Source organism: Chryseobacillus diguaensis (assembly GCF_049220665.1).
Classification (GTDB): Bacteria; Bacillota; Bacilli; order Bacillales; family Bacillaceae; genus Metabacillus_B.
Window position 1 is genome coordinate 1 of the sequence record NZ_JBMKNV010000014.1, and the last position, 57,671, is coordinate 57,671.

A 57,671-nucleotide genomic window follows, 5' to 3' on the forward strand; every position below is an offset into this window, starting at 1 on the left:
TGGGAATCTGGAAAAATGGCATAAAAGTATCCAAGGAAGAGGTCTGTAAAGCATTAAATTACTTAAAAATGAACAAAAAGGCATACGGATAGAGACATCCGAATGCCTTTTGTCTACAAACTGAAAGCCTGCAGAGCAGGCTTTTTTTCTATGCAATTATTTAATGATCAATGTCCTAAAAATAAGAAAGCGCAGATGATGCCTGTAGTAATGAGACCGTCAATAAACAGAAATTCTACTCTGCTTGTATTTGAGAAAAATTCTTCCCATTCCTCGCTGCTAAGCTGTTTATACTTCTCTCTCATAGTCATCCTCTTTCGCTGTGTGAATTTATCCTGCTATGGCAGTACATTTCCTGCTTTTGGTGCAGGGAATTCATTTTATTTGAGCAGAAACTACTTTTATTATTCTATTCAAGAAAGGTTAAATATTGTGAAGAATAATTTTGATGTACGGAGGAATCCAATTTTCCCATTCGCAGATAGGACTTTGAAATAAAACGTGTCTTTTCTTCTCAGTATTAACACTTTTTCCGATTTTAATAATCGTGTACAATAAAAAGATGTCAAGAACGGAAAGGCAGTGAAGACTATGAAGCAATACTTAGAACTATGCAGACATATTTTAGAAACAGGCAATAAAAAAGAAGACCGGACAGGCACAGGGACGATCAGTACGTTCGGTTATCAGATGAGGTTCAATTTGGAAGAGGGCTTTCCATTAATTACAACGAAAAAGCTTCATTTAAAGTCAATCATTCATGAATTATTGTGGTTTCTGGCAGGGGATACAAATGTAAAATATCTTCAGGACAACGGAGTAAGAATCTGGAATGAATGGGCTGATGAAAATGGAGAACTGGGTCCCGTATACGGCTATCAATGGAGATCTTGGCAGGGGGCAAACGGAAAGACGATTGATCAAATTTCAGATGTTGTTGAGCAAATCAAAAAGAATCCTGATTCACGCCGCTTGATTGTCAGTGCATGGAATCCTGCTGATGTTGAGGATATGGCATTGCCGCCTTGCCACTGCCTGTTTCAATTTTATGTAGCTGACGGAAAGCTTTCCTGCCAGCTTTACCAGAGATCTGCTGACGTATTCCTTGGTGTTCCATTCAATATTGCGTCCTATGCGCTTCTGACCCTTATGATGGCACAGGCAACAGGGCTCAAACCTGGTGAGTTTGTTCATTCCTTTGGAGATGTTCATATTTACAGCAATCATTTGGAACAAGTCTCATTGCAGCTCTTGAGGAAGCCAAATCCATTGCCTGTGATGCATTTTAACCCAGATGTAAAATCAATTTTCGATTTTAAATACGAAGATTTTACTCTTGAAGGATATGAAGCTCATCCCCATATCAAAGGGAAGGTGAGTGTATGATTTCATTTTTGCTTGCCATGGACAAAAACAGGCTGATCGGAAAAGACAACGATTTGCCATGGCGGCTGCCTGCAGATCTTGCTTATTTTAAAAAAGTCACGATGGGGCATAAAATTGTTATGGGAAGAAAAACGTTTGAATCAATGGGAAGGCCGCTTCCTGGAAGAGATAATATCATTCTTACGAGAGATCCCTCATTTGAACAGGAGGGTGCGGAAGTGATTCACTCCGCAGAGGCGTTTCTAAAACAAGTCCAAGAATCAGAAGAAGAAATTTTTGTGATCGGCGGGGCTGAAATTTTTAAATGGTTTCTTCCTTACTGTGAAAGAATGTACATAACAGAGATCGGCGAAGAGTTTGAAGGAGATCGCTATTTTCCGGAGGTTGACGAGGGAGAATGGGAAGTGAATTCCAGGATTAAAGGAATTAAGGATGAAAAAAATCCTTATGATTATGAGTTTCTGATTTACAATCGAAAACAAACCAATTAAAAAAACAGGCGTTAAGCCTGTTTTTTGATTTTTCAATTTAAGCTGCAGGAGGAATATCCAGTACAAAATATAAAATGCAAAAGAACATGGACGCGCTGCCTGCCAATACAAAGCCATGCCAAATTGCATGATGAAACGGTATTTTTCTCCATACATAAAAGATAGAACCGACAGAATAAAGAATGCCGCCTAATAAAAGCAAAAGAAATCCATTCATGGAAAGTCCGTCATATAAAGGTTTGATTGCTACTAAAATTAACCACCCCATAAATAAATAGATCAGGGTTGAAATTATAATGAATTTTTTTACAAAGTAGACTTTGAAAATAATTCCGGCAATCGTAAGGCCCCAAATGATACCGAAAAGGGTCCAGCCGAGAGAACCTCTTAAAGGACCAAGCAAAAATGGGGTATAGGTTCCGGCAATCAAAAGATAAATGGCTGAATGATCAAGAATTTCAAAGATATTTTTCGCTTTTTGATGCTGGATGCTATGAAGCAATGTTGAAAATAAATACAGCAAAAGCATGGAAGCCCCAAAAATAGAAAAGCTTACAATATCCAGGGTATCGCCATATTTCACTGCATAAATGATAAGAAACACGAGAGCGGGAATGCTGAGAATGACTCCCAGACCATGCGTAATGGCGTTGACAATTTCTTCTTTTAGGGAATACTGCATCTTGATCACTCCTTTAGAGAATATCTAAATTAGTTTTTAAAGAATATAGAAAATCTATTCCTTCAGAGGTTATTTTTGTTCCTGCACGGCCTCTGCCTTTAGTGACATATTGGTGTTTTTCCAAAAAATCGAGCCTGTGTCTCACCTGCTGATTCGTTAAATTGTTTTTGGATTCTTTGCTTTTTTCCGCAATAATTCTGCGGCTTGCAGGTTCTCCTTCTTCATTGCAGTTTTTAATGGTTTCTAAAATAAATAAAAAGTCCCGTTTGTCCATTACAGTAAGCTTGTAACCGGCTGGCTCTTTCATTTTTTTATCTTTGCGGGGGATAGATGAAATTTTGGATGACGGCAAATCATGAAGCTGCATGCTTTTTCCGTCAAAAACAGTGAGCATATATTTAATCGTATTCTTTAACTCCCTAATGTTGCCGTTCCATTCCATATTCATTAAAGCGTCCATGACCGCTTCATCTATTCGGGCAATTTTTCCGCTTTGCCCGATAAAATGATTGACTAAAAGAGGGATATCGCTCTTGCGTTCTTTTAAATCGGGCAGATCTAGAGTCAAAACATTCATTCGATAAAACAGATCTGCTCGAAAAGCACCTTCTGCAACCTTTTGTGCTAACTGACAATTTGTCGCAGCAATCACTCTTGCATTTGCGGAAATGACTTTTTGGGCTCCGATCCTTCTGATCTCTTTTTCTTGCAGAACCCTGAGCAAAGATGTTTGAAGCTCTAATGGAATATCGCCAATCTCATCCAAAAAAATGGTGCCTCCCTCAGCCTGTTCAAAAATTCCTTTTTTTCCGCCCCTTTTGGCGCCGGTAAACGAACCTTCATCATATCCAAAAAGCTCGCTTTCAAGAAGGGAGGCGCTAAAAGCAGAGCAGTTTACTGCAACAAACGGCCCTTGACGCTGCAGGGACTCATTATGTATGGCCTGAGCAAACAATTCTTTTCCAGTCCCGGTAGCTCCCTGTATTAAGATTGGATGGGAGGATAATGCCAGTTTTTTTGCAATGTGTTTTGCATCAAGAAGCTTAGGGTGTTTCCCTATAATCATATCAAATGTATAGTTGGCAGCATATCCGCTGTTAGCACTTTCCTTTCTTGCCGCTTGTTCCACTTCCATAGCCGGATGGCCCCTCTTAAAAGTGGCGATAATACCTTCGCCGTCAGGGAAAAAGGATCTGTGAAGGACAAATTCAGCATCGTTGATTGAAAAATACTTTTTTTCCTCAGGACCTTCTTGAATAAATTGAAGCACATGTTTCGGCAAAAAATGTTTTGCAGTCAGGTTTTTCTTTGCATACTGTTCTAATTGAAAGAAATCAGAAAGCTGTTTATTTATTAGAATGATTTCACTTTCATCGTTCAGCGCCAATATCCCATCATCAAGATTGTTCACAATTTTGGCTAATTGGCTGCCGATTTTTTCTCCTTGGATTTCGGCTTTGTGCAGTTTTTGAAATACTTTAATTAGGTTTTTGGCATAACGGGAGGATATTATACTTAATTGTTCATGTAACCCCAAAATTTCAGAGAGTTTAAGAATGGTCGTAATGTCAATCAGACGAACGCCTATGTCAACAATTTTGTGAATATAGGACGGTACGCAGGATTCTTCGCCTGGAGTTATGGCTGTCTCAATGTCATCATGATGGTGATCCCCAAAGTCGAAGGGAACGTACGTGAGCTGATTTAGGCCAAGCTCCTTTAATAGTTCGATAAGTTCAGCAGCAGATTCATTATGATCGTTTACAACCAGAACTTTTTCACGGGCTCTCAGCTGCAGCAGTTTTTCAATATAGTCATGATGCAGGGTTCTGCTGGCTGTTAAAACATGCGAACAATTGGCTGATTTAGAGCCGTAATCCTGTTTTAATCTATCGGAAGAATAAACAGCCAAATCTGTTTGAATCATTGGAAAGTCAATTTCATCTGCCGCAATGCTGGTAATATGGACAAGACCCTGAAAAAGGGAATCCAGCTGTGCGTGCAATGCCTGTCTCGTCTTATTGTTTCCGGTTATGAGAGTTATTGATTTATTGGGCATATATGAGCTCCTCTTTTCATTAAGTTAATCATAACACCCAATTGCAACTTATTGAAACCAATTTAAATAAATTATTTGAAAATTTACATTTCCTGATTCAGTTTTTTTATTAGGCTCTTTTCTTAAACTTTGTAGTTTTTTCATCTATTTTAGTGATTATAAAGCAAGGATACAAATCCAAGATAATCATTCTTCCTTGCTGTTAAATACTTGACCGCTTATATTTGCTTTTCGAATCGTAAAAATGCCATTATCTTGTCAGCTTACGATGCATGGATAGGCACCTTGATTACTTTATAAAATAAATTCCATAATGATCGCTTTCTTGGCTTTTTGTGAATGAATGGTATTATTACCCGGCTGGATAAGGAGATTTTATGATAAATTATCAATAAATAACTGTTAATTTAAAATATTCATGATATAATGGCAAATCATAAACACTGATGAAGGAAGGGTATGGCCATGAAACCTCTGACAACAGCAAAAACCTACATAGAAGTAGAAGAGATCATTCGAGCGCATCACATTTTGAAAGAAGTAGCATTGCATACCCCCTTGCAGAAAAACAAGCGTTTATCTGACAAGTATGAATGCAATATTTATTTGAAAAGGGAGGACCTGCAAATTGTCCGTTCCTTTAAAATAAGAGGGGCTTATTACAAAATGAAGTCTCTTGAGAAAGAAAAGACCGAGAACGGAATTGTCTGTGCCAGTGCAGGCAATCATGCACAAGGTGTTGCATACTCCTGTAAAAATTTAAAAATTCACGGTAAAATTTTTATGCCTACTACAACACCTCGCCAAAAAGTTTCTCAAGTAGAGCTTTTCGGGGAAGAATACGCAGAAATCATCTTGTATGGTGATACGTTTGATGATGCATATAATGAGGCGGTTAAATGTCAGGAAGCAGAAGGAAGAACGTTTATTCATCCATTTGATGACCCGTTAGTCATCTCAGGGCAAGGAACAGTTGCAGTTGAAGTGATGAATGATATGGACGTTCCTGTGGATCTCATGTTTGCTGCTGTGGGAGGAGGGGGACTGATTTCAGGGCTTGGAACTTATGTAAAAGCCGTTTCTCCAGAAACGAAACTGATTGGTGCAGAGCCGGAAGGTGCAGCTTCATTCGCTGAAGCAAGGAAAGCAGGAGAAATTGTCACTCTTTCAGATATTGATAAGTTTGTTGATGGAGCGGCTGTGCAAAAAGTCGGCGAGCTTCCTTTCGAAATAGGGAAAGAAGTTTTGGATGAAGTAGTGCTTGTACCAGAAGGAAAGGTTTGTTCCGCAATTATAAATTTATACAATGAAAATGCCATTGTAGCTGAGCCTGCCGGGGCACTCCCGATAGCCGCCCTTGATTTTTACAAAGAAGAAATCAAAGGAAAAAACGTTGTTTGTATCATTAGCGGCGGCAATAATGACATAGGCAGAATGCAGGAAATTAAAGAACGCTCAATGATTTATGAAGGGCTGCAGCATTATTTCATAGTAAACTTCCCTCAAAGAGCAGGAGCACTTAGGGAGTTCTTGGATGAGGTTCTTGGACCTGATGATGATATTACCCGTTTTGAATATACAAAGAAAAATAATAAAGAAAATGGACCAGCTCTTGTTGGAATTGAACTGAAGAATAAAAGTGATTACGAGCCGCTCATATTAAGGCTTGAAAATAAAGGTTTTCATTATATTGAAGTCAATAAAGACAAGGATCTGTTTCATTTGCTGATTTAGTTTCCGTTAAAACGGCTCTATCGCTTCAATCTTTATCTTGATGCATGTTCTTGGCACCTGCGAATAACCATGATCGCCGTCTAGAACAACCTTATTAAAAAAATTTATATAGAACGGTATAAATAGACAGACTTCGTCATAAGCTTGAGTTATAATAAAGAAAACGGTGGAAAAAGAGGATTGATATCTTGTTATTCAAAAGCCTGGAGTTCAAACGCAAGGATGGACAGAAGGTAAAAGTCATGGAAATTCCTGTACTGGAGGAAGATAACAATTATCGCTTTATTGTGAATGTCAGGCTGCAAACCTATCTGACAGCTTTGTACAATGAATCTAGTGCAAAGTGTGTTCATTCATTTAGGGAGCACCTGAAAAAAGCCATTAAATGGCGTGATTATGAAGCGATTTTTCAATCTGATATTTTAAAACATAACGCTTGATGGGGGAGACCTTAAAAGGTCTCTTTTTTTTGCCGTTTTAAGCTGCAATAGAGTTTATGATGGTATTTTTTGCCGTTTTTTTAAAGTCTGCAAGAAAGTTTGTCCATTGCGGGCAAGGGATGAATGTCATATGATGATGAAATCTCAAAACCGCTATCCTTTATTTTGCAGAAAAGACTGTAATAAAGATTGAAACTGTCTGAACAATCGGTATAATACTTGTTAGCTTGATAAAATAGGATGTGAAGCATTTGCAGAAGGTTAAAATTGTGACAGACTCAACTATGGATTTAAACGAAGATGATATTGAGAAATATAAGATTGAAGTTGTTCCTCTGACTCTTTGTATAGATGGAAATCTATATGCAGACAGGATTGATATAAGCCCTTCAGAATTTATTGAACGGATGGAGAAGGCAAGCGAGCTGCCGAAAAGCTCGCAGCCTCCTGCTGGCGAATTTGCAGAGCTTTATAATAGACTGCTAGAGGAAGGCTTTCAGGTTATTTCTATTCATATGACAGGCGGAATGAGCGGAACTGTAAACTCCGCTCAAACGGCAGCAGGGATGACAGATGGAGATGTCACAGTTGTGGATTCAAGATTTATTTCTAAAGCTCTTGGCTTTCAGGTACTGGAAGCAGCCAAAATGGCGGAAGAAGGGGCTGCAAAGGAAGAAATTCTTGCAAGAATTGATGAAATTCGAAAAGCGAGCACCCTCTATGTAACGGTAGATACACTGGACAATCTTCTTAAAGGCGGCCGAATCGGCAAAGGAAAAGCGATGATTGGCTCGCTTTTGAATATCAAGCCAATAGCAAGCCTGGAAGATGGGGTTTACACACCTATCACGAAAGTTCGAAGCCAAGCTCAAATTGTTAAATTCCTGACAAAGCAATTTGCTGAAGATATAAAAGGGAAGACTGCCAAAGCGATTGGCATTGCTCATGCTGACGCTATCGAATTGGCAACAACTCTAAAAAACTCCATTTTGCAAGTATGTCCTGGTGTAAATATCGATATTTCCTACACAACCCCGGTTATTTCAACTCATACAGGGAGGGGAGCCATCGGTTTTATGTTTTACGCCGAATAACTCCATAAAGGGTATGGACTGAAAGAGAAATCTTCAGGCCATACTCTTTTTTTATTTCCGATTATCTTTAAGAAAGCTCTTTTCTTAAACATTGTTGCTTTCTCATCTATATTAGATGATCACTGACCAATATACAGCTGCGAATTTTAAGAAAAGATGCCACGGAGTAAGTCTCTTTGCGTGTTCTAAGAAATGACGAATAGCAACAATCTATGCGAAAACAGCCTCAAGAAAAGTTGAATAGCATAACTTACCATTAAAGGTCGCTGCCTATATTATTCTCTTTATCTTAAGACTCTTTTTTTCTGTAAGGCTAGAAAAGAGGGCAGCAGAATACATATAGTGAGTAAGTGGATTTGTTAGAAGGGTGGGAGAATCATAAAAAATATTCTCATCTTTGCTGATTTTGGAATTGATGACATCGCTGCAGTGATCTATGCTCTTTATGCATCAGAAATTAACATTATTGGGATCGTAGCTGATTATGGGAATGTTTCAAGGGAAAATGCGGGGAAAAATGCTGAGTATCTTAAAGAGGTTTCAGGAAGGTTTGATATTCCTGTAATCGGGGGAGCGGAGAGATCTTTAACAGGAGAAAAACCAGTTTATTATCCTGACATACATGGTAAAGCAGGGTTTGGGCCAATCACCCCTCAAGTAAAGAACGGAGCACAGTTTTTTGAAAACTTTTATGAAATTACGAACTTGATAAAAAAATACGAAAACAATTTAACAATTGTCAATATAGGAAGACTCTCCTCCTTAGCAACAGCCTACATTTTATATCCTTCCATTCTTGCTCGTGTGAAAGATATTTTTATCATGGGAGGGGCATTTCTTTATCCAGGAAATATTACCCCATCTGCAGAAGCAAATTTCTACAGTGATCCTTATGCTGCAAATCTCGTTCTGACATGTGCAGAGCACATCAGAATACTTCCCTTAAACGTAACAAATCAAGCTATTTTGCTTCAAGAGCAAATTGATTATCTGGACCGCTATTACAAGCAAAAGGGAGACCCTGTCGGACAGCTTCTGAAACCTCTTATCGATTATTATTACGGGTACTACAAGAAAATAATCCCGGATATAAAAGGAGGACCTCTTCATGATGTTCTCACCCTATGGGCAACAGTTAATGAAGAGTATTTCTCATTTATAGAAAGGCCGGTTAAGGTAGTTGCAGAGGAAGGGGAAGCAAGAGGGCTCAGTATCGGAGACTTCAGACCTTATTATAAATTGGAAAAATACCCCATGCATCGGATAGCTGTTGGATTTAACTATGGGATGTTTTCAGAAAGTATTATGAACACGTTAATGAATGGCAAATCCTTTAAAACCTAGAGTTAAATATTATGTGAAACAAGCTATTTGCCTTTTCAATTGATCAGGCACATGTTAAAATTTTGGTGTTAAAGCTGAAAAAAGGTGATGTAAATGAAAAAATCCCTATATTCTTTCTATCTATCAGCTTCACTCATTCTTTTTTTATCAGGGGTGCTTTCTTCCTGTCAAAATGCAGGTGTTGCCAGTCCGCTGAATGATAAAGTGAGTGATTTTCATTTTACCAATCAGGATGGCAGGCCTTTTAGCAAGAGTGATTTAGATGGAAAGGTTTGGATTGCTGATTTTATATTTACCAGCTGCAAAACCATATGCCCGCCAATGACTGCGAACATGAGGATTCTTCAGCGAAAAGCGGAAGAAGAAAACATTCCATTAGAAATTGTATCCTTCAGTGTTGACCCGAATGTAGACACACCTGCTAAACTGAAACAATTTGGTGAAAAATTTCATTCATCTTTTAGTAACTGGGATTTTCTTACAGGCTATTCAGATAGTGATATTAGTGCACTTGCCCGGCAAAGTTTTAAAACAATTGTTAAAAAGCCTGTAAATGAAGATCAGGTTATTCATGGCACTTCCTTTTATCTGGTTGATCAGAAGGGCATGATTGTAAAAAACTATAGCGGTGCAGAAAAACCGCCTTTTAATGAGATGCTTTCAGATATTAAAAAACTTCAAAGGTAGGGCTGCTCATAAGAGTCCTGCCTTTTCTAATAACACTAAAGTTTTATGATTGGGATTCGTTATGTGTTATAGTGGGTATTTAAAAGACGGTTCGAGGTGATAAAATTGCTGAAAAAAATTGCGATCATCATTTCTGTCGTCTTGCTGCTTTCCGGGTGTGAAGGATTTTCCTTTAAGCATGCTGAACCTGCCGTAAAACCGGTACAAATTAAGAAAACAGAAAAGCCGCTGCAGCAATTTGAGCGCGGGGATGTCAGTATTGTCGGGATAGGAGATTCTTTGACTGCAGGGGTAGGAGATGACCAGAAAAAAGGTTATATTGGCTTTGTGCAGCAAAAACTGATAACAGATGAAAAATTGAAAAACGTAACGGTATCTAACTACGCTGTACTCGGATATCAGACAGATGACCTTATTAAAAGACTTAACAGGCCTGAAGTGATAACAGCCGTTAAAGGTGCAGATATTATTATGCTCTCGATCGGCGGAAATGACGTAATGAAGGTTGTAAAAAATAACTTTATTAATTTGACTTTTGAGCCTTTTCGAAAAGAACAAGTACAATACGAAAAGAAGTTGAAGGAGGTTCTTCAGACAATTAGGGAGCGTAATCCTCATGCGAAAATAATTTTTGTAGGACTTTATAATCCATTTAAATATGCTTTCCCGCAATTATCTGAAATCGATGTCATTATTAATGAATGGAATAATGGGGCAATGAGTCTTATTAATAACGATCCCAATGCTGATTTTGTTCCAATAGCAGACTTATACAGCGGCGGGAATGATAAAGACATTCTTTATAAAGATGCTTTTCATCCTAATGAAAAAGGATATTCCCTTATCGGACAAAGAGTATTTGATAAGCTTACAAAGCTGGAATTAACGAAGCCGGGCTATGAAGAAACACAAATTATTAGATAGGGTGACGGTTGTGAAGAAATGGAAAACAGCCTTTTTTATTCTGCTGATTCTTAATATTATAGTAGCGGCTTTCGTTATGGCCCTTCTGTTTCTTCCAGGAAGAAATGATCAGCAATCTGTACAGGATATGAAAGGTTCTAATACTGCAGAGCTTACTGTTGGCTCTAACAAGGAAAATTTAAATAAAATGATCAATCATTATCTCAGGCAGGAGGCAAATGCTGATCAATTGCATTATAAAGTTGTGCTTGATGATAAAGTGTATCTGCTTGGAAAAATGAAAGTTTTCAATAAAGAAATTGATGCGAAAATTACACTTGAGCCAACGGTTAAGAAAGATGGGAATATGAGATTAAAAGTGGAGGATTTATCACTTGGACAGCTCGATATTCCTGCTTATATCGTTTTAAATTACATTAATAATTCTTACTCACTTCCAGATTTCGTTTATATTGATGAAAAAAATAAAACAATTGATGTAGCATTAACCGAAATTAAATTGAAAAGTAATCTTAGAGCAAAAGCCGAGCGCTTTGATCTGAAGAAAGACAATATTCGTTTCAGACTGTTTGTCCCTCTTACAGATGATAAGCAAAATACATCTTTTTCATTTTAAAACCAAATAGCAAAGGCTGTCCTTCATAATGGGGACAGCCTCTTTTGGGCAGGGGAATATACCATATAAAAACTTAAAATAAAAAAGCTCCTAGCCTCTCGCCAAAACTGCTTCAAGAGGCGGGTTGCCGTTTGCAAGACCAACAGCAAAAATCGTATAAGCGGTATCCGAACGAAGCTGTACTTTAGGAACCGGCAATACTACTGTCTGCGTGCCGGCAAGCCTAACTTCAAGATCAATTCTTCCAGCTGGAACCGTTATATATTTTGTAGCGGTCATATAGGAAACATTCGGAAATAAAATATCCCCGTCTTTAACAGCAACATCCACTGCTGGAGCGTCAGGAGATAGATGGACGAATTTAACCTTCGTTTCCCCTGCTGATACAAAAGGCTTATCTACAATTGGAAACAGCTTTAGCCGTGAAACTGGCCCTGCAGCGGTAAAGGTATAAGTTACTCCAGGCATAAAGAGCAAAGTTTCTGATAAAACAGGAGAGGTCGTGCTGCCTGTTGGGTAAATATCCAATCGGTATTGACCGGCAGGCAAATGCATAAATTCGCTGATTTCTTTATACTTCAAATTCCGAAGAGCAAGATTGCCATTTAAATACACATCCACTGCAGGTGCATCGGGTGAAGCATGGAAAACCCTTGCTGATGTCATACCAGAATTCATCTGATAAGGCACCCTTGAGCCAGCTTGGGACTGAATAGCCTGCTGCAGGGCTTTTAAATGCATCTGATAATACATAACATGCTTATTAGGATCTGAATATTTATAATAACAGGCATACATATCATACATAAGGGCTTGATAGACGTATTCATTTATTTCCGGATTCGGCATTCTATGCACTCCCATTCTTTTTTTCATCCCTCATACCATATGAAGGGAGCTGGGTGGATGTCACAGTTTTTATAAAAGGCTCTGTTCTTAAACTTTGTTGCATGACACTATATTTAGTTCTCGAAACCATTGGTATGGCAAAAACTTTAAGAAAAGATGCCCCGATGCTAGTTTAAATGCGTGATAACAGCATGTACGAAAAACAACAATCTCTGCGAAAACAGCCTCTCAAAAAATCAAATGATAATAATATTATGTAAACAAAAATAAAGAGGAGTGAAACAGCCATTATACAAAATGAAAGAAGATATATCTCTCTATTTGCTGTTCGTCTTAAAGTATTGAAATCTCTGCTGAATTCTTACTCTTAAAAAGTGCTACGGGGCATTTAGATTGGGTTTCTTTTTTAAAGACAGGTTTGATGGAGACTGAATTGGGAAAAACATATAGAAGGATGCTAAGGAGGGACAATATGAATTATTATGAGTATACGCACGGCGACAAAATGATTGGTTACATAGATGAGGGAGTCGGTGATACCATTGTTCTCCTTCACGGTTTTTGCGGCAGCCACGAATATTTTAAATACCTTATTCCTCTCCTGTCGGAAAAACACCGTGTGCTGGCATTTGACCTAAGAGGGCATGGAGGTACTACAACGACGGACGAACCTTATGGTGTAGAGGATATGGCAGAGGATATTCACGAAGTGCTGAAAGATTTAAAAATTGACCATGCTTCTATTTTTGGCCACTCGCTAGGGGGATATGTGACTCTTGCATTTGCTGAAAAATACCCGAAGATGATCGCCTCTTTCGGTCTTCTTCATTCAACTGCATTTCCTGACACGGAAGAAGGGAAAGCAAAACGTGATGCTGGAAAAGAAAAAATTGAAAAGGAAGGAATAAAGCCCTTTATCGATGAACTTGTTCCGAATCTGTTTGCCCCTCAAAATATGGAAATGAGGACTGCTGAAATAGAGTTTGTAAAGCATCTCGGTTATCATACATCTAAAGCAGGAGCAACTGGAGCTCTTTTTGCAATGAAAAACAGACCGGACAGAAATAAGGTTATAAAAGATGCAAAAGTGCCCGTCTTGCTGCTGGCAGGAAATTCAGATCAAATTGCCCCTTTGCAAAAGTCCTTTTCTCAGGAAGGAAATCATATAAAACAAGTCATTCTGGAAGATAGCGGGCACATGGGAATGCTCGAAAAACCGGAGGAAACTGCGAAGTCAATACTCGAATTTATTGAGAATCATGTCAATGTTAAGGCTGATGAATAAAAAAGCATGCAAAAACACTGTCCTCTGTAAAAATCTGTTTTAATTAGGCTCTTTTCTTAAACTTTGTTGCTTCTCACTCGAAATTTCAGTTGCACGACCCTTGATTTGGGAGGAACTTTAAGAAAAGATGCTCCGAAAGCAAGTCAAAATGCGTGATAGAAGCATTTACCAATAACAACAACCTTTGCGAAAACAGCCTTTCTCTCGCCTAAATAAATGAATTTTAAGCAAACAATTATACACCTGCTCATTTTAAGAAAAGATGCCACGAAGCTTATCTTGATGCGTTTTCTAAACATATACAAGCAGCAACAATCTTTGCGAAAACAGCTTTTAATTAATTCAGACAAGAGGATGAGACTTTGCAAATTTTAAAAACGGAAATTCATCTTCAACAAGGCCGCAAGCACCGCACTGCACTCTTTTATCCGTTCCTGTATAGGCTGCATGAAAAGGGCCGGCTTCATCTGAATCGTATTGGCTAACGAGAGATCCTGTTTTAGGATCCAGCTTTACAGCCTGAGGATGCTGTTCCATAATATTAAAACGGGTACGATTCGTTTTGCAATTGGGACATAAATAAGGAGCTGTCATGAATTTAGTACCTCCCGAGTTTTTTCTAATAGTATCTGAATAACGCAAATAATTATGTATAAGCCTTACATGTCTATCGTAATGCCTCACTGAAGGAATAAAAAAAGAGACCTATTCCTCAAAACTTGAACAGGTCTCTTTTAAATGAATAAAAAAAGCCGATCGGCTTTTTTAACTGGTATTTTACCCGCTTTCGAAAAGCATCACCTTCGCCAAATAAACCCTTAGGCAAGTTTTAAGAATGGTCCATTTTACGGAACAATTCTATTAGCGTTTTCATTTGCTCTTCTGAATAACAGTCAAACCGTTTAAATAAATATTCCGTCTTTTTTTCTTGAAATTCCTGCAGTTTTTCTTTTCCTGACTCTGTTATTGCGATTTCTATAATCCTTCTGTCACTTACAGAACGTTCCCTAGTAATGAAATCTTTCTCTAAGAGAGAGTCGCTCATTGCAGTAATGTGGCTTGCTGAAACTTCCAAGTATTTAGAGAGAGAGGAGGATTTTTGAGGTCCATTTTCTTGCAGGGTTTTTAAAATGTAAAATTCATTTCGAGTCATTTCGTGGTTGAGCAACTTGTTAATTTCAAGACGAAGCTGACGAAAAACATTTCGAAGCAGCGCTTCCATTTCATACATCATTTCTTTTCGGTTTTCCAAATCAATTCCTCCATGCAAAAAATTCATCTGGCACGTTTTTCAGCTTCTATGCAGAAAGAAGGTGAAGAGTTACTGGTTAAAAATGAGCAAATAGCATTTATAAAATTTACGTTCATTAATTAACTAAGTGAACTATTTCTTAGCTTAAATAAAATTTGAGTGTCTGTCAAGATAAATTGCTTGCTGAGCCTAATTCTTTGAAACAGGAAGGGAAATGATATAATAAAGGGAAAGAAAAGTCGGGAGGAAGCAAATAATGGAAAACATAGGAACAGAACTAGCAACGTTCGCTGGAGGATGTTTTTGGTGCATGGTCCAGCCATTTGATAAAATGCCAGGAATTCAAAAAGTAACTTCCGGCTATACAGGCGGAACTACTGAAAATCCTACTTATGAAGAAGTTTGTTCTAATCGGACAGGACATTATGAAGCAGTTCAAATCAGCTTTGATCCTGAAAAATTCCCTTATGAAAGGTTACTTGACCTATTTTGGCAGCAAATAGATCCGACTGATGCGGGGGGCCAGTTTTTTGATAGAGGGGATTCATACAGAACAGCGATATTTTATCATAATGAGGTCCAGAAAAACCTTGCAGAGGAATCAAAAAAAGCTTTGCAAGACAGCGGGAAGTTTCAAAAATCAATTGTAACCGAAATACTGCCGGCATCCGCTTTTTATCCGGCTGAAGAGTATCATCAGGACTATTATAAAAAGAATGCCGCTCATTATAATCGGTACAAAAAAGGTTCTGGCAGAGAACAATTTATTAATGAAAACTGGAAAAAAGAAAAGGCAGAAGACTTGAGAAAAAAACTGACTCCTATGCAATATAGTGTAACACAGGAAAACGGAACAGAGCCTCCATTTCATAATGAATTCTGGAATTGGGAAGAAGAAGGCATCTATGTTGATATTGTATCTGGAAAACCGCTGTTCAGTTCTACGGATAAATACGATGCAGGGTGCGGATGGCCAAGCTTTACAAAAACGATTGAAGATCATGAAGTAGAAGAAAAGATGGACTTTTCACATGGAATGGTCCGCACTGAGGTTAGAAGCAAAACGGCTGATTCACATCTTGGACATTTGTTCAACGATGGGCCTGGCCCGAACGGTTTGAGATATTGCATCAATTCTGCAGCACTTCGTTTTGTTCCTAAAAAAGATTTAGAAAAAGAAGGTCTTGAGAAATATAGTCATTTATTTCAGTAATAGTAGTCCCTTATAAGCTTGCTTATAAGGGGTTTTTGTTTTGGTGCTTTGTTGCAGTGATGCATCCGCCTGTTAAGGTTGCAGCCAAAGCTCCAAGATTAAAGCTTCCTGATAAGCTGCTGTCTTGTACTGCCCCAGTATATTAACTCCAATATGTTTATTCGGCTTTTGAACGTGGATTTAAAAAAGAAATGAAGAAAGGCAAAAATGAAAAGAAGAAAGGGATTTCCCCTTCTTTCTTTTTTTCTTTATTTTCTGATGATTTTACCGTCTTTTATTGTTACATTGTAAGAAATGGACTGAAGATAGCGATCCATTTCTTTTTTGTAATGTGAGCTTACAGGACGAATGACATCCTTTGATATTTGAAAAGGCTTAAACGAAATAGAAGGCTGTTTGCCATCGAGCGTCAGTTTTAGCAGGCCCGTTTGAGCCGTTTTTCCTTTCACATAATCAGGGAAAAGGAAGTTTCCGAGAGAAAAGGCAACAGGTACGTATTTAACTGATCCAGTTTTTGATTTTTTTGGATAGTAGGTAAATCCCTGAAGCACATGAGGATGTGATCCAATAATTGCATCAACATCCGTTTCCTTAACAATTCTTTTTAAGTAATCCCACTCATACGCGGCAGGTTTTGAGGATTTTTCAACTCCCCAGTGAAGATAAAGCACAATGTAATCAGCATTCTTTTTTTCATTTTGTATGGCCTTAATCAGCGGGTCAAGCTGATAAGCTCCTGCAACTCCCGCCTTAGTTGAGGATTTAAAAGTAAACTATGAAGATGATGGAGCGAACCGTGTTGCAGCAATGAACTTAATGCGTTTTCCTTTAATGATGACAGTGCGGGCACTGAAGGCTTCTTTCATGGTCTTTCCTGCGCCCATATAAGATAGTCCCGCATTGTTAATTGATTTCATCGTATCAAGCAAGCCTTGCTGTCCATAGTCGAGGGCATGATTATTAGCAATGCTTATGAGATCGACCCCTGACTGTTTGATTCCTGAAAGAACGGAAGCAGGAGCTTTAAAATTATATCGCTGGCTCCTGTCCCTATAGGAGTCCGGAAGGTTTGTAATCGATGTTTCAAGGTTGAGTACGGCATAATCAGCACTCTGTAAATCTTTTTTTACATAACTGAAAGGATAAGCAGCGCCATGATTTTTTACGGCAGTGAGTGTAGATCCTGAAAATTGTGTATCTCCTCCAAAAACAATGGAAATAGGCTGTGTTTTTGAAGCTTGGACATATTTTGCTGTGCTTTTAATTGTTTTATTTGCCTGATCAGCATATGAGGTGCTCACTAGTGTACTTTCTCCTCCTGCTAAAACTGCAAGACAAATAAACATAAAACCTAATTTTTTGACCCCCATCATATTCTCCTCTTTTTCTATTATTTTCCAACATTATTAATGTATGATAAAACGAAAAAAACAAAGCCTTTTTTCGTAACAAAGGCTGTTTTCGCAAAGATTGTTGCTGTTCGTAAATGCTTTTATCACGCATTTTGACTGGCTTCGGGGCATCTTTTCTTAAGGCAGTTTTCGCAAAGATTGTTGTTATTCGTACGAGCAAAATCACTTTTATAGACTGGCTTCGGGGCATCTTTTCTTAAAATTTTTGATGAAATGAGGGTTTCAGTACTTAAATTAAGAGTTATTAGCAACAAAGTTTAAGAAAAGAGCCTTTCTTAAAGTTCCTGCCAATTCAAGGGTCGTGAAATATCTAGTGAGGAAGCAACAAAGCTTTAAGAAAAGATTCTTAATAAAAAGGCTCTGCAGGAGTTTCGCGTCTCCGTTCCAATCAACATGGTGTCAAAATCAGCATTCAGCTCTAACAGAGCTAATAAAAAAGAAATTTCATCAAAAAAGATGGGCATTCGCACAGTCAATACAACCTTACCCATACATAGGCTACAAGGAAAACATCAAGAGTTGATGGAGGGAAAATAAATGTACGGATATCATGGAGGTTGTGGCTACCCTTATGTAGGGGGCTGTGGTTACGGACACGGGTGTCATGGTTATGGCAATAGCTTTGTTTTAATTATTGTCTTGTTTATTTTGCTTATTATCATTGGAGCAGCTTATATTAACTAACCTTAGAGGCCGAATGGCCTCTCTTTTTATGTCTGCATAAAACACGAACATTAAAAATATTATAGGCTAAATAGTTCGTTAAAATAATTGACGCAAGCGCTATACTTTGTTATATTTACCAATGGATAAAGAAATTTGCTAACATAAGGTTCTTGAGCGGAGGGATTATCTTTGAAGAAAAGTTATGACGTTATTGTAGTAGGTGCAGGACCCGCCGGAATTTTCACATGTTATGAATTAACAAGAAAAATGCCGCATTCAAGCGTTTTGCTTATTGATAAAGGTCATGATATTTATCGCAGAAATTGCCCTATTCTTCAAAAGAAGATTGAGAAATGTCCTGCTCCGGCAGGTAAGAAAGATTTTTCGGGCTGTTTGCCGGCTTGCTCCATTACAAATGGTTTTGGCGGGGCAGGGGCTTATTCAGATGGAAAGTTTAATATTACAAGTGAATTCGGCGGGTGGATGACAGATTACTTGCCTGACAGCACAGTTATTGATTTAATCAAATATGTGGATGAAATCAATTTATCTCATGGTGCCACTGATACCATTACAGATCCTTTGACTGAGCATGTAAAGGATATTGAAAAAAGAGGATATGCTGCTGGCCTGAAGCTTTTGCGTGCTCAGGTGCGCCACTTGGGTACAGAGCAAAACCTTGAAATTATGAAAAGCATTTATGAATATTTAAACACCAAAATAGAGATGAGATTTAAAACAGAGGTATCTGACTTAATCACAGCGAAAGAAGAAGGCATTTATCATTCAAAAGGCGTCATCCTTTCAGATGGGGAAGAAATCCATGCAGAAAAAGTGGTCATTGTTCCAGGAAGGGACGGTTCCACATGGCTGGGTTCGATTTTGAAAAAAAGAAGGCTTAAAATGATCAATAACCAGGTTGATATCGGAGTTCGTGTTGAAACATCCGATATTGTTATGGAAGAGATCAATAAGCATTTATATGAAGGCAAATTCGTGTTTAATACTTCTGTTGGTACACGTGTCAGAACTTTCTGCAGCAATCCTTCTGGACATGTGGTTGTTGAAAATCACTCAGGCACGATGCTGGCGAACGGGCATGCTTATAAAGATCCTAAGCTTGGCTCAAACAATACGAATTTTGCGCTGCTTGTTTCCCATAAGTTTTCAGAGCCATTTGATAAACCAAACGAATATGCGCACGAAGTTTCAAAGCTTGCCAACAGCCTTTCAAGCGGGGGATTGATTGTCCAAAAATACGGGGACATCTTAAAAGGACGCAGATCAACAGAAAATCGTATAAAAGAAGGATTCATTGAACCAACTCTGAAGGAAGCTGTACCGGGAGACCTTGGTCTGGTTCTGCCTTATAACACAATGAAAAGCCTGATCGAAATGACAGAGGCACTTAACCAGGTGACCCCTGGCCTTGCATCAGAGCATACGCTGTTTTATGGAGTGGAAGCGAAATTTTACTCTGCAAGGCCAAAATTGAATGATAAATTTGAAACAGAAATCAGAGGATTATATGTAGGCGGAGACGGAGCAGGCATCACAAGGGGACTTGCCCAGGCAGGGGCATGCGGTGTTTGGATTGCAAGAGATATCGTTGAAAAAACTGCAGCAAAACCTCTGAAAGAAGAGGCCTTAGTTTAAGCCCGTGAACAATAATCGATTCAGATAAAAGCAGCAGCCCTGAAGTCATTTGACCAGGGGCTGCTGCTTTTTAAATACCTTCAAAAAAATTTTCGATAAATCAGCTTATGGTATAAAATATTTCAGCCAAACGTCAATATTGATTCAGCTTCTTTTATAAGGCATGCAACAATCTGGCTTGAGGATTCCCCTTGCCTTACCATACGTAATCCCTGACCGGCCCAAAGAGACATATATTCTGAATTATTTTGTTCCGCTGCAGCTTTTCGAATTTCATTTGTTGCTGTATTTTGGCTCGGAAATGGAAGGGGAGCTATGCCGGAAAGTTCGGTATGGCGAATAAAGGAATTGACAATTCCTCTAGCAGGCCTTCCTGAAAAAGACTTTGTTATAACCGTATCATCTTCCTTTGCCTCCAGAAGTTTTTTCTGATAAACGGGATGGGCGCCAGATTCTAAAGCTGTCAGGAATCTTGTGCCAAGCTGAACACCAGCTGCTCCAAGAATCAGCGCTGCAGCAAGTCCCCTCCCGTCCATAATGCCTCCGGCAGCGATAACAGGAACTTTTAAAGCATCAGCCATTTGCGGAATAAGAGAAAAGGTTCCGATGCTAGCACCTTCTGGGTACTTCTTCATATCAAAAGTGCTTCTATGCCCGCCTGCTTCTGACCCTTGAGCAACTACGGCATCAGAGCCTTTTTCTTCTGCAAATAGCCCTTCATCAACAGTAGTAGCCATCGTCAGGATCCTTGCTCCATTTTTCTTTGCTTCTTTCATGGCATCTTCTTTTAGGACCCCAAATGCCGTGCTAAGTACTGGCACTCGCTCTTCAAGCACAACTTCAAAAATGTGATCAAAATGGTCAGTTGTTGAAAGTTTTTTCCCAGCTTTTTTAAGGCCGAGATTTTCCCTTATTGGTGTTAATATCTCCATAACTTCTGATAGCCGGTCAAAATTATCCTTCATTTCCACAGAAAATAAATTAACGGCAAATGGTTTGTCTGTCATCGTTTTAATATTTCTTATAGCATCTCTTACCGTATCCTTTGTCATATAGGCAGCACCAAGTGTTCCGAGGCCGCCTGCCTCCGATACGCCAGCAACTAATTCAGGAGTTACAGAGCCACCTGCCATCCCTGCTTGAATGATAGGGTACTCAATATTCAATAGCCTGCATAGTTCTGTTTTTAAAAATTCCATCCATACACCTCCTTACCATCAGTTTGATGGTTTAACGGCTGAATGGCAAATGTTTAAATGTAAACTAACATAAATAATTAGTTGACACAATTAGTGTCATTTCACTACTATAAACATTAGGACAAGAAAAGGGGGAAATGAGTTGAAGTGGACAAACCTTGCAGTTGAAGTGTTAAAGGGGAAATCGTTACAGGCTGAAGAAGCGCTCGCTATTTTGGAAAGCCCTGATGATGAAATATTGGAGCTGCTTCATGGTGCCTTCCTTATTCGAAAGCACTATTATGGAAAAAAAGTAAAGCTGAATATGATCATCAATACCAAATCAGGATTATGCCCTGAGAATTGCGGATATTGTTCTCAATCCTCTGTATCAGAAGCACCCATTGAAAAATACCGTATGCTGAATAAAGATTCTATTGTTCAGGGTGCAGAAAGGGCGGCCTCCTTAAATATTGGAACATACTGTATTGTAGCGAGCGGGAGGGGACCATCCGAAAAAGAAATCGAACATGTTTCAAGTGCAGTGAAAGAAATTAAAGAAAAATACGGCCTTAAAATTTGTGCTTGCCTTGGTATACTAAAGCCAGGTCAGGCTGAGAAGCTCAAAAAAGCCGGAGTAGACAGATATAATCATAATGTCAATACGGCAAAAGAGCATCATTTGGCTATTACCACATCCCATACATACGACGACAGAATTGCAACGATAAATAAGGTAAAGGAAGCAGGTATTTCACCTTGTTCAGGAGTAATCGTTGGTATGAAAGAAACAAAAAAAGATGTTGTTAGCATGGCTTATACGCTAAAGGAACTCGATGCTGACAGTATCCCGGTTAATTTTTTGCATGCTATTGACGGTACACCGCTTGAAGGAACAAACGAGCTTGATCCAAGGTATTGCTTAAAAGTACTCGCATTGTTCCGTTTTGTGAACCCTTCAAAAGAAATTCGGATATCAGGAGGAAGAGAGGTAAATCTGCGTTCTCTTCAGCCGATGGGACTTTATGCAGCTAATTCTATTTTTGTCGGGGATTATTTAACAACTTCAGGGCAGGAAGAAACAAGGGACCATCAAATGCTTTCTGATCTTGGGTTTGAAATAGAATTTGAACCCGTGCCTGTCTAAAGAATTAAGGCTGTTGGCAATATTAAAGGGTTTTGAGGTGCTTTTTGAATAAATGACACAAGAAAATGACGTATGAATTGGCATACGTCATTTTCTTGTATTTACGGGTTTTTAATGAGTTTGACATAACAATTGACATTAGTTTTTATTACATACACTAAGTATTGTACAATTAAAAAGGATTGCCAAAAGTACTATCAATATTAATATTGTTTGGTTTGCCGGTATATAAATAGGTTAATCAGGGGGGATGGATGTTAGGTGGAAGCAAAGGAATTTGGAGGAAAATTAATGAAAGCCATTGTTTGTAACAAATATGGCTCACCAGATGTTCTTAATTTGACTGAAGTAGCTAAGCCTATTCCTGAAGATAATCAGGTACTGGTAAAGATTCAAGCATCATCCTTGAATTATGGTAATCTGGTACTTTTGAAAGGAGACCCCTTCTTAGCTCGTTTCGCCTTCGGTCTTCTAAAACCGAAATATTCCATACCCGGAGGTGACATTTCAGGCCGGGTAGAAGCAGTTGGTAAAAATGTTAAACAGTTTCATCCAGGTCAAGAAGTATTTGGCGACCTTTCCGGTTGTGGCTGGGGTGGTTTTGCTGAGTACGTATCAGTTCCCGAGAATGCATTGGCACAAAAACCAGAAAATATGACATTTGAGGAAGCTGCTGCGGTACCTATGGCGGGAGTCACAGCCTTACAAGGTATAAGGGATAAAGGCAAGATTCAGGCAGGACAAAGGTATTGATTAACGGTGCGTCTGGTGGTGTGGGGACTTATGCGGTACAAATTGCCAAATCCTTCGGAGCAGACGTAACTGGTGTTTGCAGTACGAGAAATTTAGACATTCTGCGATCTATTGGTGCAGATGAAGTCATCGATTATACGAAAGAGGATTTTACCAAAAGAGGACAGAAGTATGATCTAATTCTTGCCGTTAACGGACACCATCCGATTACAGCTTATAAACGATGCTTAAATGCTAATGGAACTTTTATTCACATCGGAGGTTCGGGTGCACAACTGTTTCAAACAATGACTCTAGGGTCTTTGTTTTCACTCTCCGGAACGAAAAAAATGTATAGCTTATTACAAAGGCAAAACCAAAACGATTTAATATATATGAAAGAACTACTTGAAGCCGGAAAGGTAAAACCGGTCATTGATAAAACTTTTAAGATGAGTGAAGTTGAAGAAGCTTTCAAGTATTTTGAACAAGGGCACGCTCAAGGTAAAGTCGTCATCACTATATGAATAACTTTTAAGGAATAATAAACAAAAGGAATATACGTTCGATCATTATGGAATATAAAAACTCGCCAATATTGTGGCGAGTTTTGCTTTTTTATATGCCAAAAGGTATGGCAAAGCGATTGTCATTTTGAAAAAAATTTTTAGATATGCACCTCAAAACGGTACCATTTATGGCAATATCCAGCAGCCTCTTTTCCTCAAATTGGAAAAGGAGCTGACGTTATACAAGGGTAAGAAGCACTATATTATTTCAGAATAGTTGAAAAAGAGAGAAACATTTGATAAACTAGCAAACATGTAACGATTAAAAATTAATAATCGTTTTAATAGTTAAATTTTTTGTATTTTTTCATAGTTTTCATTGGAAATGAAAGCGCTAGCAATTATACTTAAAATTGAGCACAAATCAAACTAGTGTAGGTGCAGGCCTGAATGAGGGAGGAAGAAGCATGAATCAAAAAAACAGCAGCGGACTTCACCGGGGGCTGGAAGAAAGACATATATCTTTGATGTCACTCGGCGCGGCAATTGGCGTTGGATTGTTTTTGGGCTCAGCCACAGCGATTAAAATGGCTGGACCGGGTATACTTTTGGCTTACGCCTTCAGCGGTATGATCATGTTTTTCATCATGAGGTCACTCGGGGAAATGGCAGTTCAAAATCCTGTAGCAGGTTCTTTCAGCCGCTATGCAAGGGAATATCTTGGTCCGCTTGCAGGATATATTACCGGCTGGAATTATTGGGCCTTGTGGGTCGTAACATGCATGGCGGAAATTACAGCAGTTGGAACTTACATGCAATTCTGGTATCCAGATTCACCAAAATGGATTTGGGCTTTAGCTGCACTTATCATTATGGCGGCTGTTAATTTTCTTGCTGTAAAAGCATATGGCGAACTGGAATTCTGGTTTGCGCTCATTAAAATAGTGGCAATTATTTTTATGATCGTCATTGGCGTTGGCATGATTCTTTTTGGAATTGGCAACGGAGGTATTGCGACAGGCATTAGCAACCTCTGGAATAATGGCGGCTTTTTCCCGAATGGTTTTAAAGGGGTTTTCATGTCTCTGCAAATGGTGATGTTTGCCTATCTTGGAATTGAACTGATTGGAATTACAGCAGGAGAAGTAAAAAATCCTGAAAAAACGCTTACGAAGGCAATTGATACGGTTTTTTGGAGGATTTTAATTTTTTACGTAGGTGCCTTGTTCGTCATTATGTCGATTTATCCATGGGAAAAAATCGGAACTCAAGGCAGCCCGTTTGTATTAACCTTTGAAAAAATCGGCATTCCTTCAGCTGCAGGTATTATTAACTTTGTTGTTTTAACAGCAGCCCTTTCATCATGCAATGGCGGCTTATTCAGTACTGGCAGGATGCTGTTTAATCTTGCTGAGCAGGGAGAGGCGCCTAAGGCATTTTCTAAGATTACCAAAGGAGGCGTGCCTGGAATAGCTGTACTGACATCTGCTTCAGCTCTCTTAGTTGGAGTTCTATTGAACTATTTAATTAAGGACGAGCGTGTATTTGTCTATATTACTAGTGTTTCAACCTTTGGAGCCATTTGGACCTGGGCGACGATTCTTCTTTCTCAAATAAAGTATCGAAGAACCCTGTCTCAGGAAGATGTAAAGAAGCTGAAATACAAGGTTCCGCTATTTCCGTTTACCTCTTATCTGTCACTTGTCTTTTTAGCGGCAGTTGTCGGATTAATGGCCTATTTCCCTGATACGAGAGTATCACTATATGTTGGTATTCCATTTCTCGCAGTTCTTGTCATTTCCTATTATGCACGAGGGCTTCATAAGAAAAATAACGTTAATAAAAAAGCCGTTTATTCCAAATTGGGATAATCTCGGGGACAGCACGGAGCAAATCCGTGCTGTTTTTTTGACTATTTTTCCTTTTTGCCTTCCATGTCTTTTTCCCAACACTTCTATATATAAGGCTCTGTTAACTTTGGCTGTTGATTGCACAGCAAGCAGGCACTCAAGCTTTAGCGAGCTTACCTTAGAGCCTTCTCGGTGCTATACACCTGATTAGGTCTCCCTTGATCCGCTTTTCTAAGCAGGAGTCTCGCGTATCCGTTCCAATCAGCATGGTGCCAAAATCAGCATTGAGCTTTAACAGAGCTATATATAAAGAAAACCGGATATATGTCTCTTCAGGGTTTCATATATTGAACTATACAGGGTTTTCTTTTCCATTATATTGCACGTCACTGGAGGTGGGTGTCATTCCCGCGAGCTACTTGATAAAACCGATTCTTGATGAAAGCTATCCCATGGTCAGCCATGGAAAAGGTGTCTATTTATACGATATGCATGGAAAGGATTATCTGGATGCTTCTTCTGGTGCGGTGACTTGCTCCATTGGCCATGGAGTAAAAGAAGTAATAGAAGCGATGAACGAGCAGTCCCAAAAAGTATCCTTTGTCTACCGTTCCCAATTTACCAGTAAAGCAGGGGAACTGCTTGCCAAAAAGATTGCTTCCCTGATGCCGGGAGATCTCAATTGGAGTTTCTTTGTAAACAGCGGTTCAGAAGCTGTGGAAACGGCCATGAAAATTGCTTTGCAATATTGGCAGGAAAAAGGGAACTTCAAAAAAACCGCCATTCTCTCTAGATGGAACAGCTATCATGGCATTACGCTTGGAGGTTTGTCCCTTTCCGGTTTTCCCGAGAGAAGAAACCGTTTTGAAAATTGGATGGTTTTTACCCCGTCTGTATCTCCTCCTTATTGTTACAGATGTCCTATGCACCAAAGCTATCCAGGTTGCAAGCTGCAATGTGCAGATGAACTTGAAACGGCCATCAACCGTATTGGTGCTGACAATATTGCAGCTTTTATAGCTGAACCAGTCATTGGTGCAGCAGGGGCAGCGATTTCTCCTCCTGATGGGTATTATCAAAAAATCCGGCAAATCTGTGATGAGTATAATATTCTTTTTATTGCGGATGAAGTGATGAGCGGTACTGGCAGAACAGGGAAAATGCTCGCACTGGAACATTGGGGCGTTATTCCTGATATTGCGGCTTTAGGAAAAGGGCTCGCAGCAGGATATAGTCCGATTGCAGCTGCTATTGTATCCGATAAAGTAATGGGACCAATTCAAAATGGCACAAAAAGCATTATGAGCGGGCATACCTACAGCGCAAATCCTCAAGCGGCTGCAGCAGCACTTGCTGTCCTTTCTTATATGGAACAGAAAAAATTAATGGAAAGCGTGATGGAAAAAGGGGATTATTTAAAGCAAAACTTAATGGATTGGAAAGAACGGTTCTCCTTTATTGGAGATGTCAGAGGAAAGGGACTTCTTCTTGGAGTGGAGGTTGTTAAATGCAGGACTAAAAAAGCGCCATTTTCTAAAAGTGACAATATTACCTCCAAACTTGTTAAGCGAGCAGCTGAAAAGGGCCTGCTCATTTATCCTTCAAATGCTGGGATTGGAGGGAAAGCAGGAAACGGATTGATTATCGCTCCTCCGCTTACCATTAAGAAGTCAGAAATGGATGAGCTTTTGGCAAGGCTTAAAAATGTTTTTATTGAATTTCAAAAAGAAACAGAACAGGGCTATTCGGAGGGAACTTTATGAAAACGGATTATTGCAAAAAAATTGCACTTGCAGAAAAAGCGGCTGAAAGAATAACCAATGGTTCCACCATAATGGTTGGGGGATTCGGCGGCGTAGGAAGCCCTCCTACTTTATTGCATGCCATACTAGAAAAAGGGGTTTCTGATTTAACCATTATATGTAATGATGCCGGTTTTCCTGATATAGGAGTCGGAAGGCTGATTGTAGAAGGAAGAGTTAAAAAATTGATTACTTCTCATATTGGCTCCAATCCAGTTGCAGGCAAGCTCATGACGGATGGGAAGCTAATCGTGGAATTTAATCCTCAAGGAACTCTTGCAGAAAGAATACGTGCAGGTGGTAATGGCCTTGGAGGAATCCTGACAGATGTTGGATTAGGAAATGAAGCAGTGGAAAAAGGGAAGCAAAAAGTTAAAATTGGCGGGAATTCATACTTGGTTGAGACTCCCCTTACAGCGGATATAGCCATTATCAAGACTGAAAAGGCTGATTATTATGGGAACGCAACATTTAATAAGACGGCAAGAAATATGAACCCCTTAATGGCAATGGCGGGAAGATATACGATTGCTGAGGCAGAAGAAATAGTTGAGCTCGGAGTCCTTCATGAGGAGGAGATCATTACTCCGGGAATTTTCATCCAGGCGATTGTGCAGTCAGAAGGGGTGAATTGGAAATGGGTTTGGGAATAGAAGAGCGCAACCGAATGGCAAAACGTGCTGCCAAAGAAATTCTTCCTGGTATGGCCGTCAATCTTGGAATTGGCGTTCCATCTCTTGTACCAAACTTTTTAGAACAGGATTTTCCGGTTATGATTCATGCGGAAAATGGAATTCTTGGTATAGGTGCAAGCCCTGAACGGGGGTTTGAGGATGAAGATTTATGCAATGCAGCAGGTTTTCCTATCACTGCTGGAATTGGCGCTTCTTATTTTGACACAGCAATGGCTTTTGGAATGATCAGAGGAGGCTATGTCGACTTGACAATTCTTGGAGCGCTTCAAGTAAGCGAAAAAGGAGATCTTGCCAACTGGATCGTTCCCGGAAAAAAGGTTCCTGGTATTGGCGGGGCAATGGAACTTGCGCTAAAAGCTAAAAAAGTGATTGTCGTTATGAGCCATACAGATAAAAACAGAGAGCCTAAAATAAAATCAGACTGCAGCCTACCGCTTACAGCTAGAAGCTGTGTTGATTTAATCATTACAGAAAAAGCGGTAATGAAACCAGGAAAATCAGGACTACATCTGGTTGAAGTTCTGACTCCTTATACTCTTGAGGAGGTCATCGCTGAAACCGGATGCCCGCTTCACTTGCCTTCGGTTTGAAGATTTTTATAAATCATAAACGCCCTACAGTAGAGAAATGAGGATGATAAAAATGGATGCCCTCCGCAGTGACATTGTCCTTTGGCTGGAGAAAAATGAAATAAGATCCGTCAGGCTTCTGAAAAAATTGGTTGAGCAGCGAAGTGTCCAGGGAAATGAAGCTCCTGCCCAGGCAATTATTCTGGAAAAATGCAGGCAGCTTGGTTTGCAGATTGATCTATGGGAGCCCAACGGAAAATTGCTGAGAACTCATCCCGATTTTTATTCAACAAGAACGCATTTTAAGGAAAGTCCTAATATTGCTGCTGTTTTAAAAGGAAAAGAAGGCGGCAGATCATTGATTTTAAACGGTCATATAGATGTTGTCCCTGAAGGTGATCTAGCGCAGTGGAAGCACGAACCGTATTTGGCAGACAGTAAGGACGGGAAAATTTATGGCAGGGGCACTTCAGATATGAAAGGGGGCACTGTTGCGCTTCTTATGGCTATGGAGGCCCTGATCCAGAATGGCGTTGAGTTAACCGGTGATGTGATCTTTCAAAGTGTAATTGATGAGGAAAGCGGAGGAGCGGGGACATTAGATAGTATTTTAAGAGGATATAAAGCAGATGGTGCTCTTATACCAGAACCGACAAGCATGAAGATTTTTCCAAAGCAGCAGGGTTCCATGTGGTTCAGGATCAAAGTAAAGGGAAAATCGGCACATGGCGGAACGAGATATGAAGGAATCAGTGCTATTGAAAAGGCTATGCTTGTTGTCGAACATGTAAGAGAGCTCGAAACGGTTCGAAACAAGCGAATTACTGATCCGCTTTATTCAAATATTCCAATTCCCGTGCCTATTAATATCGGGGAAATTAAGGGGGGCACCTGGCCGTCATCTGTACCTGATGCAGTCGTTTTAAGCGGAAGGTGCGGAATCGCCCCAAATGAAACAGCAGCAGAAGTTCAAAAAGAATTCCAGGATTGGCTTAAGAGGCTCAGTGCAAAAGATTCGTGGTTTACTGAAAATCCGGCAGAGCTTGAATGGTACGGAGCTAGATGGCTTCCTAATGAATTGCCTAAGGATCACTGCCTGCTCGAAACTCTTGCAAACTCTTATAAAACCATTACAGGGAAAGAACCGGTACTTGAAGCCTCGCCGTGGGGAACTGATGGCGGTATGCTTGCTAATGCCGGCCATATTCCAACCGTTGTATTCGGTCCCGGTGTAACAGAGACAGCTCATTTCCCTGATGAGTACATTTCGGTTTCAGCTATCACTGAATCCGCAAAAATTATTGCTCTTTTCATAATGGACTGGTGCGGAGTTCTTCAAAAGGAGGGAGATCATGACGAACAGCAAAAAAGCCATTTCAATTAAAGCCCCAATTAAAGGAGGAGAATCAGAAAAATGGCTGGCATGAAGGATTGAAAACATCCCCAAGAGAGCCATTTATACGGTAACAGCTGTAGCAGAATCAACTAAAGGTGCCATCATTCAGGTTATTGAAGGCAATAAATATTTGGATTTATTTAGATATTTGCTAATCAAAAAAGGCTCCTTGCTTAAGGGAGGCAAACATGTGGAAATCGTTCATTTTAAAAACAGCCGTTTTCATGCGGAAATTGGTTTGGATCATTTTAATAAGAGAACAAAACTAGAAGATTATCATGGAGATCTTAACAGCCTGATTGATGAATTGATGGTAATAACCAAAAAAGCAGGTTTTTCCAAAATTATATTAAAAGCAAAACATCCTGATATTGCGATCGCTTTAGCAAACGCTTATCAGCTTGAAGGTGTAATCGATGGCTATTTCAAGGGAAGCGATGCTTACCTGTTTTCCCGTTTTTTAACAGAAGAACGATGCTATACAAGTGAGTGGATAAAAGAAGATGCTGTTTTGGATGCTTTGAAAAGCCTGAAAGTGACAAATGTGGTTCAGTGGGATTTGGAAGAGGTGGTTATACGAAAAGCGGAAGGTAAGGACGCTTCCAGGCTGGCAGAGCTTTATAATGCCATATTTCAAGTTTATCCCACGCCAGTAAGCGATTCAGAATATTTAGCCAAAAGCATAAAGAGCGGGAATGTATTTTATGTGGCGGAAATCAAAGACAGGATCATAAGCGCCGCTTCTGCTGAAATCAATGAGGCCCTTTGCAATGCTGAAATAACAGACTGTGCAACAATGCCTGAATACAGAAGGCATAAATTCATTCAAATTCTGATTGGAAAAATTGCACAGGAACTGAAGCAGAGAGGAATCTTTCAAGTTTACTCCCTGGCAAGGGCTCGGAGTTTTGGTATGAATGCCGCCTTATATAACAGCGGGTACCAATATAAAGGAAGGCTTTTGAACAACTGCTACATTTTTAAATCATTGGAAAATATGAATGTTTGGTGCAAAAAGCTCTGCTGAAATCTCTCTCGAAAACCTTTAGGCACAAATGTCTTTCTATAGGCATTTACTGCTTATAGAACTTTTAGAAGGGGGAAATGGAATGAAACAAGATCTTTATCAGCCTAAACGGCATTGGAAAGATATCCCTATTTGGAAGGATGTATCAGATGAACAATGGAATGACTGGATCTGGCAGCTGACGCACACAATCAGAACGCTCGACGATTTAAAAAAAGTGATCAATTTGACAAAAGATGAAGAAGAAGGCGTCAAAATTTCAACGAAAACGATCCCGCTTAATATCACTCCCTATTATGCCTCTTTAATGAACCCAGATGATCACCGCTGTCCGATCAGAATGCAATCGGTGCCTATTTCAAAAGAGCTTTATAAGACAAAATATGATCTGGAGGATCCTCTCCATGAAGATGAAGATTCTCCTGCTCCGGGACTTACTCACCGTTATCCCGACCGGGTCCTGTTCCTAGTAACCAATCAATGCTCCATGTATTGCAGATATTGTACAAGGCGGCGATTTTCAGGCCAGATCGGAATGGGAGTGCCAAAAAAACAGCTCGATGAAGCGATTGCCTATATATCGAGAACAAAAGAGGTAAGGGATGTTCTAATTTCTGGAGGGGATGGACTCTTAATCAATGATCAGATTCTTGAATATATCCTGAAAAATCTCAGAGCTATTCCGCACGTCGAAATCATTCGAATCGGCACGAGGGCTCCAGTAGTGTTTCCGCAACGCATCACTGAAAATTTGTGCACTATTTTAAAAAAATACCACCCTGTCTGGCTGAATACGCATTTTAATACCTCCATTGAAATTACAGAAGAAGCGAAAAAAGCTTGTGAAATGCTGGTAAATGCAGGGGTTCCTGTCGGAAATCAGGCAGTTATTCTGGCTGGAATCAACGACAGTGTCGCCATCATGAAAAAACTCATGCACGATCTCGTTAAAATTCGGGTGAGGCCTTATTATATTTATCAGTGCGATTTATCAGAAGGCATCGGCCATTTCAGGGCACCTGTTTCCAAAGGGCTTGAGATAATGGAAGGTCTGCGCGGCCATACTTCGGGATATGCTGTACCGACATTTGTAGTCGATGCTCCAGGGGGAGGCGGAAAAATTGCTCTTCAGCCAAACTACATCCTTTCCCAAAGTCCTGAAAAAATTGTCCTCAGAAATTATGAAGGGGTCATTACCGCTTATCCTGAACCGGAAGGATATGTAGCAGGGAAGGCGGATGACTATTTCAACAGTATTTACCCGGACTCAAATGATAAAACCTCGTCAACTGGTGTAGCAGGCTTTTATCAGGATTCCATCTTTAATCTTGTGCCTGAAGGTTTGAACAGAATAAATAAAAGAAAAACCTATCAGACAGAGCTAGGACATCAATCATTAAAGGATATGCGCGAAAAGCGGGATCAGCTGAAAGAAAAGAAATTTCAGGTACAGCAAGCCAAAATGAATGAAGGGGCTTCTTCTGATGAAGAAGTGTGAATGGTGCGAATCGACCAAGATACAGACTGGCGAAGAAACCGTTTACTGGGAGCTTCCTGATGGAAGAAGAGCCATCACGATTACAAGCACACCTTCTGTTCACTGCTTTTCCTGCACAATGAATTACCAATGCGAGGAAACGATCAAGGAAATTGAGGATCAGCTGCTTCTGATCGACACGAACCTCTTGCCTGAAACGATTTCATACGAAAGCCTTCTTCAGCAGCCAAGATTGCTGAAAAGGAATTACTTTGATTTTACATGACAGGGAGCCTCCCTGTTTTTTTCTTTGAATCAGCTGTAATGATAGCAATCAAAATGCATTTGGGGGAACAAAATGAAATCCTTTTACCACTATTAGATGTTTTCCTGAAAATATTAAAATTCAAAAAGCATTGGACATTAATGATGCGAGAAAATACTTATATGAACAACATTTTGATTTGTTAATATTGGATATACAACTTCCAATACAAATCGGAAGAGAGATAAAGAGAAGTGGCGGTACAATATTATTAAAAGAGATTAGTACAGTTGATAGGCTAAAAAAGCCAGAGCACGTTATAGGCATAACATCCTTTGAAGATGCAAAAGAGGAAAATGAAAGTGTGTTTTATAGTCATTTGTGGTCAATTGTAAACTATAACTCGGCCACAGTTGATTGGAAAACTCAATTACTCACAAAGATAGGGTATTTGGTAAGCTTGAACAAACACATAATCTGAGAAGCAAAAAGTTTTTTCTCTCTATTAATTAAGCTATAATGGTACCAATTAAATAGCTTATGGGGGAAAAACAATGAAATCTTTCTATCATTACCTAATGAAATACAGGCACCCAAAACCAAAGGATGATATTAGCTTCTTCGCTAATAACGCTTATGAGGATCATTCTTTTCCAAAGAGTGCTGATCATTATGATGATATTTCGCGCTATCTTGAGTTAAATGGACATTATCTTGAAACGATGGCCATTTTCGATGAGGCATGGGAATTATATAAAATGGAAACGAATAAACAAAGTTAACAAAGCAGGCTCAATGCCTGCTTTGTTGTTTGTGTAATTACCTATTTTAGATCTGAGCAGTGAAAAACCAAGATTATTACTCTCACGCTGAAGCCTAACCCCCAGAGGTCATAAGGCGTTCATCCAGAGAAAGGAAAAAACGGCTTTCCTGGCCATCTTAATCTTATCGTGGCTCAACAAGGCGCTTCACTTTCCTTATATAAGCGTTTGCTTTTCCCAAAATGATCAAAGTCCTCTTCTGCCCATACAGAAATGGCGCCCCGGCATATACTATTTTATCTTTTTCATGTGCGGGAGGAAGAAAAATGGCCTCGAATAAACCGAAGTATCAGGTTGGAGATGTTGTGGTGGTGATTATATATGGAACTGTTGGCACCATCACGAGTGTTTACCAGGTTAATCAGCATTTTCTATATGAGGTCAATCATGGCGAGGTCCTTTTTTTCGAAAGGGCAATTGTGCCTTACAGCGATTATGAGGGAAGAGTATTTGAGATTGAACGAATTGAAATCGAATATGGTTATGCGATCGGAGATCTGGTTCATATTAAAGGGTATGGAAAAGATTTGTTTAAGATTGCCGGTTTGAGAACGGAGGTTTGGCGCTATCTCGAAGACGGATGGGAAGACACTGTTTATGAATTAACAAGGGTGACAGATGGAGAATGGCTTGAAGCAGCAGAGGAGGAGCTCGTTTTAGTTATGAGCCAGCAGGAAGCAGAAAAATGCCTTCAGCAAATCATGATGCTTTATACCAAACAAAAAAATTCTCCGGAATGGGAGCAGATGCTTGCCAGTGCTATGCCTGAAATAAAAAAAGGTGTTCAAGACAGCCGGATGAATATGATTAATCATCTGCTCGATATCTATAATGATTACCAAATTCTTTACGATATGTTCCTTGATCCTGAATATAAGGAAATGATGGAGCTGGTTTTGGAAAGCCTAAAAAGATATACGGCTGAATCTGATGGGGAAGAGATTTAAAAAATAAATAACAGGAAATTCCAAATAATATATGGCAGGCAAACAAATACTCCCAGAATGAACAGGGCGCCTGCAATATGCTCAAGAATTTGATCAAATCGTACACTATCGATAAATTGAAAAATTGTGTTCATGTTTTCCTCCTTGAATGCTTGTCCTGTTAAATAATATGACGTGTCTATACAAAATATGAAGGAAGTTTTGACGTTCCTGTATAAGTAGACATATGTGTCCCATTCCGGTCATAAACAATAATCAAGGGGGCGATGCTGTGAGAGAAATTGAGGTAGTCATCGACACGGAAGAAATCGCTGAATACTTTTATAATCAACTGATTAAGAGAGGTTACATACCTAAAGAAGCCGAGCTTGAGCTGATAGCGGATATTACATTTGATTATCTGCTTGAGAAATGCATCATTGATGAAGAATTGGAAGAAAATGAATTTGAGGATATGGAATAGGGATTATCTCTAAAACTTTGCTGCTTTCCTTCCTTTTTTAAGCTGTAAAAGTCTTATCATATAAGTCAAGGCGCTCAGATAAATGTCTGTGCGCCTTTTTTATGATTCTAAAGGAGAGCTGAAGGAAGGAAATGAGCTGGGGCAAGCTTCGCAAGATTGAGCAGAACAGCTTTTGAGAGATCGGCAGTAGATTCTTTCACCATCTGTTCAAATCCTTCTGCAAGATTCATATGGTGAAACCAGTCATCCTTCTCAGAAAGAGAATGCTCTACATTAGGCCAAGCGTCAGTGAGCTCCGGGCTATATAGCAGTGCCGAATTTTTATCTTTTGAAAAGAGGTGATTCCAATAACTGCTGCGTGAGCCATTATGAGGATGAGTTATAGCAAAGTCTTTACATGCAGTGAAAATGCGGCTATTGTCAAACAAAAGGCTGTAAAGTTTTTTACCTGTTAATATTCTGTTTTGTACGCTTTGAAATCCGGATACAATCACACCTGCAAGTAAATATAAATGTGAGGATTTCTTTTTCTTATATGGAAAGAAAACACTTGTCATTCCCATATAATCCTGCAGTGCAAACTTCGGATTATTGAATACCTTTGCTTGAACAGCAGGCTTTTGGAGAAGTCTTTTTTGAAGGAGCTGCTGTTCGTTTGTGATAAGAGCGCAAGTCAATAAAGCGGAGTTCCCTAAAGTGAGATAGGTTTCCCAAATTTCCTGCATGAAACATGATACTCCAAATCCTCTTAAGCAGGAAAAAAGATTTTTTCCGCTTCGCTTACTGTATTCATATAGCAAGAGCTGAGGATAGGCATCATAAAAAATCATTGCATTTGCTTTTTCCAAAAAAAGAAAAAATGATTCTTTTTCCTCGTGTTTTAACAAATTTCCGCAGTGATGACTCTTTAAATCAGTCATGCTCCATCCGCCATTTCTGGAAACCATATGAGCGAGGAATGCCCAGTGAATTTCTGGGTGACGCTCAAAAAAAGTTAAGTAAGCCATAGTTCGGGTAATATTATTAATGTTGTGCAAATCTCTTTGGTTCTTTATTTCAGCAATCAACCTTTGCTCTTCCTTTAAGAGGATAGAGGGTTTTTTTGGCTCACTCAGTTTATCGGCAAGCCGTCTGTAAAGCAAGTCTTTTTCATCAGCTGGCAGCACGCTGATGATAGGGCTGCTCTCTGCTGAAGATTTAAATAAAGAAAGATACCGCAATTGGCTCTCCACCTTTCTTGTTCCCTATACAGCTATCTATGTAAGAAACAGAACCATGGTTCATTTCATTTCGTAAGGAAATAAGAAAAACAATGGGTAAGGAACAACGGTCCTGCTTTAAGAGAAGAAGGACCGATACATTCATCTAGGAAGTGACGGTATGTACGGAATCATTACTGGACTTTTAATTTTTGTTCTTCTGGGGTTAACAACTCATACTGAAATGGTTGCCTCTATAGATCGCACTTTCAGTTTGTCTATGGAGGCAGTGAGAACACCCTTATTAAATAAATTCATTATAGGAGTGACTGAGCTTGGTTCCATTGTAATTATGCTGCCATTCCTTCTATTGGTTCTCCTGGTTTTCCTGTATAAAAGAAAGGTAATAGAGTCCATTTTTTTATCTGCCGCTTTTATTACTGTCCGGTTGTTAAACTGGATATTAAAAGGACTTTACGAGCGCCTCAGGCCATCTTTTCATCCGCTTGTTCATGAGAGCACCTACAGCTTTCCGAGCGGACATGCTATGAATAGCACGGTTTTTTATAGTTTTCTTTGTTTCCTGATCATCAAGATGTCTCCTTTATCTGAAACTGCCAATAGAGCCATAGCAGTGTTTACAGCATTATTCATTCTTTTAATCGGATTTACCCGCATATATCTCGGCGTTCATTACTTAACAGATGTGTTAGCCGGTTTTGCTGTAGGGACAGCGTGGGTTTTAATCTTAAAAAAACTGTTTTATAAAGCTTATTTTTATCGTAATCGACAAAAATAGTAAAATTTCGATAAAGGAAAATACCTTTAAAACCCCTAATAATAAACAAAAGGAAAATCCTTGCTAAACACAGCTTGTTTTTTAAACAGGAAATGGTACGGCAGAAGGGGGAATAAGAAGAATGTTACTTGGATACCGCAAGCTTACAGAGTATGATATTACTATTTTTCAAACCCCGCGGGCTGGAGGTTCGAAAGACTACAACCAGGTTTATCGATATCACGTACAGGCAAAAACTCATCAGGAGGCTTTGGAAAAAACTTTTAAGCTCTTTAATGTTGCTGATACATTACCTAAAGATTACCAATCGAGATATATAGGTACAGGTGATATTTTGCTGATTGATGAAGGAAGAAAAGGGCAAACTTATTATAAGCTATTTTCTGACGGATGGAAGCCGATTAACCGGATGCATGTTTGCTAAAAAAGCAGCGATGACTCGCTGCTTCTGTAAAAATTACAAGTGATTGCCAGGACCATTTTTGCGTTTTGAAGCCGCATTTTCTTTTCCATGTGCTTCTTGTTCAGCAACTATGTTTTCTGGTGAAATATGATTGTTCTTTTTTGGTGCATTTATTCGGTTACGGTGTTTTTTACCCATTCATTCACCTCCAGGATAAGGAGTTTTCATCATGAAAGAAATCATCGTTTTGGTTTTAGGATTAATCTCTACATTATCTGCTTTAATCGTGAAGCAGGAATTAGAACGCGTTTTTTACAAAGGAAAAGTAAGTATCCTCTTTCACAGCTTGAACATTTATTTTGTAACGATGCTCCTGAGTATTTTGATTTTAATCGTTTACAATTTGTACCATAATATTTCAAGTGTGTCTGGCTACTTGCTTGAAATTTTAAAAATCGGCGTTTTTTATGTCCCGTGCTATATCCTTTGTGCCTTTTTCTTCAAAAAGTACATGCTGTCAATGAAAAAATATGAGGTAAGAGGGAATCTTCTTGTTATTAAGCCGAAATATTTATCAAGGAAGCACTGACGGCAATGGAATGTCACTTCCTCTTCAGTAGTATGACCTTTTAAAAGCGGTTCATGGCTGGTATTTTCTCCTTATAGGAAAATGAAGTCATGATCGCTATTTTTTTGAATGCTGTTTTACAAAGGATGCTGGAATTCGAATGAGTTTAGAACAAGTAATGGAGTATAGCCCGTTATATAAATGGGTAAGAAGAGGAAAAGTATGTGCGAAAATTGTCTTTTTTTGTGATATAGTAACAAAATAAAGGAGTGAATAAATGTGAGTATACATATTGGTGCAAAAGAAAATCAAATAGCTGAAACAGTCTTGCTTCCGGGTGATCCGCTCAGGGCAAAATATATAGCAGAGACATTCCTTGAAGGTGCTGAATGTTATAATCAAGTACGGGGGATGCTCGGCTTCACTGGAACATATAAAAGCAAAAAGGTATCTGTTCAGGGAACTGGGATGGGCGTTCCATCTATATCCATTTATATTAATGAATTAATGCAAAGCTATGGGGTCCAGCAGCTGATTCGGGTCGGCACATGCGGAGCCATTCAAAAAGATGTCAAAGTAAGAGATGTTATCCTTGCTATGAGTGCCTCAACTGATTCCCAAATGAACAGATTGACATTTGGAGGGGTTGATTTCGCGCCAACGGCAAACTTTGAGCTTTTGAAAAAAGCCTATGATGCTGGGATTGAAAAAGGACTTCAGCTGAAAGCGGGAAATGTTTTTACGGCAGATATGTTTTATAACGATAATGCCGAACATGAAAAGTGGGCACAATACGGTATCCTTGCTATAGAAATGGAATCAGCAGCATTATATACTCTTGCTGCTAAATATGGAAGAAAAGCACTTTCCGTTTTAACAGTCAGCGATCATATTCTAACTGGTGAAGAAACAACTGCTGAAGAAAGACAAACAACCTTTAATGATATGATTGAAGTATCGCTGGAAGCAGCTCTATAAATGAAGTCAAACGCGCAAATTGAATTTGCGCGTTTTTTATCGAAAATTGTCAAATATAGTTTTTAGAAAGGAGGGTTATAATGATACAATGAAACGTGTTTATGAAAGGCTCTTTTCTTAAATTTTGCCGTTTTTCAATCATTTAAGCGGATGTAAAGTAATAAAACCACGAATTTTAAGAAAAGATGCGATATTAATTAGGGTGGTAACAAACATGAAAAAACGCATTATTTATTCTATTCTGCCATTCGTACTAATAACTTCGGCTTGTTCCATGCCAAAGGAACTGCACTTTTTTCAAGGCGACGAACAGAAACAGAATAATGAAGAAGTAAAAATGCAAGCTGTAAAAAAACAGCAGCAAAATGATTTCCTTTTAAGCGCTCAATATTTTAACCAGATTAATACAGTAAATGGAAAAGAAACCATCGAAAATCCTGAAAATATATTGGTTTTAGTAAATAAAAACTTTGCGCTTCCAGTGGGTTATAAACCAAAAGATCTAGTGAGTCCAAATGTTGCTTTTTCATTTGGCGACAAGGATATTCAGCAAAGATACATGAGGAAAGAAGCTGCAGGCGCACTGGAAAACCTTTTCGGACAAGCTAAACAGCAGGGGATTGAGCTTTTTGCGGTCTCAGGTTTCAGGTCTTATGAGTATCAGCAAAGCGTATTTAGCCGTGAAGTAGAGAGTAATGGTGAAGAACAAGCTAAGCAGGCAGTTGCCTTGCCTGGACAAAGCGAACATCAGACAGGGTTAACGATGGATATTACCAGCCGCAGTGTGAATCTTGGTATAACGCCTAAATTTGGAGACACAAAAGAAGGAAAATGGGTAAAAGACAATGCCTATAAATTCGGGTTTATTATCAGATATCCAAAGGATAAAACGGATATTACAAAATATGAATATGAACCATGGCATTTGCGCTATGTAGGAATGAAAGCTGCGAAAATTTTGAAGGACAAGAATTTGACACTTGAAGAATATTTCGGCAAAGTGAAAAAAGTTTAAGATTCATCACTTTTCAAAAATTATTAACATAAAGTGGGAAAACGGATGTATCCCAATTTAGACCTTTTAGAAAAAAATTTGTCCTTGCTTTTTGTCGGATATAACCCAAGTATTGTTACAGCAGAAACAGGGCATCATTATGCCAATCCGACGAATCGTTTTTGGAAGATTCTGTATCTTTCGGGTATAACAGATCGCCTATACAGCCCGCAAGAAGATTATAAACTTCTGCAGGAGGGGATCGGTTTTACGAATATAGTAGAACGCCCTACAAAAGCAGCAAGTGAAATTACAAAAGAAGAATACAAACTGGGCAGAATGGAATTAATCAAAAAAATCCGCCTTTATAAGCCTAAAATTGTTTGCTTTGTCGGGAAAGGAGTATATTTGCATTACAGCGGCAAACGAGAGGCAAACTGGGGCAAACAGCCTGATTCCTTAATAGAAGGAGTAATAGAATTTGCTGCTCCTTCTTCAAGCGGTCTGGTGAGAATGAAACTGGATCAAATAACAAATATATACAAAGAAGTGCATGATTATATGTAACCTTTTAAAAAGGCTCTTTTCTTAAACTTTGTTGCTTCTCACTCTAAATTTCAGCAGCATGACCCTTGATTTGGCAGGATCTTTAAGAAAAGATGCCCCGAAGCAAGTTAAAATGCGTAAGAAGTGCTAGCAGGAAAAGGAACAATCTTTACGAAAACTGTTTTTTTTAAAAAAAAATCTTCCGAAAAAATGGAAGATTTTTTTCTTTTACCAGAAAAAAATACCTGCAAGAGCAACTCCTGCGATAAAACCTAATCCGATTCCATAAGCTGCTCCCCATCCGTACCCGCCGTAGCGCCTGCCGTAATAGCCCATCCCGTAACCGCCGCCTCTGCCGCGGTATGGCTGAATAAATACGTGAGTCGGTGTAACTCTGACAATTCTTCCTACATGAACATTACCGTCACGATGGGTAATCCGGACATTTTGACCATGATAACGCTGGCATATGCCATGATATCGGTTCATGAATTTCCCTCCTAAATCATTTTCTTTATAGATTATGAATAGAAGGGACAGGAAGTTTGTACGCTTATCCTATTTTTCAAAAAATAGGAGGAGTACAGCAGCGGTAAACCATGCAGGTGATCTTATCCTTAAATTTAAGGGTCAATGCATCATGCCGGTCAAGCAATTCATAATAAACAGGCTCTACATTTTTATCAATATCAAATTCCGTTAACGACTCAGAAAAATCCAAGTCAAAATCCTGCATGGCAAACGCATCGATCTCAGTAAAGCCAGCTGTGTCTAACCGTTTTCTCCATTGTGTTTGTGTTAAAAGAGCTGGGACCTTGTAAAATGCAGTAAACTCGATTTTTTCATTCTCATCCATATTTTCTGAAGCCGTCATTTCAGTTAAAAGCAATATCCCATTTGGCTTTAAAACCCTCTTCAACTCTGAAAGAGATTTTTCCGTATTTGTAAAGGCTGCAACCGACTCGCACAATACATATTCAAAGGATTGACCTTGAAACGGCAGGGACTCAATGTCTCCTGTAATTAAACTGACAGAAGTATTCAGCATTCTTTTCTTAGCTTTTTTTATCATGCGGGGGTCAATATCCATTCCTGTAGCATCTGCTCCAAGCTGCTCAAGGTAATAGAGAGTTTGACCGGTGCCGCAGCCTGCATCCAGAATTTTTTTTCCGAAAAGGGGAAGTTCACGTTCCAAAAGGCATTTAGTCAGTGCAAATCCTCCGGGATGTGCACCGCCTATTCCAAGCTCTGCTAGTAAATCAAGATAGGTCGGCACGATTTATGCTCCTTTTTCTCATTTGAATACTATATGCAGTATTGAAAAAAATCGTCATTTATTATAAGAAGAACCCTAGGGAAGGGAAGACATACTAAAATCTTAAAAAGGGCAGCGTTTTGTAAATAGTTGACGTGATGAAATCCATTAGACATAATGAATAAAGACTGTTAAAAAGTTGTTTGCAGAATGCCTTTTCCGCAACCAGCAGGGCTCGTGCGGATATTTTTCAAGAGATTTCAGTCAGAATTTTATAGAAAAGGTGATAAAAGAGCCTAAGGAAGGATAAGGTGGTGTTTATTTGGAAAAATGGGTAAAAACGGCGGCTATAATTTTAATAACAGCTGCTATCAGTGTTGGATTAACACTTGCATTAGTGAAACCGTCAGTTCCTGGACAAAAGGATGATGGCTTTAATAAGCTATATACTACATATCAGAAAATTCATAAAGAATATTACCAGAATACAGATCAGAAAAAAATGGTGGATGGGGCCATTCAGGGAATGGTTCAATCTCTTGGAGATCCTTACAGTGAATATATGGATTCAGAAAAAGCAAAAAGCTTTAATGAAAACATCTCTTCATCTTTTGAAGGAATAGGAGCAGAGCTGCAGGAGAGCAACGGGCATGTTCTGATTGTCTCACCGATAAAAGGATCACCCGCTGAAAAAGCAGGCCTTAAACCGAGAGATGAAATTGTAAAAGTAAATGGAAAAAATGTAGCAGGAAAATCAGTGAATGATATTGTAACGATGGTAAGAGGGAAAAAAGGCACAACAGTTAAAATTAGGATTGACCGCCAGGGAAGCGGTCTTCACGAATTTACGATCACAAGAGACAAAATTCCTTTGGAAACCGTTTATCATGAAGTATCAGACGGTAATATCGGAAAAATTCAGGTCACGAAGTTTTCTGAGTCAACTGGAGATGACTTCCAAAAAGCCGTCACAGATCTGCAAAATAAAAAAGTAAAAGGAATTGTTATTGATTTAAGGCAAAACCCTGGTGGACTGCTGGATCAGGCAATTAAAATGAGCGAAATTTTTATCCCTAAAGGGAAGAATATTCTCCAGGTGGAGAGCAGAGATGGTTCAAGGGAAGTATATCGTTCTCAAAATGACCACCCTGTAACGATACCGACTGTCCTTTTAACTGATAGCGGGTCAGCAAGTGCAGCAGAAATAATGACAGCTGCACTGAATGAATCAGCAGGTATTCCAATTATTGGAGAAAAGACATTTGGAAAAGGTGTTATGCAGCAGGCGCAGGAATATCCCGATGGTTCATCCATAAAGTTTACAACTGCCAAATGGCTGACTCCTTCCGGCAAATGGATTCATAAGAAGGGGATCACACCAGACCAGAAAGTCAGTCTTCCAGCTTATGCGAACCTTCCGCTTTTAAATCCTTCCCAGACTTTAAAAGAGGGGGATTCTTCCCCTAGTGTAAAAGCAGCTCAGCAGCTTTTAAATGCACTAGGCTTTAAACTGGATAAAGAAGACGGGTTCTTCAGCAAACAAATGAGCGATACCGTTAAAAAATATCAAAAGGAAAAAAAGATTCCTGTAACAGGAACAGTGGATAAAGAGACAGTCATTCATATGGTCACCACTATTCAGAAAATGCTTCAGGAAAATGATACGCAATACAATGCAGCATTAAATTACTTAAAAAAAATAAATCCATAATAAAAAGCCCCCTGCTGCAGCAGGGGGCTTTCCAAATGTGATAGGCTTACTGTCTATTCTTTTATTGGGCCGTATACCCGCCATCTAAGTCTGTTTTACAGCCAGGTTGATAGTTCATCAAGGTTAAGTCTTCCGCTTTTATGGGCAGGTTTAGCTGCTTTCCCTACTGTAATCAGCATAACAGGAACATAGCGGTCCTCAACTTTAAACTCTTCAATAAATTGGGAAGCATTAAAGCCTCCAATAGCGCAGGTGTCATATTCTTTCGCTTTCGCTGCAATCATCAGCTGCATCGCACCAAGTGAAGCGTTGCTGAAAGCAGCCTCGCGTGCATATAATTCATTTTCATAAGCACCATTTATTTGATCTGCCATCGTATTTTTAATATCTTCTGTCATAAATCCTGCTTCTACAAGCGGATTGTAAACTGAGTCCGTTTTTGTATTGGCTTTAAGATCTCCAAGCACTGCAATAACAGCTGAAGATTCCACAACTTGCTGCTGATTGTAAGCGATAGGCAGAAGTCTTTCTTTTGAAGAGTCACTGTGGAAAACCATAAAGTGCCAGTGCTGAAGATTCCAGGCAGAGGGCGCCATCCCTGCTGATTCAAGAATTTCCGTTAATTCTTCCTTAGAAATTTTTGCTGCAGAGTCATAATGACGGACAGATGTCCTTTCATTCAGGATATTAAGTAGTTCATTTGATGTAGATAAAGCCATTTTAAAATCCTCCAATTGAAATAAATTAGTCTTAAAGGGTATAATATAACAAAAGTAACACACTAACTTTTAGTAAGTTTATAGCTTACCATAGCTTAAAACGATCCATTGGTATTGTCAAGAAATATTGCGCAAGGGGGATAAAAAATGGATTTAACCGTATGTCCCAACATAGAGTATGCATTTGGACTGCTAGGAAAACGCTGGAACGGCGTTATTATACATGTCTTAATGACAGAACCAAGAAGATTTAAAGATTTTTCTGATATCATTCCCAACCTTAGTCAGAAAATGCTTTCGGAAAGGCTTAAGGAATTAGAAAGTGCAGGCATCATTGAAAGAGAAGTGATTCCTGAAACACCTGTCAAAGTTATTTACAAATTAACCAAAAAGGGAAAAGGGCTTGAGAAGGTAATGAAAGAAGTCCAAATATGGGGTAATGAATATTGCGAAAAAGGAAAAGGGAAGTTGTAAGCATGCGAACAATTATTGTAACGGGAGCTTCAAATGGGATTGGCTATGCAGTAGCAAAAGCCTTTGCTGAAAAGAAGAACAGGGTTATTCTTGCAGATATTGATGAAGCAGCAGGCAAAAAGCTTGAAGAAGAGATTACGAAGCAGGGCGGAGAAGCTTTATTTATAAAAACGGATGTGCGAAAAGAGGAAGAGATAAAAAACTGTGTAGCAAAAACAGCTGAAACCTATGGCAGTATTGATGTTTTGGTTAATAATGCCGGAGTTTCTGCGTTTAAGCCGCTGCATGAACTCACCTTTGAAGAATGGCAAGATGTGCTGGCTGTCAATCTGAGCAGTGTCTTTTTCTTCTCCAGGGAAGCTGCAAAATATATGAAGACCAATACAGACGGAGGGTTTATTGTTAATATGGCGTCTACTCGGGCGCAAATGTCAGAGCCTGATTCTGAAGCCTATGCTGCTTCTAAGGGGGGCATTGTTGCATTAACTCATGCATTAGCTGCTTCGCTTCAAAACGACCGAATTACAGTTAATGCTGTATCTCCTGGCTGGATTCATACTGGAGATTATGAAAAGCTAAAGAATGAAGATCATGAACAGCATTTTTCCAAAAGAGTCGGAAAACCTTCTGATATAGCTGAAGCGTGTTTATATTTAACAGATCCTAAAAACAATTTTGTAAATGGAACGAATTTAACAATTGATGGAGGAATGACAAGAAAGATGATATATGTAGAGGATTAAACCATTTTTCTCTAACCATGAATGGTTATTCCAAGCTGTCACTTGAATGAAAAAATGAATCGGGTAAATAATTAGAGGGATAAAAGCTAAAGAGGGTTTATTCGCCCACTCCTTTTCCCATTAGGTGAATAACCTGCTGGTAGGCATATGAAAAAGGAGGGGAATTGAATGCAGCAGAATTTGTACCCTTACGATTATCGATTATCTTACTATCCTGGAGACAGCCGTTTCTTTTTTGGAGCTCCATTTTTAGGAGGACTTGCAGGAGGATTGCTTGGGGGAGCAATAGTTGGTGCTTTTGCAAGACCATATTACCCGCCGTATGGTTATGGTGGTTATGGTGCTTTTCCAGGCTATGGAACAGGCTTTGGTTATCCTGGTACCGGTTTTGGATACCAGGGGGGACCTGGTTACGGATTTTAACGATAGGAAAATCAGGTGCAGGACATAACTGACTTTGTGCATAAAGGCAGATAGCCCATAATAACCTTGTTTGATGATTCATCCTTTTCTTATTAGATTGTGACGAAAAAAAACTACCTGATGCGAGCAGGTAGTTTTTATTCGCTATAAATGATTCCTATTTCAGTCAGTGTGTTATCTTCATTTTTTAAAAGGGTCAGTTCAAGAACTTTTTCACGGTAAACCGCTTTTGACCCCTTTCTTTTCACTAAGGAGGGAAGGTTTATATATTCTGATTTTCCTTCCTCAGGATAGTTTTGCAAAAAAAGCCTGTGAGAGGAGTGCTCAATTTTCATTTGCTTAGCCGTTTCAGGGTCAACATCAAATTTTACAAAAACATGTTCATTTGTTTCGAAAATTTCATGAACCGGCTTCTTTCTTTTTTCAGGAGATGCTGTTTCTTCCTCCTGCTTTTCCTGCTGCTTCGGAAAAGGGAAAGAGGAGGCAAGATCATTTCCAAAAACCTGGCTCATCACTTGGCTGACGTAATTCTCTACTTCATTTGGATTCATTTTTTTCAAATAATCCGGCATTTTCGATTGCTGAAATGGAAATTGGCTGTTCCAAGGAAACATAAGGTGCTTCAACTCCTTTAAATGGGCGTTTCCTTTCCATTATATGCAGTTATAAGCCTTTTGCTTGTTAAGGATTTAAAGGGACATGTATAATGTGCAAGAGAGCATAGAACGCTTTAAAGTCTATAGACTGCCATTCCTATTCAAATAAAGAAAATAGCCTATGTTCATAAAGTGCCATTTTGATTTTAAAGGGTACCCTGTCATAATAGAAAGACACACTAAAAACAGGGAAGGAAATTCGATATGGGGGATATGAATACACTTTTCGAAAGCTATCAAAGCCTGTGGAATAATCGAAGCTTTCATGCACCTTTAAAAAATCCAGAAGAAATATTGAAAGAGGCTGTACTACAGGATTTAAGAGATGAGTTAACCCACCCAAGGCTTAGAAAATCACATTATGAGAAGTTTACAGCAGCAGCCAAAAGGATCATGAATTCAAATTTGTCAAATGACGAAAAAGCGGCTTTGATTCAGCTGCATTTAGATACAATGGAATTGTTATAGAGCTTAGGAAATGGATAGCTTAATGATATTCCTTATTTAACTGATACGGAGGAAAAAGCATGAAACCCATTGATAAAAAGGAAATTCAAGAATACTTGGATCAAAAGCTGAATAAAAAGCTTTTCATTCATCTTGAAACAACGACAGGAGCCTATTCTGCTCATAGAAATGAAAGCAATATGACAGTCGTAGCGTTCATTCGAAATGCTGAAGTTACATATGAACAAGCAAAAATTACAGGTAATGGCCCTTATCGAATTGGTTTGAAGATTCATAATGGCTGGACATATGCTGAAGGGTTAACTGATTTTTCAATTGATGAACAAAATCGATTGCTTACAGCTGGACATAATGCGGACGGAAAATTGGCCATTGCGCTGGAATTAAGCGAAACGCCATTTCCCTCATAATCTGACAGAAGGAGAATGAAAAATGAAGGAACATATGCTCGTTATCTTGCCGCATCCTGATGATGAATCATTTGGAGTTGCGGGTTCAATAGCATTAAAAAGAAAAGAAGGCATTCCTGTAACATATGCTTGCCTGACTCTAGGCGAAATGGGCAGGAATATGGGAAGCCCTCTATTTGCGAACAGGGAAGTGCTTCCCTTCATACGGAAAAGGGAGCTTGAAGCAGCATGTCAGGCAATGGATATACAGGATTTGCGCATGCTTGGCATGAGGGATAAAACACTCGAATTTGAGGACATTGAACTTTTTGCCGATCGTATTGAAGAGTTAATTAATGAACTTCAGCCTACCTTGGTTGTGACATTTTATCCTGAACACGGTGTTCATCCAGATCATGATGCTACTGGGAGAGCCGTTATTCATGCCTTGAAGCGGCTTCCGAAAGAAAAGCGCCCTCTCACTTATTGCATGGCCATTACGAAAAATCGAGAAGAAGCATTAGGCAAACCCAACGTGATCATCGATATCAGGGAAGTTGCAAAAGTTAAGCTTGAAGCATTGAAAGCTCATCGCTCCCAAACAGAAGGACTGATTAAGGAAATGGAAGCAAAGTATAATGAGAACAATCCTGAAATCATGAATTGGCTTTTTGAACAGGAGATTTTTTGGACATATAAATGGGACTGAATGAAAAAACCCGGGGATCCCGGGTTTTTTGCTTATGCAGTAACTTTTTGATAGGATTGAACTTTTTGCTGAATATAGCGAAGCCTGAAACTGAGCCCAACTGCGCCTGCAGCAAGGCCCGTAATAAGACCAATCCAATAGCCGAAGGCTCCCATTGAACTGTAATTCGCCAGCAGATAGCCAGAGGGAAGCCCGATGATCCAATACGAGATAAGCGCAGTTAAAAAGGTAATGTTCACATCTTTATATCCTCTCAGTGCCCCTTGAATGGGTGCAGCTATCGCATCTGAAAGCTGGAAAAAGATCGCGTAAATAAGAAATTGCTGCGTCAGCTCTAGAACTTTGTGATTACTCGTGTATATCCCTGCAATAGGCTCCCTGAAAAAGAAGATCACAGCTGCAGTCGCTAATGAAAACAGGATCGCTGTCAAAATGCCGATACCTGCATATTGCTTTGCATCTCTGTAGCGTTTTGCTCCAGCTTCAAATCCCACGACGATCGTTAAAGCCATCGATATGCTTAAAGGAAGCATATATAAAAAAGAAGCAAAATTCATAGCAGCCTGGTGAGATGCAATGGTTACTGTATCGAAGCGGCTCATAAAAAGAGTGACCGCTGCAAAAATACTCGTTTCAAAAAAAATGGCAAGGCCGATTGGAACACCTATTTTTAAAATTTCTTTCCAGCTCTGAAGGGAAATGCGATAAAGTCTGGAGAATACCCCAAATCTGACAAAAGGCTGTTTTCTAAAAATAATAAATACAGCAATAATGGAAATGACCCAGTAAGTTATAGCTGATGCCACTCCGGAACCGACTCCGCCAAGCTTTGGAAAACCAAAATTCCCAAAAATAAAAAGGTAGTTCAGAAAAAAATTAACAGGAACGGCGATCAATGTAATGATCATAGAAACTCTCGTCAATCCAAGAGAATCCATAAATCCTCTAAGAACGTTATATACAAACAAAGGGATAATTCCAATTGACAGGGCAATTAAATAGTTCCTGGAAATTCTCTCCACGTCAGGTTCAAGGTTTAATGAAGACAATACTGGATTAAGTATGAGTGCCCCTGCAATAGTTACAGCGACAGCAATAGCGCCTGCAAGATAAACTCCCTGAATGACCGAAAAACCGACCCGGTCATGCCTATTCGCGCCAATGCTCTGCGAAACAATTGGGGTAATGGCAAGCAGGATGCCGCTTAAGCCGGTGTAAACAGGAACCCATAGGCTTGAACCAATGGCAACACCAGCAAGATCCGTCTGCCTAACATGGCCTGACATGGCTGTATCCATAAATGTCATCGAATAGAGCCCTAGTTGCGTAATAAGTATAGGGATTAAAATAACCAGAAATTGATTTAATTTCTGGCTGGTGCTCGTTGTTTTTCTCATGAAGCAGCCCTCTCTAGCAAAATTCATAATGAGAGCATTATAACATGTAACAATGCTGTCCTCTTAATTTTGTTTTTCTTTTTTTGCCTTAACCTCATTCCGGAACATTTTATAATAGACAAATCCAAGAGCAACAGCGCCGGAAATACTGCAAAAATACTGGATAATTTTTTGAATGATCATATAAACCCTCCTCATTTTTAATATTTTCCAAATAAAAGAAATTATTCCTCTGCATGAGCTTCCTATATAAGAGAGAAAGTAAGGAGAAACGAGTCCGGGGGTGGAACGGTGGAGAAGAAAGACCAAATGCTTGAGGGAATTAAGATGGAAGTGCAGGAGAATTTAAAGGATATTATCATCCGTTCAGAAAAACTCATTAAAGAACTTCGTTCTGATACTCAATGTCTTCTCTGTGAATTGGAGGACATAAAAAAAGGGTTTTATAAAATCCAGTCAGCTGCATCAACTTTCTATTTAAGAGCTTATTTATCGAACTATATAGAGGATTTTGATGCGCTTGCGACAGCTATTAACCACTTAGCTCAAACAAGACACGGTGCTTTGATTGTTGTACAGAGGCATAATGAAATAGCATCGCATATTCATCGGGGTATAACGGTCAATGCCGAGCTTTCGAGCTCACTGATTGAAAGTATTTTTTACCCTGGAAATCCGCTGCATGATGGGGCTGTGCTTATAAAAGAAAGCATGATCCTTTCTGCAGCGAATGTGCTGCCTTTATCCAGTATTAATGCTGGCGAGAGTAAGCTTGGCACTCGCCATAGAGCGGCAATCGGTTTATCTGAACGTACGGATGCTTTAATACTAGTGGTCTCAGAGGAGACAGGGAAATTATCCTTTGCAAAGGATGGTTCGCTTTATCCCATTAGTACAAATAATCTGTGAATTGGAATAATAGTTGAACGTCTATGCTCATTTTTAAAATATATAATAGCTCGTACGTTTTAGGATAGAGACGGCTAGGAGGAAAGAACTTGAACAAATTTTCATCAAGACTCGACGGTTTTTTTCATTTAGGTAAGAGAAACACGACTATTTGATGACCTTACTAAGCTGGTTCCGGCGTTTCTTACAATCATTATGATGCCTTTAACCTTCAGCATGGCAGAAGGTGTGGCATTCGGTTTTCTTAGCTTTGCGCTTATCAAGCTTTTTACAGGCAGGATTGCATTCTTTATCAATTTTGCTTTAATGAGCTGATTCTATAATAATTAACAAACCTTCAGATAAAATGATCTGAAGGTTTTTTTCTAAGGCTAAAAAATTTCGTGTGGCGAAATACTTTTTCTGATGGTATAGTTAGTAAGAAAAATTGGAAAATTGAGTTAAAAATTGAATAGTGGAGAGCATACTTATGTTTAAAAACAGAAATGTGTGGATCATTTTAATTGGGGAATTTATAGCTGGACTTGGACTTTGGGCCGGGATTATCGGAAATCTGGAGTTTATGCAAAGACATATTCCCTCAGATTTTATAAAATCCCTTATTTTATTTACCGGTCTTCTTGCTGGTGTACTGGCAGGTCCTCTTGCAGGACGGATCATTGATTCCTTTCCGAAAAAAAGTGTTTTAATCTATTCTGGATTAGGCAGATGTTTAAGTGTATTGTTCATGTTTGCAGCACTCTATTATCAGTCTGTTCCATTAATGGTGCTATTTATGGTCAGCATCCAGCTTTCCGCTGCTTTTTATTTTCCTGCATTGCAGGCATCTATTCCACTGATTGTAGAAGAAAGAGAGCTCATTCAGATGAACGGCATTCATATGAACGTTGCCACTCTTGCCAGGGTTATTGGAACAGCGCTTTCGGGGGCTATACTCACTGTTACTAGTCTTGAATTTTTATATGGTGCTTCAATGGCTGCTTATGGATTTCTCCTTATTACTGCACTTTTTTTGAATATAGAAGATTCAGCTGAAAAAGAAGGCTTTGCCAGGAGAAAACAGGGCGGTTTTAAAGAAATCATTCCGATTCTGAAAGCTGCTCCGGTTGTATTGACGACTCTTGTGCTGACCATCATTCCGACACTTTTCATTGGCGGCTTTAACTTAATGGTCATTAATATCAGCGAGCTTCAGCATAATGCTGCTATAAAGGGGCTCTTGTATACGACTGAAGGATTAAGCTTTATGGCAGGTGCTTTTTTTATTAAATGGCTTACCGGCCGCTATGAATCGGTTAAACTGATGTTTTCCTTTGGTTTTTTGATTTCGATTGCCCATTTGTCTCTCTTTTTCTCAAACTTGGCCATTCCATCGCTTATTTCTTTCGGACTGTTTGGTTTTGGCGTAGGCTGCTTTTTCCCGATTGCCTCCACTATATTTCAAAAGAAAATCAGCAAGGAATACCACGGGCGATTCTTTTCTTTCAGAAACATGCTTGATCGGGTCATGTTCCAGATCGTACTATTAGGAACCGGGATTTTTCTTGATACGATCGGACTGCAATATATGGTACTCATTTTTGGAGCCATTTCCATGTTGATTGTCATAGGGTATAGCTACAAACTTTCTGGCAAGTTCAAAATAAAAAGCACACTTGCTAATGGGACTGAACTTCCTGCTAAAAAATAGATTTTTCCTGCAGCATGATTTTGATAAAGTGCTATTTTCCCCGTTTAAAAGAAAAATAATGTCATTACGATAGGTAAAGCGAAGAATTTGAAGCAGGCAAACGGCCTGCTTTTCCTGTTATTAGGAGGAAATTGCAAGATAATTGGTAAATTATTCATTAATTTGTAGGATTTAATAAAAAAAAGTAGTTTTATTGTCTTTTATAGATTAAAATATTTTTGAATAGTTATGAGGAGGTACAGGGGGAATGAAGCAAAAAATTCTGGGACTTACTGCTACAGCGATTGTCGGTTCTTCAGTGTTCGCATCGGCAGCAGCTGCAGAAAATATTACGGTTAAGAGCGGCGACTCAATCTGGAAACTGTCCAAAAAATATCAAACAACTGCAGAAGCTATTAAACAAGCGAATAAATTGCATTCTGATTCTATTTATATTGGACAGGTCCTTAATATTCCATCTTCCGGTACCGCACATGCAGCATCATTAACTTCACCAAAGAAAGTAACCATTTCTTCTAAGGGAAACTCTGCTAAACTGGAGCTTAGCCACACTGTTAAACTCGGCGATTCCCTGTGGGTTATTGCAAGAAAATACAATACTTCCGTAACGGAGCTTAAGCTTTTGAACCATTTAAAAGGAGATATCATTTATTCCGGACAGGTTCTGAAAGTGAAAGGAAAAGAACAAGTAAAACAGGTAAAAGCAGCTGTTGATGAAAAACCTTCCTCAACAGAAACAAACATGCCTGCTACATATAAAGTTAAATCAGGTGACTCACTTTGGATTATTGCAAACAAAGTGAAATTAACCATTCAGGACATAAAGACAGCTAACAATCTGAAAAATGATATGATCTTTCCCGGACAGACGCTGAAATTAACCAAGGTTTCTGCAGCTGAAACGGACAGCAGTGATTCAAGCAATACAGATGGACGTGTCAGCACTGTTCCTTCTCAAGATACAAATGATCAGGCAGTAAGCAGTAAAGTCAACAAAATGATTGCAGAAGCCAAAACACTAATGGGGACACCCTATCGCTGGGCAGGAAATACACCTGCAGGATTTGACTGCAGCGGCTTCATTTACTATGTCTTAAATAAAGTTACTTCAGTTTCAAGACTAAGTGCTGCAGGGTACTGGGATGTTATGAAACCTGTGAGTGAACCTAAAACAGGCGATTTTGTTTACTTTACTACTTATAAAGCGGGTCCTTCCCATATGGGAATCTACTTGGGTAATGGAGACTTTATCCATGCGAGCGGATCCAAAGGCATTACTATTTCCAATTTGAGTGAATCTTACTGGACACAGCATTATATTGGGACTAAGCGTTTTTTAGATTAATCCCAATTTAACGAAAAAGTATCAGCTTTTTGCTGATGCTTTTTTCGTTCATGAAGCTAAATATTCAGATTAGCAGAGTTCTCTTTTGGCAAGAATGCTTAATGATTAATGCCAAGGAGGATGTTTATGAAACCAACTTTGCTGCTGATTTGTATTTTATTGTCTGCTTCATTGATCACGGCCTGTCATCCTGAAATGAGTCATCACCATTCAGACTCTGAAGAACCATCATTTCCAGCCAATAAATCAGCAATAGAAGATGTAACGATCCCTTTAATTAACACAAAAGGAGAAAAAAGCGGGACAGCTGTCCTTTCAGAAACCTTCAAAGGCATAAATGTCCATGTCATAGCTAAAGGACTTGCCCCTGGAGAAAAAGCCATCCATTTACATGAAAAAGGGATCTGTAAAATACCCGATTTTATGACTGCAGGCGGCCATTTTAATCCGGATCATAAAATGCATGGCCTGAAAAATCCTAAGGGCCCCCATGCTGGGGACATGCTCAATATTCTCGTACCAGAAAACGGTAAAGTGGATGTGAATGTTACAGCCCCATTTGTAACCCTTGAGGAAGGCAAAAAAAATTCGCTTTTGGATGAAGACGGCAGCGCCCTGATGATCCATGAAAAAGCAGACGATTATGAAACAGATCCCGCAGGAAATGCAGGAAAGAGAATTATATGCGGTGTTATAAAGAAATAGAAGAAAAGCGGCCATCCATCTGGATCAGCCGTTTTTTTCATTTGGCTGTTTTCGAGAGAGATTGTTGTTTTTCGTACATGCTTTTATCACGCATTTAGACGAGCATCGGGGCATCTTTTCTTAAAGTTTTTGCCATCCCAATGGCTTCTAGGACTAAATATAGGTCATGAGCAACAAAGTTTAAGAAAAGAGCTTTTCATTTTGAAAGAGCAGTTATTGAATATTCAATTTTTGTATAGTTACAGCGATTTTAGTATACTTTTTAAAGGGTAAATTTCATGCATCAATGCTTGTATTTATAAACGGAGCATGTGGCTTGATTTAATGCGGTTTTATTCTTAATTTTTTCTGCTTTTTCATGATTTAATTGAATTCTGAAAATTATACATCTCTGAATTTTAAGAATAGTTGCCGCAAAGCTTTCTTCAAGCGGGTTCTAAACACGAAAGAAGAGCAGCAAATTTTTTATGAGAACAGCCATTTATTCATTCATATTGCTAATTGTCTGGAGAGGATTTATACATGAAAAATAATTTAGAGTCTATGCTTCTGCCTTCCAAAGTGAAGGAGCTTTTAACGAATAGAACATTTTCAGCTGGAACAGAGGAAGAATTGTCACTTATCGGTGAAGGCGGTTTTGCTGCTGAAGATGAAGCGATCCTTATCGATGCTGTCATTTCGCTTTCTCTTGGTAAAAATGTTCTGCTAAAAGGTCCAACAGGATCTGGGAAAACGAGATTAGCTGAAACCTTGTCCTATTTGTTTCAGCAGCCTATGCACAGTATTAATTGCTCTGTCGATTTGGATGCTGAAGCACTGCTTGGTTATAAGACCATCCAAACAAATGGCCAAGAAACAAATATTGAATTTGTCCCAGGACCCGTTATTAAAGCTATGACGAAGGGTCATTTATTGTATATTGATGAAATTAATATGGCAAAGCCTGAAACCCTTCCAATATTGAATGGAGTGCTTGATTATCGGAAAAGAATTACGAATCCATTTACAGGCGATGTTGTTTCAGGAAAAAAGAGCTTTGGAGTCATTGCTGCTATCAATGAGGGCTATGTAGGAACAGTTCCATTGAATGAGGCGCTGAAAAATCGGTTCGTCATCATAGATGTCCCTTATGTACAAGGTGAACAGCTGAAAAATGTGCTGAAAACCCAGACGATATTGGAAAATGATAAATTATTAGATAGGTTTGTCAGGTTCTCAAGCGATTTGATCTTACAGGTGAAAAACGGCCAGATTTCAGAAGAAGCAGCATCGGTCAGGGCGCTTATAGACGCTTGTGACCTTGCCGCTTTTATGCCTGCTATTCGTGCAATTGAACGCAGCATTGTAGAAAAATTGGAAGATGACAGGGAAAAAGCAGCCATTCGAAATATTTCCGAAACTCTTTTTGAGTGAGGTTTTAAAATGAAATTCATTAAATTTAATGACAGTCAAATTGATTCTTTTTTATTTATGGAGCTTGGTGATCTTGCTAAAACGCTAACGAAAAATGCTGATACGGAAATCCAATATGAAGTTCAATCTTATTTAGATCCATTCCATCAAGTGATCTATTTAAGCCATTTCTGGAACCAAAGGCCGTTCCAGGATACTGTTGCAGGACTGAAAAGCGATTTATATCTCCGGTCAATTGGAAGCTTTTTTTATACAGACCACATGGTTGTGAGGCAGTTCTTGAAAGATATAAAAAAAAGCCCGTTATCCGGATTTGGCAAACAGCTTTTTACTTTGCTTGAGGACATTCGGCTTGAAGAAATTTGTAAATCGGAAAGACCTGGAACGGCAAAATACTTTATAAAGCGCAGAGAGCTGTACCGGAGATTTTTTAAAACGCAGATGACTATTAATCTGGAAAGAAGCATTTTCACTGATGCCCTTTTTAATGGGGTTTATTTGAAAGTAACAGCTGGGTCTCCCCTTGATTCCTTACCCTTTATCCTTGAAGATTTGCTGCTTTTGCTGCCATTTCTGGAAAATGAACTATCAAAAGTTTATGATGCAAACGCCACTTCAGATATTGCAAAACTTACTTTGAATATACTTGAGGTTTTGGAAGAAGTGTTGGTTAAGGATATGCTGAATACTTATTTTTTCCTATCAGAAAGTATTTATGATGAAATAGATACAGGGATGACTTTTGATGAACTGAAAAGAAAATCCAAGCTGGATCAAGATGACTCACTTGGCAAACTGGAAAAAGAAGACAAAGATGTTCATGAGGATAAGCTTCCAACCTGGCATAGAGAAACAAGTGAAGCAACCAAAAGCTTTCTCAAATTTGATCTGGAACACGGCTCCAAAACTGATTTGGAAGGAAACGGCGTCAGGGAGGGAGAAGATGGAGAACAGGCTTTAGGGACGGTTCAGGGTTCAGCTCGAAGTACAGCAAGAAAAGATTATTCAAAGCTTGAAGCACTTGATGATAAAAGGAAGGGAGAGGAGTTTAGTGCGGAACATCTGTACGGGAAAGACAATTCCTATGCTGTGCCTTTCTTTTTGGAGCCGAGAGCTTCACTAAGCGAAGAAGTAAAAAAATACAGGGATTACAAGTACGATATTTTAATATATCAGAAAAAAATGAAGCAGATGATTCAAAAAATGCTGGAGCATAAAAGAAATATGCCTAGGAATGATTTGCACATAGGGCGGTTAAACAAAAAGCTTCTCAGGCTTCTGACAGAGGATAATCCAAGAATGTTTTATAAAAAAGACCGGCCGTCAAATCAAATTGATGCTGTTTTTTCATTGCTTGTCGATTGTTCCGCTTCCATGTTTGATAAAATGGACGAGACAAAACGCGGAATTGTACTCTTTCACGAAGCATTAAAATCAGTGCAAGTCCCTCATCAGGTTACAGGTTTTTGGGAAGACACAGGAGATGCAACTGCAACGTATCAGCCAAATTATTTTAAAAGAGTGCTCTCCTACAAAGATTCGCTAAAATCAGAGAGCGGACCAGCGATCATGCAGCTTGAACCGGAGGAAGACAATAGAGACGGATATGCGATCCGTCATATGTCAAATGAGCTTTCAGCAAGATCAGAAAAACAAAAGTTTCTTCTTGTCTTCTCAGACGGGGAACCGGCAGCAATGAATTACGAACAAAATGGAATTGTCGATACACACGAAGCGGTACTTGAAGCCCGCAAACAGGGGATTGAAGTAATCAATGTGTTCCTTTCCAATGGGGAAGTGGAAGAAAGCCAATACAATACAATAAAGAATATATACGGCAATTTCAGTATAATGGTTACAGATGTGGAAGAACTTCCTGATGTACTATTTCCATTGTTAAAAAAGCTGTTAAAAAAGAGTCTTCGCCAGTGAAAATGCGAAGGCTCTTTTATTCATTAAACAAAAAACCCTAAATTTTTTGTTTTTTACTATTATTTTTAAAAATTCTATCGATAATTGTTGGAAAGTATGCAGTCAGAGTGGTAAAATAGCTGTGGAAGCGTTTTAGCTTTTTTTATCCTTTCATTTTACCCGATTTGTTTCGGAAATTGTATATCGAAATAGTATCCATTAATAAGCATTTGGTAATTTACAGTTGGGGGTAATGTCAATGTCACAAACTGCACCAAAGCCTCAAGTTTCATGGGAAGACTTTCACGGTCCCAATCTCGGCTATGTTATGGATTTATATGAGCAATATCTTGAAAATCCTGAATCCGTTGATGCCGATCTAAAAGAATTATTTGACACTCTTGGGGAACCATCTGAAACAGAAATACAGGGAAGAGTTCATCAGCCATCCAGTGCACCAGCTGAATTATCTGCATTTTCTGCAGACAAAATCCAGAAGATTGCATCTGCCGTAAAATTGGCTGAAGATATCCGGACATACGGACACGTTTATGCTTCTATTTATCCTCTCGGCAACGATGAGAATAAAGAAGATTTTT

Annotated in this window: 60 protein-coding genes and 2 pseudogenes (1 of these 62 running past the window's edge); 46 read left to right on the forward strand and 16 right to left on the reverse strand. The window is 39.1% G+C overall.

Translation table 11 applies throughout. From position 1 onward, the window contains the following. Positions 1-167: 167 nt before the first annotated feature. Positions 168-305, reverse strand: coding sequence for a hypothetical protein (locus ACOT8F_RS17425; protein ID WP_421653189.1), 138 nt, complete (start codon positions 303-305; stop codon positions 168-170). Positions 306-591: 286 nt separating this feature from the next. Between ACOT8F_RS17425 and ACOT8F_RS17430 the strand changes: the two genes are divergently transcribed. Together ACOT8F_RS17430 and ACOT8F_RS17435 are read left to right on the forward strand one after the other, a co-directional pair. Further along, the gene (locus tag ACOT8F_RS17430; protein WP_421653190.1) at positions 592-1,386 is read left to right on the forward strand and encodes a thymidylate synthase; all 795 of its coding nucleotides are present in this window, start codon (positions 592-594) and stop codon (positions 1,384-1,386) included. Then, positions 1,383-1,877: a dihydrofolate reductase gene (locus ACOT8F_RS17435; RefSeq protein ID WP_421653191.1), complete on the forward strand. Its 495-nt coding sequence runs from the start codon at positions 1,383-1,385 to the stop codon at positions 1,875-1,877. Before ACOT8F_RS17430 ends, ACOT8F_RS17435 begins: the two co-directional genes overlap by 4 nt. A gap of 37 nt (positions 1,878-1,914) precedes the next feature. Here the strand turns inward: ACOT8F_RS17435 and trhA are convergent, their stop codons facing one another. Together trhA and ACOT8F_RS17445 are read right to left on the reverse strand one after the other, a co-directional pair. Continuing rightward, entirely contained in the window at positions 1,915-2,559 is a 645-nt protein-coding gene (gene trhA, locus ACOT8F_RS17440) for a PAQR family membrane homeostasis protein TrhA (protein ID WP_421653192.1), read from the reverse strand. A 13-nt stretch (positions 2,560-2,572) separates the two neighbouring features. Then, positions 2,573-4,618 carry a sigma 54-interacting transcriptional regulator gene (locus ACOT8F_RS17445; protein ID WP_421653193.1) on the reverse strand — a complete coding sequence of 682 codons (2,046 nt, stop codon included), beginning with the start codon at positions 4,616-4,618 and terminating at the stop codon, positions 2,573-2,575. A 465-nt stretch (positions 4,619-5,083) separates the two neighbouring features. Between ACOT8F_RS17445 and ilvA the strand changes: the two genes are divergently transcribed. From ilvA to ACOT8F_RS17480, 7 genes are all read left to right on the forward strand, one after another. Next, a complete protein-coding gene (gene ilvA, locus ACOT8F_RS17450) occupies positions 5,084-6,352 on the forward strand; it encodes a threonine ammonia-lyase IlvA (RefSeq protein WP_421653195.1) in 1,269 nt (422 codons plus the stop codon). Between the two features lie 188 nt (positions 6,353-6,540). After that, complete coding sequence (locus ACOT8F_RS17455) at positions 6,541-6,792, forward strand: DUF2535 family protein (RefSeq protein ID WP_421653196.1); 252 nt, start codon at positions 6,541-6,543, stop codon at positions 6,790-6,792. 251 nt (positions 6,793-7,043) lie between these two features. Then, entirely contained in the window at positions 7,044-7,886 is an 843-nt protein-coding gene (locus ACOT8F_RS17460) for a DegV family protein (RefSeq protein WP_421653197.1), read from the forward strand. 393 nt (positions 7,887-8,279) lie between these two features. Beyond that, complete coding sequence (locus ACOT8F_RS17465) at positions 8,280-9,230, forward strand: nucleoside hydrolase (RefSeq protein ID WP_421653288.1); 951 nt, start codon at positions 8,280-8,282, stop codon at positions 9,228-9,230. Between the two features lie 93 nt (positions 9,231-9,323). Beyond that, a complete protein-coding gene (locus ACOT8F_RS17470) occupies positions 9,324-9,917 on the forward strand; it encodes an SCO family protein (protein ID WP_421653198.1) in 594 nt (197 codons plus the stop codon). 105 nt (positions 9,918-10,022) lie between these two features. Beyond that, positions 10,023-10,841, forward strand: coding sequence for an SGNH/GDSL hydrolase family protein (locus ACOT8F_RS17475; protein WP_421653199.1), 819 nt, complete (start codon positions 10,023-10,025; stop codon positions 10,839-10,841). A 10-nt stretch (positions 10,842-10,851) separates the two neighbouring features. Then, complete coding sequence (locus ACOT8F_RS17480) at positions 10,852-11,457, forward strand: YpmS family protein (RefSeq protein ID WP_421653200.1); 606 nt, start codon at positions 10,852-10,854, stop codon at positions 11,455-11,457. Positions 11,458-11,547: 90 nt separating this feature from the next. On the opposite strand, the gene ACOT8F_RS17485 is transcribed toward ACOT8F_RS17480, so the two are convergent. Continuing rightward, positions 11,548-12,306 (reverse strand): DUF4397 domain-containing protein, encoded by a 759-nt coding sequence (locus ACOT8F_RS17485; protein ID WP_421653201.1) that lies wholly within the window; start codon positions 12,304-12,306, stop codon positions 11,548-11,550. Between the two features lie 472 nt (positions 12,307-12,778). On the opposite strand from ACOT8F_RS17485, the gene ACOT8F_RS17490 reads away from it, so the two are divergent. Beyond that, a complete protein-coding gene (locus ACOT8F_RS17490; protein WP_421653202.1) occupies positions 12,779-13,591 on the forward strand; it encodes an alpha/beta fold hydrolase in 813 nt (270 codons plus the stop codon). 342 nt (positions 13,592-13,933) lie between these two features. Here ACOT8F_RS17490 and ACOT8F_RS17495 read toward each other — a convergent pair whose 3' ends face one another. Beyond that, the gene (locus ACOT8F_RS17495; RefSeq protein WP_421653203.1) at positions 13,934-14,185 is read right to left on the reverse strand and encodes a DNA alkylation repair protein; all 252 of its coding nucleotides are present in this window, start codon (positions 14,183-14,185) and stop codon (positions 13,934-13,936) included. 235 nt (positions 14,186-14,420) lie between these two features. Then, the gene (locus ACOT8F_RS17500; RefSeq protein ID WP_421653204.1) at positions 14,421-14,843 is read right to left on the reverse strand and encodes a MarR family transcriptional regulator; all 423 of its coding nucleotides are present in this window, start codon (positions 14,841-14,843) and stop codon (positions 14,421-14,423) included. A gap of 256 nt (positions 14,844-15,099) precedes the next feature. Between ACOT8F_RS17500 and msrA the strand changes: the two genes are divergently transcribed. Next, positions 15,100-16,056, forward strand: coding sequence for a peptide-methionine (S)-S-oxide reductase MsrA (msrA, locus tag ACOT8F_RS17505; RefSeq protein ID WP_421653205.1), 957 nt, complete (start codon positions 15,100-15,102; stop codon positions 16,054-16,056). Positions 16,057-16,304: 248 nt separating this feature from the next. Here msrA and ACOT8F_RS17510 read toward each other — a convergent pair. After that, positions 16,305-17,429: pseudogene (locus ACOT8F_RS17510) on the reverse strand (CapA family protein). Between the two features lie 576 nt (positions 17,430-18,005). On the opposite strand from ACOT8F_RS17510, the gene ACOT8F_RS17515 reads away from it, so the two are divergent. Both ACOT8F_RS17515 and ACOT8F_RS17520 read left to right on the forward strand, forming a co-directional pair. Further along, positions 18,006-18,152, forward strand: a complete 147-nt coding sequence (locus ACOT8F_RS17515) for a YjcZ family sporulation protein (protein ID WP_421653206.1) — start codon at positions 18,006-18,008, stop codon at positions 18,150-18,152. Positions 18,153-18,323: 171 nt separating this feature from the next. Continuing rightward, positions 18,324-19,790: an NAD(P)/FAD-dependent oxidoreductase gene (locus tag ACOT8F_RS17520; protein ID WP_421653207.1), complete on the forward strand. Its 1,467-nt coding sequence runs from the start codon at positions 18,324-18,326 to the stop codon at positions 19,788-19,790. Positions 19,791-19,912: 122 nt separating this feature from the next. Here ACOT8F_RS17520 and ACOT8F_RS17525 read toward each other — a convergent pair whose 3' ends face one another. Beyond that, positions 19,913-20,989 (reverse strand): NAD(P)H-dependent flavin oxidoreductase, encoded by a 1,077-nt coding sequence (locus ACOT8F_RS17525; RefSeq protein ID WP_421653208.1) that lies wholly within the window; start codon positions 20,987-20,989, stop codon positions 19,913-19,915. Positions 20,990-21,131: 142 nt separating this feature from the next. On the opposite strand from ACOT8F_RS17525, the gene bioB reads away from it, so the two are divergent. The 12 genes and pseudogenes from bioB (at position 21,132) to ACOT8F_RS17585 (ending at position 34,205) form a co-directional block, all read left to right on the forward strand. Continuing rightward, positions 21,132-22,115 (forward strand): biotin synthase BioB, encoded by a 984-nt coding sequence (gene bioB, locus ACOT8F_RS17530; protein WP_421653209.1) that lies wholly within the window; start codon positions 21,132-21,134, stop codon positions 22,113-22,115. A 291-nt stretch (positions 22,116-22,406) separates the two neighbouring features. Then, positions 22,407-23,374: pseudogene (locus ACOT8F_RS17535) on the forward strand (NAD(P)-dependent alcohol dehydrogenase). Between the two features lie 449 nt (positions 23,375-23,823). Further along, positions 23,824-25,227 (forward strand): amino acid permease, encoded by a 1,404-nt coding sequence (locus ACOT8F_RS17540; RefSeq protein ID WP_421653210.1) that lies wholly within the window; start codon positions 23,824-23,826, stop codon positions 25,225-25,227. Between the two features lie 383 nt (positions 25,228-25,610). Continuing rightward, on the forward strand, positions 25,611-26,969 hold the full coding sequence (locus ACOT8F_RS17545) for an aspartate aminotransferase family protein (protein WP_421653290.1): 1,359 nt from the start codon (positions 25,611-25,613) through the stop codon (positions 26,967-26,969). Beyond that, the gene (locus ACOT8F_RS17550) at positions 26,966-27,661 is read left to right on the forward strand and encodes a CoA transferase subunit A (RefSeq protein ID WP_421653211.1); all 696 of its coding nucleotides are present in this window, start codon (positions 26,966-26,968) and stop codon (positions 27,659-27,661) included. Before ACOT8F_RS17545 ends, ACOT8F_RS17550 begins: the two co-directional genes overlap by 4 nt. Beyond that, a complete protein-coding gene (locus tag ACOT8F_RS17555) occupies positions 27,646-28,293 on the forward strand; it encodes a 3-oxoacid CoA-transferase subunit B (RefSeq protein ID WP_421653212.1) in 648 nt (215 codons plus the stop codon). The genes ACOT8F_RS17550 and ACOT8F_RS17555 overlap by 16 nt, the downstream gene beginning before the upstream one ends. A 52-nt stretch (positions 28,294-28,345) precedes the next feature. After that, a complete protein-coding gene (locus ACOT8F_RS17560; RefSeq protein WP_421653213.1) occupies positions 28,346-29,656 on the forward strand; it encodes a peptidase in 1,311 nt (436 codons plus the stop codon). A 202-nt stretch (positions 29,657-29,858) separates the two neighbouring features. Next, positions 29,859-30,695, forward strand: a complete 837-nt coding sequence (gene ablB, locus ACOT8F_RS17565; protein ID WP_421653214.1) for a putative beta-lysine N-acetyltransferase — start codon at positions 29,859-29,861, stop codon at positions 30,693-30,695. A gap of 82 nt (positions 30,696-30,777) precedes the next feature. Then, positions 30,778-32,193 carry a lysine 2,3-aminomutase gene (gene kamA / locus ACOT8F_RS17570; protein WP_421653215.1) on the forward strand — a complete coding sequence of 472 codons (1,416 nt, stop codon included), beginning with the start codon at positions 30,778-30,780 and terminating at the stop codon, positions 32,191-32,193. Next, a complete protein-coding gene (locus tag ACOT8F_RS17575) occupies positions 32,180-32,458 on the forward strand; it encodes a YokU family protein (RefSeq protein ID WP_421653216.1) in 279 nt (92 codons plus the stop codon). Before kamA ends, ACOT8F_RS17575 begins: the two co-directional genes overlap by 14 nt. A gap of 533 nt (positions 32,459-32,991) precedes the next feature. Then, positions 32,992-33,219, forward strand: a complete 228-nt coding sequence (locus ACOT8F_RS17580) for a YozE family protein (protein ID WP_421653217.1) — start codon at positions 32,992-32,994, stop codon at positions 33,217-33,219. Between the two features lie 305 nt (positions 33,220-33,524). Next, the gene (locus ACOT8F_RS17585; protein WP_421653218.1) at positions 33,525-34,205 is read left to right on the forward strand and encodes a hypothetical protein; all 681 of its coding nucleotides are present in this window, start codon (positions 33,525-33,527) and stop codon (positions 34,203-34,205) included. Here the strand turns inward: ACOT8F_RS17585 and ACOT8F_RS17590 are convergent. Beyond that, a complete protein-coding gene (locus tag ACOT8F_RS17590) occupies positions 34,202-34,339 on the reverse strand; it encodes a hypothetical protein (protein WP_421653219.1) in 138 nt (45 codons plus the stop codon). The genes ACOT8F_RS17585 and ACOT8F_RS17590 overlap by 4 nt on opposite strands. Before the next feature lie 137 nt (positions 34,340-34,476). On the opposite strand from ACOT8F_RS17590, the gene ACOT8F_RS17595 reads away from it, so the two are divergent. Continuing rightward, positions 34,477-34,668, forward strand: coding sequence for a YozD family protein (locus ACOT8F_RS17595; RefSeq protein WP_421653220.1), 192 nt, complete (start codon positions 34,477-34,479; stop codon positions 34,666-34,668). A 107-nt stretch (positions 34,669-34,775) separates the two neighbouring features. Here ACOT8F_RS17595 and ACOT8F_RS17600 read toward each other — a convergent pair whose 3' ends face one another. Then, complete coding sequence (locus ACOT8F_RS17600; RefSeq protein ID WP_421653221.1) at positions 34,776-35,888, reverse strand: DUF2515 family protein; 1,113 nt, start codon at positions 35,886-35,888, stop codon at positions 34,776-34,778. A 160-nt stretch (positions 35,889-36,048) separates the two neighbouring features. On the opposite strand from ACOT8F_RS17600, the gene ACOT8F_RS17605 reads away from it, so the two are divergent. Next, complete coding sequence (locus ACOT8F_RS17605; RefSeq protein ID WP_421653222.1) at positions 36,049-36,666, forward strand: phosphatase PAP2 family protein; 618 nt, start codon at positions 36,049-36,051, stop codon at positions 36,664-36,666. A gap of 121 nt (positions 36,667-36,787) precedes the next feature. Then, positions 36,788-37,090, forward strand: a complete 303-nt coding sequence (locus ACOT8F_RS17610; RefSeq protein WP_421653223.1) for a YodL domain-containing protein — start codon at positions 36,788-36,790, stop codon at positions 37,088-37,090. 33 nt (positions 37,091-37,123) lie between these two features. Here the strand turns inward: ACOT8F_RS17610 and ACOT8F_RS17615 are convergent, their stop codons facing one another. After that, on the reverse strand, positions 37,124-37,267 hold the full coding sequence (locus ACOT8F_RS17615; protein ID WP_421653225.1) for a hypothetical protein: 144 nt from the start codon (positions 37,265-37,267) through the stop codon (positions 37,124-37,126). Positions 37,268-37,298: 31 nt separating this feature from the next. Here ACOT8F_RS17615 and ACOT8F_RS17620 point away from each other — a divergent pair, with 31 nt between their 5' ends. The 4 genes from ACOT8F_RS17620 (at position 37,299) to mug (ending at position 40,176) form a co-directional block, all read left to right on the forward strand. Beyond that, positions 37,299-37,658, forward strand: coding sequence for a hypothetical protein (locus ACOT8F_RS17620; protein ID WP_421653226.1), 360 nt, complete (start codon positions 37,299-37,301; stop codon positions 37,656-37,658). Positions 37,659-37,916: 258 nt separating this feature from the next. Next, complete coding sequence (gene deoD, locus ACOT8F_RS17625; RefSeq protein WP_421653227.1) at positions 37,917-38,615, forward strand: purine-nucleoside phosphorylase; 699 nt, start codon at positions 37,917-37,919, stop codon at positions 38,613-38,615. Between the two features lie 274 nt (positions 38,616-38,889). Continuing rightward, the gene (locus ACOT8F_RS17630) at positions 38,890-39,630 is read left to right on the forward strand and encodes a M15 family metallopeptidase (RefSeq protein ID WP_421653291.1); all 741 of its coding nucleotides are present in this window, start codon (positions 38,890-38,892) and stop codon (positions 39,628-39,630) included. 45 nt (positions 39,631-39,675) lie between these two features. Continuing rightward, on the forward strand, positions 39,676-40,176 hold the full coding sequence (gene mug / locus ACOT8F_RS17635; protein WP_421653229.1) for a G/U mismatch-specific DNA glycosylase: 501 nt from the start codon (positions 39,676-39,678) through the stop codon (positions 40,174-40,176). 207 nt (positions 40,177-40,383) lie between these two features. Here the strand turns inward: mug and ACOT8F_RS17640 are convergent, their stop codons facing one another. Together ACOT8F_RS17640 and ACOT8F_RS17645 are read right to left on the reverse strand one after the other, a co-directional pair. Next, positions 40,384-40,644, reverse strand: coding sequence for a hypothetical protein (locus ACOT8F_RS17640; RefSeq protein WP_421653230.1), 261 nt, complete (start codon positions 40,642-40,644; stop codon positions 40,384-40,386). Between the two features lie 76 nt (positions 40,645-40,720). Next, entirely contained in the window at positions 40,721-41,431 is a 711-nt protein-coding gene (locus ACOT8F_RS17645; RefSeq protein ID WP_421653231.1) for a class I SAM-dependent methyltransferase, read from the reverse strand. Between the two features lie 301 nt (positions 41,432-41,732). On the opposite strand from ACOT8F_RS17645, the gene ACOT8F_RS17650 reads away from it, so the two are divergent. Further along, on the forward strand, positions 41,733-43,121 hold the full coding sequence (locus ACOT8F_RS17650) for a S41 family peptidase (RefSeq protein ID WP_421653232.1): 1,389 nt from the start codon (positions 41,733-41,735) through the stop codon (positions 43,119-43,121). Between the two features lie 95 nt (positions 43,122-43,216). On the opposite strand, the gene ACOT8F_RS17655 is transcribed toward ACOT8F_RS17650, so the two are convergent. Next, positions 43,217-43,840 (reverse strand): nitroreductase family protein, encoded by a 624-nt coding sequence (locus tag ACOT8F_RS17655; protein WP_421653233.1) that lies wholly within the window; start codon positions 43,838-43,840, stop codon positions 43,217-43,219. 147 nt (positions 43,841-43,987) lie between these two features. Between ACOT8F_RS17655 and ACOT8F_RS17660 the strand changes: the two genes are divergently transcribed. The 3 genes from ACOT8F_RS17660 to ACOT8F_RS17670 all read left to right on the forward strand — a co-directional run bounded on the left by ACOT8F_RS17660 (position 43,988) and on the right by ACOT8F_RS17670 (position 45,480). Next, entirely contained in the window at positions 43,988-44,314 is a 327-nt protein-coding gene (locus tag ACOT8F_RS17660) for a winged helix-turn-helix transcriptional regulator (RefSeq protein ID WP_421653234.1), read from the forward strand. Positions 44,315-44,316: 2 nt separating this feature from the next. Continuing rightward, complete coding sequence (locus ACOT8F_RS17665; protein WP_421653235.1) at positions 44,317-45,057, forward strand: SDR family NAD(P)-dependent oxidoreductase; 741 nt, start codon at positions 44,317-44,319, stop codon at positions 45,055-45,057. Positions 45,058-45,225: 168 nt separating this feature from the next. Continuing rightward, entirely contained in the window at positions 45,226-45,480 is a 255-nt protein-coding gene (locus ACOT8F_RS17670; RefSeq protein ID WP_421653236.1) for a hypothetical protein, read from the forward strand. A 137-nt stretch (positions 45,481-45,617) separates the two neighbouring features. Here the strand turns inward: ACOT8F_RS17670 and ACOT8F_RS17675 are convergent, their stop codons facing one another. Next, entirely contained in the window at positions 45,618-46,094 is a 477-nt protein-coding gene (locus ACOT8F_RS17675; protein ID WP_421653238.1) for an Hsp20/alpha crystallin family protein, read from the reverse strand. Positions 46,095-46,349: 255 nt separating this feature from the next. On the opposite strand from ACOT8F_RS17675, the gene ACOT8F_RS17680 reads away from it, so the two are divergent. The 3 genes from ACOT8F_RS17680 to bshB2 are packed head-to-tail and all read left to right on the forward strand — an operon-like array spanning position 46,350 to position 47,702. Continuing rightward, complete coding sequence (locus ACOT8F_RS17680) at positions 46,350-46,604, forward strand: hypothetical protein (protein WP_421653239.1); 255 nt, start codon at positions 46,350-46,352, stop codon at positions 46,602-46,604. A 59-nt stretch (positions 46,605-46,663) separates the two neighbouring features. Continuing rightward, on the forward strand, positions 46,664-47,014 hold the full coding sequence (locus ACOT8F_RS17685) for a YojF family protein (RefSeq protein ID WP_421653240.1): 351 nt from the start codon (positions 46,664-46,666) through the stop codon (positions 47,012-47,014). 22 nt (positions 47,015-47,036) lie between these two features. Further along, positions 47,037-47,702: a bacillithiol biosynthesis deacetylase BshB2 gene (gene bshB2, locus ACOT8F_RS17690; protein ID WP_421653242.1), complete on the forward strand. Its 666-nt coding sequence runs from the start codon at positions 47,037-47,039 to the stop codon at positions 47,700-47,702. A gap of 32 nt (positions 47,703-47,734) precedes the next feature. Here bshB2 and ACOT8F_RS17695 read toward each other — a convergent pair whose 3' ends face one another. Next, complete coding sequence (locus ACOT8F_RS17695) at positions 47,735-49,099, reverse strand: MATE family efflux transporter (protein ID WP_421653243.1); 1,365 nt, start codon at positions 49,097-49,099, stop codon at positions 47,735-47,737. Between the two features lie 309 nt (positions 49,100-49,408). On the opposite strand from ACOT8F_RS17695, the gene cdaS reads away from it, so the two are divergent. The 7 genes from cdaS to sucA form a co-directional block, all read left to right on the forward strand. Continuing rightward, the gene (gene cdaS / locus ACOT8F_RS17700) at positions 49,409-50,008 is read left to right on the forward strand and encodes a sporulation-specific diadenylate cyclase CdaS (RefSeq protein WP_421653293.1); all 600 of its coding nucleotides are present in this window, start codon (positions 49,409-49,411) and stop codon (positions 50,006-50,008) included. Between the two features lie 469 nt (positions 50,009-50,477). Next, positions 50,478-51,698, forward strand: a complete 1,221-nt coding sequence (locus ACOT8F_RS17705) for an MFS transporter (RefSeq protein ID WP_421653244.1) — start codon at positions 50,478-50,480, stop codon at positions 51,696-51,698. A 247-nt stretch (positions 51,699-51,945) separates the two neighbouring features. After that, the gene (locus ACOT8F_RS17710) at positions 51,946-53,043 is read left to right on the forward strand and encodes a C40 family peptidase (RefSeq protein ID WP_421653245.1); all 1,098 of its coding nucleotides are present in this window, start codon (positions 51,946-51,948) and stop codon (positions 53,041-53,043) included. A 126-nt stretch (positions 53,044-53,169) separates the two neighbouring features. Further along, positions 53,170-53,748, forward strand: coding sequence for a superoxide dismutase family protein (locus tag ACOT8F_RS17715; RefSeq protein ID WP_421653246.1), 579 nt, complete (start codon positions 53,170-53,172; stop codon positions 53,746-53,748). Positions 53,749-54,270: 522 nt separating this feature from the next. Next, on the forward strand, positions 54,271-55,161 hold the full coding sequence (locus tag ACOT8F_RS17720) for an AAA family ATPase (RefSeq protein WP_421653247.1): 891 nt from the start codon (positions 54,271-54,273) through the stop codon (positions 55,159-55,161). A 9-nt stretch (positions 55,162-55,170) separates the two neighbouring features. After that, complete coding sequence (locus ACOT8F_RS17725; RefSeq protein WP_421653249.1) at positions 55,171-57,093, forward strand: vWA domain-containing protein; 1,923 nt, start codon at positions 55,171-55,173, stop codon at positions 57,091-57,093. A 238-nt stretch (positions 57,094-57,331) separates the two neighbouring features. Next, positions 57,332-57,671, forward strand: the 5' end (the start) of a protein-coding gene (gene sucA, locus ACOT8F_RS17730; RefSeq protein WP_421653251.1) for a 2-oxoglutarate dehydrogenase E1 component. Its footprint extends 2,513 nt past the window's final position; 340 of the gene's 2,853 nt are visible here — the first part of the coding sequence; it begins with the start codon at positions 57,332-57,334; its stop codon lies off the right edge, out of view.

Bases quoted from the DNA above. Each gene is read 5' to 3' on its own strand.
- ACOT8F_RS17425 (WP_421653189.1), bottom strand. From the start codon at position 305: ATGAGAGAGAAGTATAAACAGCTTAGCAGCGAGGAATGGGAAGAATTT.
- ACOT8F_RS17430 (WP_421653190.1), top strand. From the start codon at position 592: ATGAAGCAATACTTAGAACTATGCAGACATATTTTAGAAACAGGCAAT.
- ACOT8F_RS17435 (WP_421653191.1), top strand. From the start codon at position 1,383: ATGATTTCATTTTTGCTTGCCATGGACAAAAACAGGCTGATCGGAAAA.
- trhA (WP_421653192.1), bottom strand. From the start codon at position 2,559: ATGCAGTATTCCCTAAAAGAAGAAATTGTCAACGCCATTACGCATGGT.
- ACOT8F_RS17445 (WP_421653193.1), bottom strand. From the start codon at position 4,618: ATGCCCAATAAATCAATAACTCTCATAACCGGAAACAATAAGACGAGA.
- ilvA (WP_421653195.1), top strand. From the start codon at position 5,084: ATGAAACCTCTGACAACAGCAAAAACCTACATAGAAGTAGAAGAGATC.
- ACOT8F_RS17470 (WP_421653198.1), top strand. From the start codon at position 9,324: ATGAAAAAATCCCTATATTCTTTCTATCTATCAGCTTCACTCATTCTT.
- ACOT8F_RS17485 (WP_421653201.1), bottom strand. From the start codon at position 12,306: ATGCCGAATCCGGAAATAAATGAATACGTCTATCAAGCCCTTATGTAT.
- ACOT8F_RS17490 (WP_421653202.1), top strand. From the start codon at position 12,779: ATGAATTATTATGAGTATACGCACGGCGACAAAATGATTGGTTACATA.
- ACOT8F_RS17495 (WP_421653203.1), bottom strand. From the start codon at position 14,185: ATGACAGCTCCTTATTTATGTCCCAATTGCAAAACGAATCGTACCCGT.
- msrA (WP_421653205.1), top strand. From the start codon at position 15,100: ATGGAAAACATAGGAACAGAACTAGCAACGTTCGCTGGAGGATGTTTT.
- ACOT8F_RS17515 (WP_421653206.1), top strand. From the start codon at position 18,006: ATGTACGGATATCATGGAGGTTGTGGCTACCCTTATGTAGGGGGCTGT.
- ACOT8F_RS17525 (WP_421653208.1), bottom strand. From the start codon at position 20,989: ATGGAATTTTTAAAAACAGAACTATGCAGGCTATTGAATATTGAGTAC.
- ACOT8F_RS17540 (WP_421653210.1), top strand. From the start codon at position 23,824: ATGAATCAAAAAAACAGCAGCGGACTTCACCGGGGGCTGGAAGAAAGA.
- ACOT8F_RS17550 (WP_421653211.1), top strand. From the start codon at position 26,966: ATGAAAACGGATTATTGCAAAAAAATTGCACTTGCAGAAAAAGCGGCT.
- ACOT8F_RS17555 (WP_421653212.1), top strand. From the start codon at position 27,646: ATGGGTTTGGGAATAGAAGAGCGCAACCGAATGGCAAAACGTGCTGCC.
- ACOT8F_RS17560 (WP_421653213.1), top strand. From the start codon at position 28,346: ATGGATGCCCTCCGCAGTGACATTGTCCTTTGGCTGGAGAAAAATGAA.
- kamA (WP_421653215.1), top strand. From the start codon at position 30,778: ATGAAACAAGATCTTTATCAGCCTAAACGGCATTGGAAAGATATCCCT.
- ACOT8F_RS17575 (WP_421653216.1), top strand. From the start codon at position 32,180: ATGAAGAAGTGTGAATGGTGCGAATCGACCAAGATACAGACTGGCGAA.
- ACOT8F_RS17580 (WP_421653217.1), top strand. From the start codon at position 32,992: ATGAAATCTTTCTATCATTACCTAATGAAATACAGGCACCCAAAACCA.
- ACOT8F_RS17585 (WP_421653218.1), top strand. From the start codon at position 33,525: ATGGCCTCGAATAAACCGAAGTATCAGGTTGGAGATGTTGTGGTGGTG.
- ACOT8F_RS17590 (WP_421653219.1), bottom strand. From the start codon at position 34,339: ATGAACACAATTTTTCAATTTATCGATAGTGTACGATTTGATCAAATT.
- ACOT8F_RS17605 (WP_421653222.1), top strand. From the start codon at position 36,049: ATGTACGGAATCATTACTGGACTTTTAATTTTTGTTCTTCTGGGGTTA.
- ACOT8F_RS17610 (WP_421653223.1), top strand. From the start codon at position 36,788: ATGTTACTTGGATACCGCAAGCTTACAGAGTATGATATTACTATTTTT.
- ACOT8F_RS17615 (WP_421653225.1), bottom strand. From the start codon at position 37,267: ATGGGTAAAAAACACCGTAACCGAATAAATGCACCAAAAAAGAACAAT.
- ACOT8F_RS17620 (WP_421653226.1), top strand. From the start codon at position 37,299: ATGAAAGAAATCATCGTTTTGGTTTTAGGATTAATCTCTACATTATCT.
- ACOT8F_RS17630 (WP_421653291.1), top strand. From the start codon at position 38,890: ATGCCAAAGGAACTGCACTTTTTTCAAGGCGACGAACAGAAACAGAAT.
- mug (WP_421653229.1), top strand. From the start codon at position 39,676: ATGTATCCCAATTTAGACCTTTTAGAAAAAAATTTGTCCTTGCTTTTT.
- ACOT8F_RS17640 (WP_421653230.1), bottom strand. From the start codon at position 40,644: ATGAACCGATATCATGGCATATGCCAGCGTTATCATGGTCAAAATGTC.
- ACOT8F_RS17655 (WP_421653233.1), bottom strand. From the start codon at position 43,840: ATGGCTTTATCTACATCAAATGAACTACTTAATATCCTGAATGAAAGG.
- ACOT8F_RS17660 (WP_421653234.1), top strand. From the start codon at position 43,988: ATGGATTTAACCGTATGTCCCAACATAGAGTATGCATTTGGACTGCTA.
- ACOT8F_RS17665 (WP_421653235.1), top strand. From the start codon at position 44,317: ATGCGAACAATTATTGTAACGGGAGCTTCAAATGGGATTGGCTATGCA.
- ACOT8F_RS17670 (WP_421653236.1), top strand. From the start codon at position 45,226: ATGCAGCAGAATTTGTACCCTTACGATTATCGATTATCTTACTATCCT.
- ACOT8F_RS17675 (WP_421653238.1), bottom strand. From the start codon at position 46,094: ATGTTTCCTTGGAACAGCCAATTTCCATTTCAGCAATCGAAAATGCCG.
- ACOT8F_RS17680 (WP_421653239.1), top strand. From the start codon at position 46,350: ATGAATACACTTTTCGAAAGCTATCAAAGCCTGTGGAATAATCGAAGC.
- ACOT8F_RS17685 (WP_421653240.1), top strand. From the start codon at position 46,664: ATGAAACCCATTGATAAAAAGGAAATTCAAGAATACTTGGATCAAAAG.
- bshB2 (WP_421653242.1), top strand. From the start codon at position 47,037: ATGAAGGAACATATGCTCGTTATCTTGCCGCATCCTGATGATGAATCA.
- ACOT8F_RS17695 (WP_421653243.1), bottom strand. From the start codon at position 49,099: ATGAGAAAAACAACGAGCACCAGCCAGAAATTAAATCAATTTCTGGTT.
- cdaS (WP_421653293.1), top strand. From the start codon at position 49,409: ATGCTTGAGGGAATTAAGATGGAAGTGCAGGAGAATTTAAAGGATATT.
- ACOT8F_RS17705 (WP_421653244.1), top strand. From the start codon at position 50,478: ATGTTTAAAAACAGAAATGTGTGGATCATTTTAATTGGGGAATTTATA.
- ACOT8F_RS17710 (WP_421653245.1), top strand. From the start codon at position 51,946: ATGAAGCAAAAAATTCTGGGACTTACTGCTACAGCGATTGTCGGTTCT.
- ACOT8F_RS17715 (WP_421653246.1), top strand. From the start codon at position 53,170: ATGAAACCAACTTTGCTGCTGATTTGTATTTTATTGTCTGCTTCATTG.
- ACOT8F_RS17720 (WP_421653247.1), top strand. From the start codon at position 54,271: ATGAAAAATAATTTAGAGTCTATGCTTCTGCCTTCCAAAGTGAAGGAG.
- ACOT8F_RS17725 (WP_421653249.1), top strand. From the start codon at position 55,171: ATGAAATTCATTAAATTTAATGACAGTCAAATTGATTCTTTTTTATTT.